This window comes from Thalassobium sp. R2A62 (assembly GCF_000161835.1).
Taxonomy (GTDB): domain Bacteria; phylum Pseudomonadota; class Alphaproteobacteria; order Rhodobacterales; family Rhodobacteraceae; genus Thalassobium.
Genome location: NZ_GG697169.2, coordinates 2,462,736 through 2,519,014, shown reverse-complemented (window position 1 = coordinate 2,519,014; position 56,279 = coordinate 2,462,736). Strand labels below are relative to the sequence as shown.

Annotated in this window: 60 protein-coding genes (2 of these 60 cut by a window edge); 36 read left to right on the top strand and 24 right to left on the bottom strand. The window is 52.6% G+C overall.

Going from position 1 to position 56,279, the window contains the following annotated elements; genetic code table 11:
• The 3 genes in view from TR2A62_RS17685 to fliP are tightly spaced (each overlapping or abutting the next) and all read left to right on the top strand, a layout consistent with a single transcriptional unit that may run on beyond the window.
• Positions 1-431, top strand: partial view of a hypothetical protein gene (locus TR2A62_RS17685; RefSeq protein ID WP_223296113.1) — the 3' portion only. 148 nt of this gene lie to the left of the window's left edge; the window shows 431 of its 579 coding nt (coding positions 149-579); its start codon lies off the left edge, out of view; it ends in the stop codon at positions 429-431.
• Entirely contained in the window at positions 424-708 is a 285-nt protein-coding gene (locus TR2A62_RS12515; protein WP_009159072.1) for a FliM/FliN family flagellar motor switch protein, read from the top strand. Before TR2A62_RS17685 ends, TR2A62_RS12515 begins: the two co-directional genes overlap by 8 nt.
• Positions 705-1,436, top strand: coding sequence for a flagellar type III secretion system pore protein FliP (gene fliP / locus TR2A62_RS12510; protein WP_009160623.1), 732 nt, complete (start codon positions 705-707; stop codon positions 1,434-1,436). The genes TR2A62_RS12515 and fliP overlap by 4 nt, the downstream gene beginning before the upstream one ends.
• Here the strand turns inward: fliP and TR2A62_RS12505 are convergent.
• The 5 genes from TR2A62_RS12505 to TR2A62_RS12485 all read right to left on the bottom strand — a co-directional run bounded on the left by TR2A62_RS12505 (position 1,430) and on the right by TR2A62_RS12485 (position 7,184).
• Positions 1,430-2,506 (bottom strand): flagellar basal body P-ring protein FlgI, encoded by a 1,077-nt coding sequence (locus TR2A62_RS12505; protein ID WP_255346171.1) that lies wholly within the window; start codon positions 2,504-2,506, stop codon positions 1,430-1,432. The two genes, fliP and TR2A62_RS12505, sit on opposite strands and share 7 nt — an antisense overlap.
• A 29-nt stretch (positions 2,507-2,535) precedes the next feature.
• A complete protein-coding gene (locus TR2A62_RS12500; RefSeq protein ID WP_040820714.1) occupies positions 2,536-3,540 on the bottom strand; it encodes a flagellin in 1,005 nt (334 codons plus the stop codon).
• A 2-nt stretch (positions 3,541-3,542) separates the two neighbouring features.
• A complete protein-coding gene (flgK, locus tag TR2A62_RS12495; protein WP_009159785.1) occupies positions 3,543-4,982 on the bottom strand; it encodes a flagellar hook-associated protein FlgK in 1,440 nt (479 codons plus the stop codon).
• Between the two features lie 28 nt (positions 4,983-5,010).
• A complete protein-coding gene (locus tag TR2A62_RS12490) occupies positions 5,011-6,279 on the bottom strand; it encodes a flagellar hook protein FlgE (protein ID WP_009159000.1) in 1,269 nt (422 codons plus the stop codon).
• Between the two features lie 86 nt (positions 6,280-6,365).
• Positions 6,366-7,184, bottom strand: a complete 819-nt coding sequence (locus TR2A62_RS12485) for a flagellar motor protein MotB (protein ID WP_009160573.1) — start codon at positions 7,182-7,184, stop codon at positions 6,366-6,368.
• Between the two features lie 126 nt (positions 7,185-7,310).
• On the opposite strand from TR2A62_RS12485, the gene TR2A62_RS12480 reads away from it, so the two are divergent.
• From TR2A62_RS12480 to TR2A62_RS12460, 5 genes are read left to right on the top strand one after another with little or no spacing between them, the layout of a single operon-like run.
• On the top strand, positions 7,311-7,925 hold the full coding sequence (locus TR2A62_RS12480; RefSeq protein WP_040820712.1) for a paraquat-inducible protein A: 615 nt from the start codon (positions 7,311-7,313) through the stop codon (positions 7,923-7,925).
• The gene (locus TR2A62_RS12475) at positions 7,889-8,539 is read left to right on the top strand and encodes a paraquat-inducible protein A (protein WP_009158830.1); all 651 of its coding nucleotides are present in this window, start codon (positions 7,889-7,891) and stop codon (positions 8,537-8,539) included. The genes TR2A62_RS12480 and TR2A62_RS12475 overlap by 37 nt, the downstream gene beginning before the upstream one ends.
• Positions 8,532-10,919 (top strand): MlaD family protein, encoded by a 2,388-nt coding sequence (locus TR2A62_RS12470; protein ID WP_009158255.1) that lies wholly within the window; start codon positions 8,532-8,534, stop codon positions 10,917-10,919. Before TR2A62_RS12475 ends, TR2A62_RS12470 begins: the two co-directional genes overlap by 8 nt.
• The gene (locus TR2A62_RS12465) at positions 10,920-11,486 is read left to right on the top strand and encodes a membrane integrity-associated transporter subunit PqiC (RefSeq protein ID WP_009160910.1); all 567 of its coding nucleotides are present in this window, start codon (positions 10,920-10,922) and stop codon (positions 11,484-11,486) included. It abuts the gene before it with no gap.
• A 3-nt stretch (positions 11,487-11,489) separates the two neighbouring features.
• Positions 11,490-12,503, top strand: coding sequence for an SDR family NAD(P)-dependent oxidoreductase (locus TR2A62_RS12460; protein ID WP_009158278.1), 1,014 nt, complete (start codon positions 11,490-11,492; stop codon positions 12,501-12,503).
• Here TR2A62_RS12460 and TR2A62_RS12455 read toward each other — a convergent pair.
• The 3 genes from TR2A62_RS12455 to TR2A62_RS12445 are packed head-to-tail and all read right to left on the bottom strand — an operon-like array spanning position 12,500 to position 14,702.
• Positions 12,500-13,300, bottom strand: coding sequence for a substrate-binding domain-containing protein (locus TR2A62_RS12455; RefSeq protein ID WP_009157500.1), 801 nt, complete (start codon positions 13,298-13,300; stop codon positions 12,500-12,502). The genes TR2A62_RS12460 and TR2A62_RS12455 overlap by 4 nt on opposite strands.
• On the bottom strand, positions 13,297-13,998 hold the full coding sequence (locus TR2A62_RS12450; RefSeq protein ID WP_009158429.1) for an ATP-binding cassette domain-containing protein: 702 nt from the start codon (positions 13,996-13,998) through the stop codon (positions 13,297-13,299). The genes TR2A62_RS12455 and TR2A62_RS12450 overlap by 4 nt, the downstream gene beginning before the upstream one ends.
• Entirely contained in the window at positions 13,998-14,702 is a 705-nt protein-coding gene (locus tag TR2A62_RS12445; protein ID WP_040821517.1) for an ABC transporter permease, read from the bottom strand. The genes TR2A62_RS12450 and TR2A62_RS12445 overlap by 1 nt, the downstream gene beginning before the upstream one ends.
• A gap of 118 nt (positions 14,703-14,820) precedes the next feature.
• Between TR2A62_RS12445 and TR2A62_RS12440 the strand changes: the two genes are divergently transcribed.
• Positions 14,821-15,327, top strand: a complete 507-nt coding sequence (locus TR2A62_RS12440) for an ester cyclase (protein ID WP_009158982.1) — start codon at positions 14,821-14,823, stop codon at positions 15,325-15,327.
• On the opposite strand, the gene kynU is transcribed toward TR2A62_RS12440, so the two are convergent.
• A complete protein-coding gene (gene kynU, locus TR2A62_RS12435) occupies positions 15,324-16,511 on the bottom strand; it encodes a kynureninase (RefSeq protein WP_009158130.1) in 1,188 nt (395 codons plus the stop codon). The genes TR2A62_RS12440 and kynU overlap by 4 nt on opposite strands.
• Positions 16,512-16,644: 133 nt before the next feature.
• On the opposite strand from kynU, the gene TR2A62_RS12430 reads away from it, so the two are divergent.
• The 4 genes from TR2A62_RS12430 to TR2A62_RS12415 all read left to right on the top strand — a co-directional run bounded on the left by TR2A62_RS12430 (position 16,645) and on the right by TR2A62_RS12415 (position 20,861).
• Positions 16,645-17,253, top strand: coding sequence for a CDP-alcohol phosphatidyltransferase family protein (locus TR2A62_RS12430; protein WP_009160651.1), 609 nt, complete (start codon positions 16,645-16,647; stop codon positions 17,251-17,253).
• A 16-nt stretch (positions 17,254-17,269) separates the two neighbouring features.
• Positions 17,270-18,472, top strand: coding sequence for an ABC transporter substrate-binding protein (locus TR2A62_RS12425; protein ID WP_009157777.1), 1,203 nt, complete (start codon positions 17,270-17,272; stop codon positions 18,470-18,472).
• A 117-nt stretch (positions 18,473-18,589) separates the two neighbouring features.
• Positions 18,590-20,233 (top strand): ABC transporter permease, encoded by a 1,644-nt coding sequence (locus TR2A62_RS12420; RefSeq protein ID WP_223296112.1) that lies wholly within the window; start codon positions 18,590-18,592, stop codon positions 20,231-20,233.
• Positions 20,226-20,861: an ATP-binding cassette domain-containing protein gene (locus TR2A62_RS12415; protein WP_009160771.1), complete on the top strand. Its 636-nt coding sequence runs from the start codon at positions 20,226-20,228 to the stop codon at positions 20,859-20,861. The genes TR2A62_RS12420 and TR2A62_RS12415 overlap by 8 nt, the downstream gene beginning before the upstream one ends.
• Positions 20,862-20,913: 52 nt before the next feature.
• Here the strand turns inward: TR2A62_RS12415 and TR2A62_RS12410 are convergent, their stop codons facing one another.
• A complete protein-coding gene (locus TR2A62_RS12410; protein WP_009159983.1) occupies positions 20,914-21,408 on the bottom strand; it encodes a cytochrome c family protein in 495 nt (164 codons plus the stop codon).
• A 424-nt stretch (positions 21,409-21,832) separates the two neighbouring features.
• On the opposite strand from TR2A62_RS12410, the gene idi reads away from it, so the two are divergent.
• Positions 21,833-22,369, top strand: coding sequence for an isopentenyl-diphosphate Delta-isomerase (gene idi, locus TR2A62_RS12405; RefSeq protein WP_009158531.1), 537 nt, complete (start codon positions 21,833-21,835; stop codon positions 22,367-22,369).
• 133 nt (positions 22,370-22,502) lie between these two features.
• Entirely contained in the window at positions 22,503-22,901 is a 399-nt protein-coding gene (locus TR2A62_RS12400) for a rhodanese-like domain-containing protein (protein ID WP_009160249.1), read from the top strand.
• On the opposite strand, the gene TR2A62_RS12395 is transcribed toward TR2A62_RS12400, so the two are convergent.
• The 6 genes from TR2A62_RS12395 to TR2A62_RS12370 all read right to left on the bottom strand — a co-directional run bounded on the left by TR2A62_RS12395 (position 22,898) and on the right by TR2A62_RS12370 (position 30,918).
• Positions 22,898-25,123 (bottom strand): heavy metal translocating P-type ATPase, encoded by a 2,226-nt coding sequence (locus tag TR2A62_RS12395; RefSeq protein ID WP_009157502.1) that lies wholly within the window; start codon positions 25,121-25,123, stop codon positions 22,898-22,900. The genes TR2A62_RS12400 and TR2A62_RS12395 overlap by 4 nt on opposite strands.
• A 6-nt stretch (positions 25,124-25,129) precedes the next feature.
• Positions 25,130-25,324 (bottom strand): 2-hydroxymuconate tautomerase, encoded by a 195-nt coding sequence (locus tag TR2A62_RS12390; protein ID WP_009159153.1) that lies wholly within the window; start codon positions 25,322-25,324, stop codon positions 25,130-25,132.
• Between the two features lie 10 nt (positions 25,325-25,334).
• On the bottom strand, positions 25,335-27,341 hold the full coding sequence (locus tag TR2A62_RS12385) for a hydantoinase/oxoprolinase N-terminal domain-containing protein (RefSeq protein WP_009158090.1): 2,007 nt from the start codon (positions 27,339-27,341) through the stop codon (positions 25,335-25,337).
• 137 nt (positions 27,342-27,478) lie between these two features.
• Positions 27,479-28,933, bottom strand: coding sequence for a heme biosynthesis protein HemY (locus TR2A62_RS12380; RefSeq protein WP_009160730.1), 1,455 nt, complete (start codon positions 28,931-28,933; stop codon positions 27,479-27,481).
• 10 nt (positions 28,934-28,943) lie between these two features.
• Entirely contained in the window at positions 28,944-30,146 is a 1,203-nt protein-coding gene (locus TR2A62_RS12375) for a COG4223 family protein (RefSeq protein WP_009159686.1), read from the bottom strand.
• Between the two features lie 55 nt (positions 30,147-30,201).
• Positions 30,202-30,918, bottom strand: coding sequence for a uroporphyrinogen-III synthase (locus TR2A62_RS12370; RefSeq protein WP_050761089.1), 717 nt, complete (start codon positions 30,916-30,918; stop codon positions 30,202-30,204).
• 81 nt (positions 30,919-30,999) lie between these two features.
• Here TR2A62_RS12370 and tsaD point away from each other — a divergent pair, with 81 nt between their 5' ends.
• From tsaD to TR2A62_RS18535, 6 genes are all read left to right on the top strand, one after another.
• A complete protein-coding gene (tsaD, locus tag TR2A62_RS12365) occupies positions 31,000-32,091 on the top strand; it encodes a tRNA (adenosine(37)-N6)-threonylcarbamoyltransferase complex transferase subunit TsaD (protein ID WP_040821510.1) in 1,092 nt (363 codons plus the stop codon).
• Positions 32,088-33,053, top strand: a complete 966-nt coding sequence (locus tag TR2A62_RS12360; protein ID WP_009159015.1) for an NAD(P)H-dependent glycerol-3-phosphate dehydrogenase — start codon at positions 32,088-32,090, stop codon at positions 33,051-33,053. The genes tsaD and TR2A62_RS12360 overlap by 4 nt, the downstream gene beginning before the upstream one ends.
• A 2-nt stretch (positions 33,054-33,055) precedes the next feature.
• On the top strand, positions 33,056-33,328 hold the full coding sequence (locus tag TR2A62_RS12355) for a YciI family protein (protein WP_009157985.1): 273 nt from the start codon (positions 33,056-33,058) through the stop codon (positions 33,326-33,328).
• Entirely contained in the window at positions 33,328-33,747 is a 420-nt protein-coding gene (locus tag TR2A62_RS12350; protein ID WP_009157513.1) for an EVE domain-containing protein, read from the top strand. The genes TR2A62_RS12355 and TR2A62_RS12350 overlap by 1 nt, the downstream gene beginning before the upstream one ends.
• A 73-nt stretch (positions 33,748-33,820) precedes the next feature.
• Positions 33,821-34,096: a DUF1761 domain-containing protein gene (locus TR2A62_RS12345; protein ID WP_009160189.1), complete on the top strand. Its 276-nt coding sequence runs from the start codon at positions 33,821-33,823 to the stop codon at positions 34,094-34,096.
• Positions 34,072-34,203, top strand: coding sequence for a DUF1761 family protein (locus TR2A62_RS18535; RefSeq protein ID WP_009159638.1), 132 nt, complete (start codon positions 34,072-34,074; stop codon positions 34,201-34,203). The genes TR2A62_RS12345 and TR2A62_RS18535 overlap by 25 nt, the downstream gene beginning before the upstream one ends.
• Positions 34,204-34,440: 237 nt before the next feature.
• Here the strand turns inward: TR2A62_RS18535 and TR2A62_RS12340 are convergent, their stop codons facing one another.
• The 3 genes from TR2A62_RS12340 to ahcY all read right to left on the bottom strand — a co-directional run bounded on the left by TR2A62_RS12340 (position 34,441) and on the right by ahcY (position 37,048).
• Positions 34,441-34,782, bottom strand: coding sequence for a DUF2853 family protein (locus TR2A62_RS12340; protein ID WP_009160693.1), 342 nt, complete (start codon positions 34,780-34,782; stop codon positions 34,441-34,443).
• 121 nt (positions 34,783-34,903) lie between these two features.
• Positions 34,904-35,650 carry an extensin family protein gene (locus TR2A62_RS12335; RefSeq protein WP_009160713.1) on the bottom strand — a complete coding sequence of 249 codons (747 nt, stop codon included), beginning with the start codon at positions 35,648-35,650 and terminating at the stop codon, positions 34,904-34,906.
• Between the two features lie 9 nt (positions 35,651-35,659).
• Positions 35,660-37,048: an adenosylhomocysteinase gene (ahcY, locus tag TR2A62_RS12330; protein WP_009159645.1), complete on the bottom strand. Its 1,389-nt coding sequence runs from the start codon at positions 37,046-37,048 to the stop codon at positions 35,660-35,662.
• Positions 37,049-37,170: 122 nt separating this feature from the next.
• Here ahcY and TR2A62_RS12325 point away from each other — a divergent pair, with 122 nt between their 5' ends.
• Positions 37,171-37,764, top strand: coding sequence for an HD family hydrolase (locus tag TR2A62_RS12325; protein ID WP_009158047.1), 594 nt, complete (start codon positions 37,171-37,173; stop codon positions 37,762-37,764).
• A gap of 35 nt (positions 37,765-37,799) precedes the next feature.
• On the top strand, positions 37,800-38,243 hold the full coding sequence (locus TR2A62_RS12320; RefSeq protein ID WP_223296111.1) for a GNAT family N-acetyltransferase: 444 nt from the start codon (positions 37,800-37,802) through the stop codon (positions 38,241-38,243).
• Here the strand turns inward: TR2A62_RS12320 and TR2A62_RS12315 are convergent, their stop codons facing one another.
• Both TR2A62_RS12315 and TR2A62_RS12310 read right to left on the bottom strand, forming a co-directional pair.
• The gene (locus tag TR2A62_RS12315) at positions 38,244-38,792 is read right to left on the bottom strand and encodes an ActR/PrrA/RegA family redox response regulator transcription factor (RefSeq protein ID WP_009160238.1); all 549 of its coding nucleotides are present in this window, start codon (positions 38,790-38,792) and stop codon (positions 38,244-38,246) included.
• Between the two features lie 61 nt (positions 38,793-38,853).
• Positions 38,854-39,477: an SCO family protein gene (locus tag TR2A62_RS12310; protein WP_009157326.1), complete on the bottom strand. Its 624-nt coding sequence runs from the start codon at positions 39,475-39,477 to the stop codon at positions 38,854-38,856.
• A gap of 90 nt (positions 39,478-39,567) precedes the next feature.
• On the opposite strand from TR2A62_RS12310, the gene regB reads away from it, so the two are divergent.
• The 10 genes from regB to trxA all read left to right on the top strand — a co-directional run bounded on the left by regB (position 39,568) and on the right by trxA (position 51,473).
• The gene (gene regB / locus TR2A62_RS12305; protein WP_009158842.1) at positions 39,568-40,935 is read left to right on the top strand and encodes a sensor histidine kinase RegB; all 1,368 of its coding nucleotides are present in this window, start codon (positions 39,568-39,570) and stop codon (positions 40,933-40,935) included.
• Positions 40,936-41,286: 351 nt separating this feature from the next.
• Positions 41,287-41,781: a hypothetical protein gene (locus tag TR2A62_RS18530; protein ID WP_150103491.1), complete on the top strand. Its 495-nt coding sequence runs from the start codon at positions 41,287-41,289 to the stop codon at positions 41,779-41,781.
• Positions 41,760-42,194 carry a PAS-domain containing protein gene (locus TR2A62_RS17675; RefSeq protein WP_050761087.1) on the top strand — a complete coding sequence of 145 codons (435 nt, stop codon included), beginning with the start codon at positions 41,760-41,762 and terminating at the stop codon, positions 42,192-42,194. Before TR2A62_RS18530 ends, TR2A62_RS17675 begins: the two co-directional genes overlap by 22 nt.
• A gap of 21 nt (positions 42,195-42,215) precedes the next feature.
• Entirely contained in the window at positions 42,216-42,599 is a 384-nt protein-coding gene (locus TR2A62_RS17670) for a hypothetical protein (RefSeq protein ID WP_009157746.1), read from the top strand.
• A gap of 37 nt (positions 42,600-42,636) precedes the next feature.
• Positions 42,637-43,107 (top strand): tRNA (adenosine(37)-N6)-threonylcarbamoyltransferase complex ATPase subunit type 1 TsaE, encoded by a 471-nt coding sequence (tsaE, locus tag TR2A62_RS12295; protein ID WP_009159242.1) that lies wholly within the window; start codon positions 42,637-42,639, stop codon positions 43,105-43,107.
• Positions 43,100-44,095: an aminoglycoside phosphotransferase family protein gene (locus TR2A62_RS12290; RefSeq protein ID WP_009160221.1), complete on the top strand. Its 996-nt coding sequence runs from the start codon at positions 43,100-43,102 to the stop codon at positions 44,093-44,095. Before tsaE ends, TR2A62_RS12290 begins: the two co-directional genes overlap by 8 nt.
• Complete coding sequence (locus TR2A62_RS12285; RefSeq protein WP_009157959.1) at positions 44,092-44,778, top strand: nucleotidyltransferase family protein; 687 nt, start codon at positions 44,092-44,094, stop codon at positions 44,776-44,778. The genes TR2A62_RS12290 and TR2A62_RS12285 overlap by 4 nt, the downstream gene beginning before the upstream one ends.
• Positions 44,768-47,704 (top strand): double-strand break repair protein AddB, encoded by a 2,937-nt coding sequence (addB, locus tag TR2A62_RS12280; RefSeq protein WP_009158212.1) that lies wholly within the window; start codon positions 44,768-44,770, stop codon positions 47,702-47,704. The genes TR2A62_RS12285 and addB overlap by 11 nt, the downstream gene beginning before the upstream one ends.
• On the top strand, positions 47,701-51,060 hold the full coding sequence (gene addA / locus TR2A62_RS12275) for a double-strand break repair helicase AddA (protein WP_009158350.1): 3,360 nt from the start codon (positions 47,701-47,703) through the stop codon (positions 51,058-51,060). The genes addB and addA overlap by 4 nt, the downstream gene beginning before the upstream one ends.
• Positions 51,061-51,152: 92 nt before the next feature.
• On the top strand, positions 51,153-51,473 hold the full coding sequence (gene trxA / locus TR2A62_RS12270) for a thioredoxin (RefSeq protein WP_009157327.1): 321 nt from the start codon (positions 51,153-51,155) through the stop codon (positions 51,471-51,473).
• Positions 51,474-51,519: 46 nt separating this feature from the next.
• On the opposite strand, the gene TR2A62_RS12265 is transcribed toward trxA, so the two are convergent.
• Positions 51,520-52,437 carry a hypothetical protein gene (locus tag TR2A62_RS12265; protein ID WP_009160924.1) on the bottom strand — a complete coding sequence of 306 codons (918 nt, stop codon included), beginning with the start codon at positions 52,435-52,437 and terminating at the stop codon, positions 51,520-51,522.
• 100 nt (positions 52,438-52,537) lie between these two features.
• Here TR2A62_RS12265 and hslV point away from each other — a divergent pair, with 100 nt between their 5' ends.
• Genes hslV through TR2A62_RS12250 form a run of 3 tightly spaced genes read left to right on the top strand, consistent with a single transcriptional unit; the run spans position 52,538 to position 55,668 of the window.
• Positions 52,538-53,095 (top strand): ATP-dependent protease subunit HslV, encoded by a 558-nt coding sequence (gene hslV, locus TR2A62_RS12260; protein WP_009159899.1) that lies wholly within the window; start codon positions 52,538-52,540, stop codon positions 53,093-53,095.
• A complete protein-coding gene (hslU, locus tag TR2A62_RS12255; protein ID WP_009158041.1) occupies positions 53,092-54,399 on the top strand; it encodes an ATP-dependent protease ATPase subunit HslU in 1,308 nt (435 codons plus the stop codon). The genes hslV and hslU overlap by 4 nt, the downstream gene beginning before the upstream one ends.
• A gap of 45 nt (positions 54,400-54,444) precedes the next feature.
• Complete coding sequence (locus TR2A62_RS12250; protein WP_009160446.1) at positions 54,445-55,668, top strand: MFS transporter; 1,224 nt, start codon at positions 54,445-54,447, stop codon at positions 55,666-55,668.
• Here the strand turns inward: TR2A62_RS12250 and TR2A62_RS12245 are convergent.
• Positions 55,639-56,238, bottom strand: a complete 600-nt coding sequence (locus tag TR2A62_RS12245) for a Smr/MutS family protein (protein ID WP_009160735.1) — start codon at positions 56,236-56,238, stop codon at positions 55,639-55,641. The two genes, TR2A62_RS12250 and TR2A62_RS12245, sit on opposite strands and share 30 nt — an antisense overlap.
• Positions 56,235-56,279 carry the final stretch of a murein transglycosylase A gene (locus TR2A62_RS12240; protein ID WP_223296110.1) on the bottom strand. Its footprint extends 933 nt past the window's final position, so 45 of the gene's 978 nt are visible here — the last part of the coding sequence; the start codon falls outside the window, past its right edge; it ends in the stop codon at positions 56,235-56,237. Before TR2A62_RS12240 ends, TR2A62_RS12245 begins: the two co-directional genes overlap by 4 nt.

Sequence of the window (56,279 nt, the reverse complement as noted above, 5' to 3'; positions counted from 1 at the left end):
AAGCAGCTCAAAGCGCAAATGAAAGGCTCTGTGAGTTATCCTTTAACTTTGAAGAAGCTAGCTCTGCAATTCTGTACGGCCTGAAACCGCTCTTTAAACAGATTACGGACCGTATCGTCCCGAAAACGCTTCAGACGACGTTTGGCCATCACCTAGAAACGATGCTCTTAAAGTGCGCGCAAGACGCTTTGGACAAGGGCGTTGTCATTCGATCTCATCCAGATTCTGCTCCCTTTCTAGAGACTGCACTCCAGCGTACTCCGACGCTATCAGCCATTTTGGAGCCGGACCAATCCATTCCACCCGGTCAAATATTCATCGCCGGACCAGAAGCAGAGATCCTGGTCGATCAATCCCGATTGACACAAGAACTCCAAAACGCGCTTGCTCCCCTAACATCGCAATTCATTAAAGGAGACGACAATGACTGACATGCCTTCTCAAAACGACGGTCCTAATTTTTCTGACGTTCCAATAGAGGTTACCATTTCGATCGGTCGCACTCATCCGACGGTTCGTGAGCTGTTAGACCTGAATGAAAACGCCATTCTAGTACTCGATAAGAACATCCAAGATCCTGTCGATATTTTCGTCGGCGACAAACTTATTGCACGCGGTGAGCTTCAAGAACTGGAAGACACAAACATCAGTCAACTCGCGGTCAGGCTGACAGAGATTATTGATCCCCCTTCGGGATCGCGCAAGTGAAGAGCCTAATACGCTTTAGCTTCCTAGCTCTCGCCTTATTTTCGGCAACAAGCGTCACTGCACAGGAAATTTCTTTATCCTTCGGGGACGATGCCTCACTTGCTGGCCGGTCGATCCAACTTTTAGCTCTTGTGACGATATTAAGTATCGTTCCAGGGCTCGCAATCATGATTACTTGCTTCCCATTCATTGTGACGGTCTTGGCGATTTTGAGACAGGCAATTGGCCTTCAGCAATCACCCCCCAACATGTTAATTGTAAGCCTGGCACTCTTCCTGACATATTTTGTTATGGAACCAGTATTCATCGAATCTTGGACGCTTGGAATTGGCCCCCTTTCCACAGGAGAGCTCGAAATTGAACCTGCACTTGCCAACGCCATTTCGCCATTTCGCGATTTTATGGCCTTGCGGATTGATCCAAATACTTTTCAAACGCTCACAGATATAAGGCCACAGTCCAGTACAAGTGAGGACATCGCCAGCGCGCCGCTCTCATTAATGATCCCATCATTTTTACTCAGCGAAATTGAGCGCGCTTTTCAAGTTGGGTTCTTAATTTTTCTACCGTTCCTAATAATCGACCTAGTTGTCGCAGCGATTTTAATGTCGATGGGGATGATGATGGTGCCCCCTGCAATTGTTTCGCTACCTTTCAAACTGGCATTTTTTGTTATTGCGGACGGTTGGAGCCTGGTAAGTGCCAGCCTCGTCAGCTCCTATTATTGAACAATAAATTCAGCGTGCAGTGCACCTGCCGACTTAATGCTCTTTAAGATATCAATCATGTCATTTGGCGCGACACCAAGCGCATTGAGACCTTGTATGACTTCAGAAAGTGACGTGCCTTCATTTACTTGTGCAAGACCAGCACCTTGATTTTCTTCGATCGCAACATTGGTCTTTGGAACAACAACGGTTTCCCCTGGTGCAAACGGGTTCGGTTGAACGGCTTGCGGCAACTCTTGAACACGGAGGGTTAGCCCTCCCTGACTAACCGCGACGCTTGAAATTCGAACATCATCACCAAGGACAATAGTTCCCGACCGTTGATCAATGACAACGCGAGCCCGACGTTCAGGTTCTACCAAAATATTCTCAACCCTGCTAAGCGCATGCGCAGTCGAACGCATACGGGTGGATGCAATGTTCAACTCAACGGTTCCGGAATCAGTCATCTGGGCTACAGACCTGCCAAAACTCTGATTGATCGCTGTTTCAATCCGGCCAGCGGTCGTGAAATCCGGAGTGCGAAGGGCCAACCTAACAATCTCAAGCTCGTCCAATTCAAAAAGGATTTCACGCTCAACTCGCGCGCCAGATGGTATCACACCAGCCGTTGGGACACCCTGAGTTACACGAGCTGCCTCACCTTCAACGACCGCACCTCCGGCAATCATTGGGCCTTGAGCAACTGCATAAATTTCTCCGTCTGCTGCATTCAGCGGTGTCATAACGAGTGTGCCACCGCGCAGGCTCTTGGCATCACCAATTGCAGACACCGTAACATCGATTGTCCCTCCAGCGCGAGCAAAGGGAGGCAACGTCGCGGTGACCAAAACGGCCGCAACATTTTTAGGCCGAAACTGTTCGCCAGCTACATTGACGCCCAGACGCTCAAGGATGCTGGATAGTATTTCTTCTGTGAATGGTGAATTGCGCAGGCCGTCGCCTGAACCATTCAACCCAACAACCAATCCATACCCGACAAGATCATTTCCCCGCACGCCGTCAAACTCAACAAGGTCTTTGAGCCGAATAGGACTGGCTGAAACAGAACTGACACAAAAGCCAATCATCACTGAAATCAAGATATGAAAAGTAGCTCTCATCTTAAATACCCCACAAGAGAGAGTCTCGAGAGACGTGCAGTTACAGTATAATGTGTTTCAAGCTGTAACTGAACTTGTTGCAAGTTACTCGCTGTTTCGAATTGATCTGCAGAAACCATTTTGTTCCGGTAGATTCCCATACTGGTATTTTCCGCATTCAGCCGACTAGTTTCCTGTGCGATCCGTTCTTGTGAACTTCCGGCAACAGCAGACATATCGATAAGGCCAATTGTTGCTTTTCCGAGCGGCTCCACGGCAGCGCCGATAAGGTCGAGTTTTTCAGATCGCCCTAGCTTGCTGCTGGGTTGATTTGTCAGGGCGATCATGATCACGCCTTTAAGAGTATGTCTGATAGCATCATCATCCACTTTCGGGAGAGGGTCTACTTTTTCGATGGAACTAATACTGATCGGCGCCGAATTTTTAGAGCCAGTATAAATTTCGCTATAAAATCGGCCAGTAGGGCCAGTATCAAACCACTCGTCAACGACCTGCTGTACGTCCGTGGCAGTCGCCCCTAGAGGTAGTTCGCTGCGCAGCCCGTCCAGAATCACTGCTGCGGTCTGAGTCGCTGGTTTATCTGTTGCGTTGCCAGAAAAGACGCTTTGTCCTAATCTTGTTTCATTAAGTTTTCCAACAATCGCATCAAAGGCGTTCTCGGCGTTTTTTCCAATGCGTGCAATCGCGCTGTCCTGCTGATCGAGGTCAACACTGCGTGCAGATATTTCGAGTTCCAACACACGATCTTGGATGCTACCGAGACTGAGTTGAACGTGGTCGAACAATATATCTTTCTGAGTCATATTTTGCAGATAGCTGTTGTTGCGAGCAATAGCCTGGTCAACACTTCCTAACCGAGAAAAATCGCCGGCCAGGTGGCTGGAAGGGTCGGAGACTTGACCAGTGCTTAATTCCTGCGTGAACTGGTTAAGCCGGGAACGCAGATCAAAATTGTGCTGCCTATTAAAAAAAGCCTGCGATCGATCTCCGATTGATGTCATAGTCACGATCCCAGCCTTAATAGTGTTTGCATCATTTCATCAACAGTCTGAATTACCTTTGCATTAGCCGAGTAGGCTTGTTCGATAAGTAATAAATTCTGCATCTCTTGATCGGTGTCGACGCCATCAGATAGTTCAGCCTGTTTGAGCGTCTCGTAGCGAGCGTTCTCAAAACTGAAATTGCGTTCAGATATCAGCCGCCGCGAGCCAATTTTAGAAAAAACATCTGTCGCTTCAGCCAAGGCAGAATCGGATAAGGGAGTGGAGAGGGCGCCGAGCCAATTTTGAATCTGAGTTGGATCTCCCAGCTCGGAACCACCCTCGTCGTACAGGCCGTCTCGGAACAACTGCGACTTTCCGTCCTGTGAAACATCAACAAGTTCATTAATAGAAATTCGGCCAGCAACACCTGCCTCGTTCCCTGAACTGAATGCCTGACCACCGTCCGTAAAGATACCTAAAGCTGGAATACCCAAAACATCCGTCTGTGTTGGATCGACATCGTCACCCTGAAAGCGGTCTATGAGGCTCGCCGCGATTTCATCGAGTTCCGTTTGGGCCTGAACAGCAAACTCATCGCGCACATCAAAATGCCCCTCAAGAATGCCTCCATCGAAAGGGTTATTCTCCAAAAAATTTACAGAAGTGCCATTAAACTTTAGATGACCCAAACCATTGATAACCGATAATTCACCAGTAATTGTTGAGGTCTTCTCAAATGAAAAAATAGCTGGTTGACTGTCATAGAGCGTGCCACCACCTGCAGAGACAAGCGCGATTTGGTTGTTATCGCGAGAAACCTCTTGGACTGGGATAATTTTGGAGACAGCATCGATTGCAAGTTGTCTTTGATCCAAGAGCGCTGAAATGTCTGCACCGGATATCCGAATAGTTGTGATGTCGTCACTCAACTTATCAATAAGTGCTAGCGAGGCGTTCAATTCATCAACATTCGCCGCAATACTAGCATCAGCGCGCTCTCGATCTGTTTGAATGGAGTCTGTGAGTCTATTCAATTCAGCAGTGATTCCCAAAAATGACTGACCGACAGCATCCAATCTCTGTTCTGAACTGGGCTGAATAGAAGCAGCAATCAGGCTTGTCTCAAGTTGCGTTAGACGATCAGTCAGCGTTCCTGGATCACCTGGAACCCCCATTACGCGTTCTAAGTTGCGAAAGAAGGCCACCGAGGTATCAGCGAATCCTAGATTGGCATCCGAAATCCGACGATCGGCCAAAACACCGCGGTCAACCAGACGGGCAACACCGTCAATCTGGACACCTCCTCCGACACCGCCAGTTAACTGCGATGACAGATCAAGACGCCTACGCGCGTACCCATCTGTCAGCGAGTTTGCGAGGTTCGAAGAAACAATTTCAGCTGCGCGAGATGCAGCAGTTAATCCAGAAAGAGCATTTGACAGGGAACTTGAAATGCTCATCGAGAAGTCTCAATCACAGTCATTAAAGCTACCTTTTAATATTGGTGGTTTCCTGAAGCATTTCATCCACGGTCTGGATGACCTTCGCGTTGGTTGAATACGCTCTTTGAGTTTGAATCAGCTGGGTCAGCTCAGCTGCCACGTCGGTAGTCGACTCCTCTCTTGCGTAACTGACCACATCACCCACAGGCCCTGCACCCGCATCCCAGAGATAGAACGAACCACTGTTCTGTGAGATTGAAAACGTCTGCTGATTGCCCGCTTTCAGACCATTGGGGTTGGGCACGTCAACGATGGGAACCTGATAGAGCGCTCGCGTGGTCCCAGTATCAAAGATCCCCTGAACAATGCCTTTTTCGTTTACTTCGATCGAGATCATATTGCCAACCGGGGATCCATTTTTTGAGATTGAAGTTGGTGCAAAGGTGCCCCCCAACTGGCTGAGACCACCCCCCGAACCAAGCTCGCCAATGTTAACCGAGATCGGGCCTGCGTCCATCGTGAGTTCAATTTCACCCGTAAAACTTGTTGCTATTGAGGCGCCACTTGAGTCCATAATGTCCGCTAGCGCGCCACCATTTGAGCGGCTATCGTCAAATAAGAGGGTGTATGTTGTCAGACTTGGATCACTGAAGGCCATTTCCCATTCATTCGATCCAGTTGGCGTGAACGTAACAATGAGGTTCTCAGAATTTCCAAGGTTATCATAATATTCAACTGCTAATTCTTGCGCGCTCCCAAGCGCACCCGCGACAGCATCCGTTGCAGGTAGGTTTACCCCTAGCTGGATAGACGTTGTCGGCTCACCGACGAATTTTGTACGATCAATCTTGATTGGTTGCAGCGCAGCCTGAGTGTCACGAGAAAACGTTGGGACGACACCATCGCCATCAGCGGGCACTCCCATCAAAACCAAACCCCCTGAGGTTGTCAGGTAGCCATTCGAATCAGTTCGAAAAGAACCTGTAGAGGTAAGCATCATCGCGCTGTCACCACTCTCAACCCCCGATCGATTTGTAACAGGCAGCATTCCGCGACCACTAATAGAAAGATCGGTCGCATTAGATGTTGAAACGAGTGATCCACGCGCATCTACCATGCGTTGTGTCGTTACACTCACACCCCCAGCGGAGTAGGTTCCATTCCCACTACCAGTAACGAGAGAATGAAAATCCGCCCCCGCACGTTTATAACCAAAGGTACTGGAGTTTGCGATATTGTCTGAAATCGTTGCGAGCTTGCTTGCGTTCGCGGCCAAGCCTGCAATCCCGGCATTCAGGGACGAAGAAATTGTCATGTTTTCCAGCCTTTCTGCTGCTCACCCTGTTGGGTTCCCTAAAGAATTTAAGCCGATTGCATTAACAACCAGCTAACAGATAAAATTCAAAACGACTTACCCTCGCCAGATCGTAGGACGATAATTTCGATCCGGTTGTTTCGAACAGAGAGTGGGTTTTTATATTGAGGTTCACGATCTCCATGTGCCGTCACGCGATTCATTTGTTGGGGATAAGCTCCATTTTGCTGCAACAGAAGACGGATGGCCTGGGCGCGACTGTGAGAAATCTCCCAATTTTGGTTTTTCAACAAGACAATTGGTTGGGAACGTACATGCCCTTCAACGGCTAGATCATTGGATACGAAACCAACAATCTGAGCGATCATCGCAGTTAGATCTTGCATCACTCCCGTTGGCACATCAGAGGCGTCAATGAATAGTGGCTGATCTTCCAGATCAAAGAGCTCAATGATGAGCCCCTCATCCGTAACTCTCGTGATCACGTGGCGCAGCATTCTATCAATAACTGCACTTTCGCCAGAAAGTGCAGTTAGGGCTTCCATCACTTGGTTAAAGGATATTTCGTCTTGTTCTGCGCCTAATAATTGTGCCTGAGCTTGCGACGGTTGAGGTAAGTTTCCTACTTCGGGCAAAAGATCTTTGGATAAAACACTCTCGCCACCAAACGCACCATCCCCACCACCCGAAATTCGACTGATCGGTATGGTTGGAGAAAAATAATCCGCGATCCCTTTGCGTTGATTTTCAGTGGTGGCATTGAGCAGCCACATCAACATAAAGAACGCCATCATCGCGGTTACAAAGTCTGCGTAGGCAACCTTCCACGCACCACCATGGTGACCGTCACCACTGACAACTTTTTTACGCTTAATAATTATTGGCACGTTCGAATTTGCAACCATCTTACCACCTCATTTTCCCACCCTCTGTTTACTCAAAGACTGTAAAAGTGCCGTTAACCTTTCAAATTTTCACGAAAGGAAGCCCGCCTCTGTTGTCTTGGATTTGACTCATGTACACTTGGAATTATGAGCGAATTTGAGCATCTCATCGCCTGCCCACGATGCGACGCGTTGTACCGTGCTGCACGCCCCAAGACGGGTGAGCGTGCGGTCTGCCATCGTTGTCATTCTGTGCTGATCGCTCCTAGAGTTGGGGCGTCAGTGCGAATGGTCGCCTTGTCGATCTCAGTCTCCATTCTGCTGATCGGCGCACTCTTTTTACCATTTTTGCACATCGAACGGTCGGGCTTGGGAAACTCAAGTTCAGTGTTTGATGTGGCTCTTATCTTTGCTCACGGCATTGGGTTGCCTTTGGTCTTGGCTGTAGCTTCCCTGATCATTGTGATACCTTTACTGCGCGCGCTCTTGGTCATCTATGCCGTTGGACCAGTCGTCTTGAATCGAAATGTTCGGCCTCACGCGGCCCGCGCGTTTCGATGGTCAGAGACGCTGCGCCCTTGGGCAATGGCGGAAATTTTTGTTCTGGGGTGCGCGATCGCATTAGTCAAAATTGTCGACCTAGCGACAGTAGATTTCGGTCCAGCATTATGGATGTTTTCAGCACTCGTTTTGATAAACGTTTTTCAAGATAGTTTTCTTTGTAAATGGACGGTTTGGTCATCTCTGGAACAGACAACATAACATTGACCGCACGCGAGGCGGGTCTTGTCGGGTGCACGCATTGTGCTCGCGTCTGGAGTATCGATACTGCAGTGTGCGGTCGTTGCGGCGCGACGCTGACCTCTCGTGATCCCAAAAGCCTCAGCCGTGTTTGGGCTTGGTGGATTGCGGGTGTTTTGGCCTACATTCCGGCCAATCTATATCCAATTTTGCGCACAAAAACGCTGTTCTCAGAAGAAGAATCTACGATCATCGGGGGTGCCATTGATCTCTTCACCAATGGTGACAGGGGCGTGGCGGCGATCATTCTATTTGCCAGTGTTCTTATCCCAGTTGGGAAATTTATCGCAGTTGCTTTTCTTGCGCTGGGCGCAAAACGAGCATCAAATCTACCCGGGCACCACCGGCACGTCCTGTTCGAAATCGTCGAATACATTGGCCGATGGTCAATGATTGACGTGTTTGTGGTGGCTATCACCTCTGCTTTGGTGCAGCTAGGAAGCGTTGCGTCTATTCAACCCGGACCAGCCGCATTGGCATTTGCGTTGTCCGTCATTTTTACCATGCTCGCTGCGCAGAGTTTTGACAGTCGGATGATCTGGGACCGGATCGAAGAGGAAAAAGTAAGTGAGTGACCAAGCGCCAGAGATTCAAATCAAGCCTGCCCGTGCAAGCATTTGGGAGCGGGCCTCGATCGTGTGGATTATTCCGTTCGCAGCTCTTCTGATTTCACTGGTTCTGGCTTGGCAAAATTATAGCTCTCGCGGCCCGTTGATCGAGATCACCTTTAATGATGCATCAGGCGTCCAAGAGGGTGAGACCGAGGTAAAATATCGAGATGTCACCATAGGAAGGGTCGCCAAAGTCGGTTTCACTGATGACTTGAGCAAAGTGATAGTGACGGTCCGGCTAAAGAACGATGTCGCGCGGTTCGCAGACGGCGATGCACAGTTTTGGATCGTTAGTCCCGAGGTCACCACGCGGGGTGTTACAGGGCTCGAAACCGTATTGTCCGGTGTTTTCATCGAGGCAACTTGGGACAACCAACCCGATGGTATTCGCTATTTTTTTGAAGGTGACGACAAGGCGCCTCTCATTCGACCGGGCCAAGAAGGTGTCCAGATTGCTTTGCGGACGACTGCTGGTGAAGGTCTCTCAGACGGTACGCCGATCCTATACAAAGGGATCGAGGTTGGCAGGATTTCGAATTCGCGCATCGCACCTGACGGTATTTCATCAATTGCTGATGCGTTTATCGAAGCCCCTTACAACGACCTGATCAATACGTCGACAAGGTTTTGGGATACTTCAGGCTTTACCTTTTCGATTGGCGCTGATGGCGCTGACGTTGACTTTCAATCTCTCGCATCGCTGCTGTCTGGCGGTATCACTTTTGACACTATCATTTCCGGCGGCGAGATGGTCGAGGACGAGACAATCTTCCGTCTTTACCAAGACGAAAACCTCGCGCGTGCCAGCGTCTTTGCCGATCCTGATTCAGATGCGTTGCTTCAGCTTTCGGTGGTGTTTGACGACAACGCCAGCGGTCTAATCGTTGGCGCCCCTGTCGAATTGAACGGCGTCAGCATTGGCGAGGTAACCGGCATCACTGGTTTAGTCGATCCCGATACCTTTGGCGATACCCGCGTCAGGCTGCTAGCAACAATGGCCTTGCGGTCCAGCAAGATGGGCTTGGGCGATCAAATCTCAGTCTCTGAAACGTTAGATTTTCTCGAAGATCGCGTCTCTGCTGGGCTGAGGGCACGGCTCGCTTCTGCAAACATCTTTACGGGCGGCCTAAAGGTTGAGTTTGCTTTGCTCAATGCCCCCGCACCAGCATCGATCGACCGGGGCGGTATCCCCTTCCCTGTTTTCCCAACAACCGGATCTGACATTGCTGATGTAGCTGCGACAGCCGAGGGCGTTTTTGAGAGGATCAACAACCTGCCAATTGAAGAGGTCTTGCAATCCGCAATCAGTGCGCTTGATGCAGGCACGACCTTGCTTGCTGGTGATGACCTGAACGCTGTCCCTGGCGAAATCCTTAGGCTTGTTGGTGATGCACGCGGGGTAATTGGATCCGATGAAGTGCAGGCATTGCCTGCGCAAATCGGGGAGACGGCCACTGCGCTGACGTCGGCTGTCACCGATGTACAAAGCATACTCAGCCAGCTTGAAGAGCAAGACGCTGTTAATCGTATCGTTTTCGCAGTGGAGGCCGTTGGACAGGCGGCAACATCGGCAGATGAATCGCTGCAGCGCCTACCTGATTTGATTTCTCAAATCGACGCACTCGTAGCCACAGCTAATGATTTACCGCTCGAAGAGTTGATAACGGAAGGATCGCGACTGATCCAAACAACCAACAACTATTTCGCTTTGGAAGGCGTGCAGGCACTGCCCAACGAGCTGAAATTGGCATTGGCTGAGATCAATACACTTGTCTCAGGGATCAACGCAGAAGACGGTTCCGCCAAGTTAGTGACTGCAATCGAGCAAGCGGGCCAAGCTGCGTCCCAAGTTCAAGATGCGGCGTCCGACTTGCCAGCACTCATTAGTAATCTGACCCAGTTGTCCGAGCGCGTCCGCGATATGCCTGTCGACCAAGTCATCGATGAAGTTAATACCTTCCTCAGCGCGGCGACCCGATTGATCGATACGCCAGACGCCCGCGAGCTTCCTGCTGAACTAAACGATGCTTTGGCAGAGCTTACCACGATTATGGGCGAGCTGCGCGATGGCGGCGTTATCGAAAATGCAAACACAACACTGGCCGCAGCAAGTGATGCAGCCAAATCGGTTCAAACCGCAGCCGATGAATTGCCCGCCTTGGTTAGCCGATTGAACCGCGTGCTGGCACAAGCCGAAACGACGTTGTCCGGCCTCGACGAAGACTCTACGTTGAACTACGAGGCACGCACGGCATTGCGTGATATCCAAGCAGCGGCTGATGCCGTGACTTCACTTGCCCGCGCAATCGAGCGTCGGCCCAATTCGCTTTTGACTGGACGTTAGATGACTACTCGCATCCTACATTTTGTAATGATTGCTCTTGTAACCGCTTGTAGCTCGAGTGAACCAACCCTGCGCTACGCTGTCCCCACTGTTGATGCGGGTGCTCGTATTGGGGTCTCTGTTTCCACTGTCGAAGTTCGCGCAATCACGTTGCCCAGCTATGCCAGCGACGAAGAGATCTTTACCGAAACAGCCGAGGGCGCGCTGGTCTCAAACCCAGACTTGCTCTGGGCTGACGAGCCATCGCGCGCGATGTCATTGAACCTGTCACGCACTCTGTCTGAAATCACGCGTGCACGTGTCGCTGGCGAACCTTGGCCGTTTGAAGAACGCCCCAACGCGCAAATTGACGTTCGCGTCGAAGAAATGGTCGCCGGAAATACGGGCGAGTTCCGATTATCCGGTCAGTATTTCGTCACTAGCCCAAGCGGCGAAGGGCGCGAGAATTCGCACCGATTTGAGATCACCACTCCCTATTCGACAGAAGGCGGGGCTCAATCGATTGCATTAGCGCGCGCCACAGCCGTTCGTGACCTAGCTCGTGAAATTGCAAACGAAGGGCTGTAGGTTATGAAGACCGTACTTATTACCGGAACCGCAGGGTTCATCGGATTTCACTTGGCCAAAGTTCTGTTGGACATGGGGCACCGCGTCGTCGGCTTTGACGGGATGTCAGATTACTACGACGTTGATCTGAAAAAACGCCGGCACCAGATTCTATTGCAAAATGCGAACTTCTCTTGCGTCGAAGGCCAGCTCGAAGATTTTGATGCTCTACATGATCTAATGATGGACGCCAAGCCGGACGTGATCGTGCACCTCGCGGCCCAAGCTGGTGTTCGCTATAGCCTCGAAAATCCGCGTGCTTATGTGAACACCAATCTGATCGGTACATTCAACGTTATGGAGTGCGCCCGCGAGCTGGGTGTCGATCACTTACTGATGGCATCGACCTCGAGCGTTTATGGCGCAAACACACAGATGCCTTATGCCGAGACGCACAAAGCAGACCTGCCAATGACGATCTATGCAGCGACGAAAAAGGCGAACGAGGCGATGGGGCATTCTTATGCCCACCTACACAACCTACCCGTTACGATGTTTCGTTTCTTTACGGTTTATGGCCCGTGGGGTCGCCCCGATATGGCGCCCCATAAGTTTACCAAAGGTATCCTAGAGGGCCATGAAATCGACATCTACAATCACGGCGACATGTATCGGGACTTCACGTACGTCGAGGATCTCGTACGCGGCATCGGACTGTTGGTCGACGTACCGCCTGTTCGACCGGAGACCGCAGAAGACATCGAAGAAGGCGATAGCCTCAGCCCAGTTGCACCATTCCGCGTCGTGAACATCGGCAATTCTGAAAAGGTACGCCTGCTGGACTTTATCGAAGCGATCGAAGACGCCGCAGGTGTTAAGGCTAAGCGGAACTATATGGACATGCAGCCCGGCGACGTGCCGGCAACGTGGGCAGATGCGTCACTGCTCAAGCGTTTGACTGGCTACAGCCCAAACACGAACATCCGCGACGGGGCGGCAAAATTCGTAGCTTGGTATCGCGATTATTACCTAATTTAGAATTTGGCATTGTGCGTAAAGAGACGAGCGCCATTCAGCTCGTAAGAGTCGACCAATTCACGAGCGCTCTCACCAACCAGCCAGTCCTCCAGGTTATTAGCAAGTTTGAATTTTACATGGTCATGACGCGTCGGATCTACGGCGATAAAACTGTACTGATTGAACAGGGCCGCGTCACCTTGGAACACAATTTCTAGATCGTCTTGATTTCCAAAATTGAGCCAGCTCGCGCGATCAGAAAGAACATAAGCCCCCATCGCAGACGCCGTGTTGAGAGCAGCCCCCATTCCCGATCCAGTTTCAAGATACCATGGCCCAAACTCTTCTATCTCCAAATCAGAATTTTCCCATAAAGCGCGCTCAGCTTTGTGGGTGCCGCTGTCGTCGCCACGACTGACAAATGGGGCACTGCCCTTTGCCAGTGCTACAAAGGCTTGGCTCGCAGAGTGTGATTGTGAAATTTGCCCAGGATCATTCTTTGGGCCCAGAACGATAAAATCGTTGTACATGATTTCGCGACGCGACGCACCGTGGCCCGACGCGACAAAGGCGGCCTCGGCGCTCGGTGCATGAACCAAGAGCGCATCCACGTCACCTGCTTGGCCCAAGCGCAAAGCTTGTCCTGTTCCAACGACCAAGAGCTCAACATTCAAATCAAGCTCTCGTTTGATCGCTGGCAGCAACACATCTGCCAACCCCGAATTTTCAAAAGAAGTGGTAACCGCAAGGCGCAAACTATCGGCGGACACGGCGCTGGAGCATACAAGCCATACGAGCGCTGCTGTGAGTGTTTTCATTCGACAATGTCCCCGGCGATAAATGCGCCCGCTCTGGCGGATTTCGGATGGTCCAAGAAGTCAGGCATTGGACCGTGTTCTAGAATTTCGCCTTGGACGATGAATACGGCCGTTTGTCCCAGTCGCCTCGCTTGGCCCATATCGTGAGTGGCCATGACAACCGTTGTCCCGTTGGCATGCACTTGGGTCAGGATCGCCTCGATCTCTCTGGTCGACTGGCCGTCCAAACTCGCCGAAGGCTCGTCCAGAAACAAGAGTTGCGGGTCTGTGATCATGGCCCGTGCAAGGGCGAGCTTTTGTTTTTCACCGCCGGACAGGCTGCGCGCGGGTTGATCAGCTGCCGCCGTCAAACCGATGCGCTCTAGCCAAATGTCGACTTGGTTCGTGTCGGGTTGCTTGCGTAATTTCAACGGCAGCGCCACGTTCTCGCGAACCGTCCGACGCAACAATGTCGGGCTCTGGAAAACAAAACTCTGTTTCGATTGAGCTAGACTATCGTCGACTGCGAACTTTGCTGCCCCACCGCGCACCCGTTCTAGGCCGTGCATCAAGCGCAACAGGCTGGTCTTACCAGATCCGTTAGGTCCCATGACCATGACGAAATCGCCCTTGGTGATCGTCAAATCAATCGGCCCAACCAAGGTTTTCGATTTCCGTCGTGCGGTCGTGCCGCTCAATGTAAGGGGCAGAATGTCCACTACCAGCGCCCCTCTTGTTCCGTACGTGACAGCCCGTGGATAATTAGATTGACCGTGATCGACAGCCCAATCAGCACAAAACCAAGACCCAGCGCCAACGCAAAATCACCGCGGCCAGTTTCCAGCGCGATTGCCGTCGTCAAGACGCGGGTCACGTTGTCGATATTCCCTCCGACAATCATGATCGCACCAACCTCACCAATGGCACGGCCAAAGCCAGCCAGGGCGGCCGTGATCAATGCACGCCGCCCATCCCAAAGCAAAATCTGCATGCGCTGCCATTTCGTGGTGTTAAGCGAAATCAACAAGTCGTGGTATTCTGCCCAAAGCTCGCGAAGCGCCTGATGCGCGATTGATGCGATCAGCGGTGTGATGATCACAACCTGCGCAATGATCATTGCTGTGGGAGTGAACAACAAATCTAATACGCCGAAGGGCCCCGAACGGCTGAGCAAGAGATAGACAATCAATCCGACCACAACTGGCGGCAAACCCATCAATGCATTCAACAAGGCTATCGCCCAGCGCCGGAACCGAAAACGACGCACTGCCAACCATGCTCCGAACGGCAATGCGATCAAAGAAGCAATCAAGACAGCCGTCACCGTCACGCGCAGGGACCGGCCAGTGATCGACACCAGATCAGGGTCGAACGACACAACCAGAAAAAAGGCCTGTGTTATTCCATCCCAAATCTCGGTCATCATCGCTCCTTCTGTTGGTGCGCGGCTATCTGGAAACCGGTCACCTGTCATTAAAGAATTGACGCAGCACCTGTTCCACGGCACGAAAATCCTACGCATTTAGAATAAGGATGATCCAATGGCAGGCGCCAGACCAGAACAAGCCGTTTTGACCCGCGATACCGACATGTCCAAGACCGAAGAGACACGTGCCGTGATTGAAAGCATGGTTGATGGGCTAAATGACCACCGGATTTCCGACATCGGAGAATTCTTTTCCGAGAGCTTTCGCTGGATGGGGAACCAAGGATGCGGCACAAAAACGGGCCTGCGCGAGTTTCAAGACAACTGGCAAAAGCCTTTCCAAGCCGCGTTCTCTGACAAAGTCTGTATCGACGAAGCGCGCCTCTATATGGGTGAATGGGCCGCTGCATTTGGTCGCCAAGAAGCAACTCATGCGGGCGAGTTTATGGGCATCGCGCCTACAGGGAAACGCGTCGAAATCCGCTATATGGATTTTTGGAAAGTCGTCGACGGTAAGATCGTCGACAACTATGTCATGGTCGATTTTCCGCACGTCATGCAGCAGCTGGGTGTCGATGCCTTTGACGGGGACGGTTGGGAAAACCTAGATCCCAAGACCTAGGTCACACGTGATTTGGTTTTGTATTCTGGAAGATCCCATAGGGCGTTGTTGATGACGTCCTCGATTATTTTTGCAGCTTCGATGACATCACTTTCGTCGATGTAGAGCGGCGTAAACCCAAACCGCATAATATCAGGCGCGCGGAAGTCGCCGATCACGCCGCGCGCAATGATCGCCTGCATCGCAGGGTATCCGTTTTCAAAGTGAAACGAGACCTGAGATCCACGATCCGCGGGGTCCCTTGGGCTAGCAAGCGTCAATGTCGGACAGCGCTGCTCAACCTCGGAAATGAACGTTTCGCACAATTGGATTGATTCCGCGCGAATTTCATCCATTCCCAATCCGTCCCAAGCATCAAGCGCAGTATCTAGGGCCGTGATTTGCATAACGGGCGGTGTTCCAACGCGCATCCGTTCGATCCCTTTGCCTGGGCGATAATCTAAATCAAAGGCAAATGGCGCCTCGTGTCCCAGCCATCCTGCCAATGCAGGGCGGACAGTTTCAATCAAATCGGGTCGCACATAGATGAACGCTGGTGCTCCGGGTCCACCGTTTAGATATTTGTACGTACATCCGATGGCAAACTCGGTGTTGATACCTTCTAGATCGACAGGCACCGCGCCTGCGGAATGCGCGAGATCCCAAATCATAACGGCACCGACCGAGTGTACTTTTTCAGTGATCGCAGCCATGTCATGCAGTCGCCCGGTACGGTAATCAACCTGAGTGAGCATCACTGCCGCAACAGTTTCATCAATCGCGTCCATCACATCCTGTGGCTCTGCCAATTTTAGGACATGGCCCGCCTTTAGCGTTTTGAGCAGACCATCCGCCATATAGAGGTCGGTCGGGAAATTGCCGGTATCAGACAGCACTACCTTGCGATCCGGACGCATCTCGATTGCGGCTGCGACGGCCTGATACACTTTGACGGACAAAGTATCGCCCAAAACGACTGATCCAGTGGGTGCGCCAATCAGACCGCCAACGCGATCACCTACACGAGACGGCTGGGCCATCCAGTCCGCCTTGTTCCACCCAGTGATCAACAGCTCACCCCATTCGTCCTGCAGCATACTCGCCAGACGCTCAGGCACCGCACGAGGCAATGGCCCCAACGAATTTCCGTCGAGATAGATCATCCCGTCTGGTAAGTGAAACAGCTCTTTTCTGGGCAAATTCATCGCGCATATTCCTATTTTTCTCGTGCACTTTGTTCCGGCCAGCCGCTAGGCGCAAGTGGTCACGAATATGTCACCACGATTGCAATGGGACGCGTCTGTCGTCACAACGGTGCGACACCTTAACGAGAGCCTTATGTTTGACGCCAAAATGCGCACGCTGATCGACCCCCCGTTGAACATGATGGGGCGTGCGATTGCCCAGACCGGAGTGACCGCAAATGGCGTGACGCTGGGCGGTTTGGCAATCGGCTTGATTGGCGCTGCTCTAATTGTGTTTGGCTCGACCGGTTGGGCACTTGCGTTCATTTTGGTTAGCCGAATTGCCGACGGACTAGACGGCGCGGTCGCCCGTGCGACGCAAAAGACTGATTTCGGTGGTTATCTCGATATTGCCGCTGATTTTCTATTCTACGGCGCGGTACCAATGGCCTTTGTCTGGATGAACCCGGATCAGAACGCGATTGCAGGTGCGTTTCTGCTCACCTCGTTCTACTTCAATGGCACCAGCTTTCTAGGATTTGCGATCCTTGCAGAAAAACGAGGCGTCGAAACTTCGGCCCAAGGCAGCAAATCGCTCTACTACTCAAACGGACTGCTCGAAGGCACAGAAACTATCGTGTTCTTTGTCGTTCTTTGCCTATTTCCTGCATGGTTCGCTCCGTTGGCTTGGCTCTTTGGCCTCGCGTGTTTTGCCACGGCAATCTTGCGTCTCTTTGCGGCGCGCTCACTCTTTTCCAACTAAACATCAAGGGATCACTATGAAACGTTCACTTCTTGCTTGTGCATTTGCGCTGGCTGCTCTGCCAGCATTTGCAACGCCGAACCCATCCGATTGGGATGCTGTTGTCGCCGAGGCCAACGGTCAAACTGTATATTGGAACGCTTGGGGTGGTTCAACCACAACCAACGACTTTATCGCATGGGCCGGTTCACGCGTTCTCGAAGACTATGGCGTGACGCTTGAGCACGTCAAACTCACCGATACTGCAGATGCGGTAAGCCGCGTTGTGGCCGAAAAATCGGCTGGTGCGGACACAGATGGTGCGATCGACATGATCTGGATCAACGGTGCAAACTTTAATGCTATGAAAGAGGCCGATTTGTTGTTTGGCCCCTTCGCCGAACAGTTGCCTAACTGGCAGTTTGTCGATGCAGAAGGCAAAACAGTCCAAACCGACTTTACTGTTCCGGTCGAAGGGTTCGAGGCACCTTGGGCGATGGCTCAGGTCGTGTTTGTCCACGACACCGCCCGTTTGTCCGAGCCGCTCGGCGATATGAATGCCCTGTTGGAATGGGCCAAAGCGAACCCTGGTCGTTTCACATTCCCTCAGCCACCTGACTTTCTCGGCACTACCTTCCTGAAACAGGCGTTGATTGATTTGTCAGATGACACGTCGGTTCTGCAATCACCTGCAACAGAAGAAAACTATGCCGCAGCGACAGCGCCGCTCTGGGCGTTTCTCGAAGAGTTGACGCCAAACCTATGGCGTGAAGGTCGTGCGTATCCTCAAACCGGTCCGCGCCAGCTGCAGCTGATTTCGGATGGCGAGGTCGATCTGGCGATTTCGTTTTCACCCGGTGAAGCGTCCGCGGCGATCGCAAATTTCCAGCTACCCGAAACAGCGCGAACGTTCGTTCTGGACAACGGCACACTGGGCAATGCCAGCTTTGTTGCAATCCCGTACAATTCAGGTTCGGCTGCTGGTGCGATGGTTCTAGCAAACTTCCTAATGTCGCCCGAGGCGCAAGCCCGCCAGCAAGATCCCAACATTCTGGGGTATGGCACTGTATTGAACATGGATGCATTGGACGCTGATCAACGCGCTGCATTTGATGCCCTAGAGCTTGGTGTCGCAACGCTATCGCCAGCCGACCTCGGCAGTGTTCAGGCAGAACCTCACCCGAGCTGGTCCGAGCGTATCGCCGCTGAATGGATCGACCGCTACGGCGTGGCCGAGTGATCGATCTGATCCTCATCAAAACCCTCTCCCGTCGCTGCCAACAGCGGCGGGTTTTTCATGTCTGACCGAACTATGTCGAAACGTCTGGCTTGGCTCCCACTTTTAACACTTTTGGCTATGTTAGGGCCTGTTTTGGCCGGTGTACTCGGTACACTTGCACCTGCGTTTGGATATCTGCCAGCTGTTGGCCAAACTGACTGGACGCTAGATCCGTTTCGCAAACTTAGCGACTGGCCTGGAGTGTTTTCTGCTTCTCGATTGTCTCTTACTACCGGCCTTGCTGCGACTGCTGTATCGCTAGGGATCGTGGTTCTCATTACCGCAGGTTGGACCGGCACACGTGCATTTGCGCGGATCGAACGGCTATTGTCACCGCTTCTCTCTGTTCCACATGCCGCCGCTGCCTTTGGTATCGCGTTTCTCATTGCGCCATCTGGGTGGATTGCGCGCGCATTTTCACCATGGTTTACGGGTTGGGATCGTCCGCCTGACCTTTTGATCGTTCAAGACACATGGGGCCTAACCCTCACCGCCGGTCTAATCGCGAAGGAAGTGCCATTCCTTATGCTCATGACCTTGGCTACGTTGGGACAAGCTCAGAATTCTCAGAGCCGCATGGTCGCGCAATCATTGGGCTACGGTCGGGTCTCTGGTTGGATTAAGACTGTATTTCCCCGCGTCTACGCCCAAATCCGACTGCCCGTTTACGTCGTACTCGCCTATTCGATGTCGGTGGTTGATGTCGCGGTCATCCTTGGACCAAACACTCCGCCAACACTATCCGTGCAGATCGTTCGTTGGATGAGCGACCCAGACTTGATGATGCGCCTTCAAGCTGCAGCCGCTGCCCTGCTCCAACTTGCACTCGTCGTTGCGGCTTTGGTTCTTTGGCGTACACTAGAAATCTTGGTTTCTGGTATCGGTCTATTCCTCATTCGACGTGGGAATCGTGGTGTATTAGAGACTATTTTACGCATCTCTGGGATGGTCGCAGCACTGGTCACATCGCTTTCGATCATCTTAGGTTTGGCGAGCTTGCTGATTTGGTCTTTTGCCGGTCTTTGGAGTTTTCCTGATGCAATTCCTGACAGCCTCACCATGCGAAGCTGGATGCGCCACGGCGACAGCATCATAGGAAGCTTTGGGCAGACCATGGCTATTGCGAGTATCGCGACGCTGATCGCGTTGGTCCTTACTATCGGCAGTCTCGAAGCCGAACATCGGTACGGAATATCTTTGAATGCTCGCTCGACGTTTCTGCTCTATTTACCGTTGATGATCCCGCAAACCGCGTTTCTACCCGGACTTCAAACCCTGATGTTGGGTGTCGGGGCCAAGGTCGGCATCGTACCCGTCATAGCTGCCCATGTCGTATTCGTTCTACCATATGTTTTCTTGTCGCTTGGGGCGCCATTCCGCGCATGGGACACACGCTATGCATCGATCGCTGGCGCGCTGGGTTCGTCGGCTGACCGTGTTTTATGGCGTGTAAGACTGCCCATGCTGTTGCGGCCCGTTTTAATAGCAACGGCGATCGGCTTTGCCGTGTCGGTTGGGCAATATCTACCAACGCTACTAATCGGCGGAGGGCGGGTTCAAACCCTCACAACCGAGGCCGTCGCGCTTGCTTCAGGGGGTGATCGACGTGCCATTGGCGTCTACGGTCTGGGTCAAACACTGGCTGCTTTGCTACCTTTTGCGATAGCCACCCTTTTGCCGGCTATGATTTGGCAAAACCGACGAGGACTACGTCATGAATGAACTAGAAGGGCTGTGTCTAAAGTCGGTCTGTATCGCTAAGGACAACACAACGTTGATCGACATAGACGTCCACATCAAACCGGGCGAGATCACGTCCATCATGGGACCATCCGGATCGGGAAAATCAACGCTGCTCTCCTTCATTATCGGGACGCTGGCGCCTGACTTCGATAGCCGCGGTTCTATTGTTTTGGACGGCGTGGATGTAACAAACCTAGCGGCAGAGCGGCGCAGGATCGGGATTTTGTTCCAAGACGATTTGCTGTTTCCGCATCTATCTGTTGGCGACAATCTTGCATTCGGATTGTCCGCAGCGGTGCGGGGTCCAGAACGCACTGCGCGTGTCCAAGACGCACTGTCGGAGATTGGTCTCACTGACTTTGCCACGCGCGACCCAGATACTCTGTCCGGTGGTCAAAAGGCTCGGGTTGCTCTCATGCGAATGTTGTTGTCTGAACCTAAGGCGTTGTTGCTGGACGAGCCTTTTTCGCGACTAGATACCGACCTGCGCGCCCAAATTCGGAGCCTTGTCTTTGAGCATGCTAAAGCGCGCGGGCTGCCGGTCTTGATGGTCACGCACGACGACCAAGACGCCAATGCAGCCGGTGGTCAGGTTATCCGATTATGAACGAAAAAGGCCGCCGGATTTCCGACGGCCTTCTTTAAGATTTCTAGAGGTGCTACTCAGCCATCGCAGCTTCGACCGTTTCGGCATCAATCGTTGGGCCGACAGTGGCGAGGTAGGCGAACAAATCTAGTGCATCCTGCTCTTCACGCACCTTGTAGGCCATCTTGCCGCGTGCACGGCGATCATCGAGAGCTTCCCGAAGCCAACCTGTCGGATCTTGGACATAGTCGGAAAAGTTGGCCTCGGTCCAAACCAAACCGTTTTCCTCACCAGCTTGAACAATAGACTTGCCATAGCGGTACTCTTCGACCGAACCGAGCTGACGGTAAGCTGTGCCGTACAGGTTTGGGCCGGTCCGCGCGTTGCGACCCGCGAGAGTTTCCCCATCTGCGTCCATCACAACGTGGCAGGCGACACACTGGCGGTTGAATTGCTCTTCGCCCGCTGCCGCGTCGCCGGCTAGCACGAGGTTGTCAGGCAAATGCCCGTCGGCGAACGCCGGAACGGCAAGCAATGTCAAAGTAGCTGCAAAAGTAAACGTTTTCATGGTCTCTCCCTTTGTACTAGACCTGCGCGGCAATACACTATTCCAAGCGTTTAGTTAGACTGCAACGGACGGGCGTCCAGAAAAAACCAAGTTTTTGTGAACATGAACAAGAGTCCGCTGTTTGAGCAACGAAACACGCGAAATTTAACCGCAAAGAACCCATGGCAGAGTGATACGCCGTGCAACGGATACGGCTGGTTTTGAAACCAGTATTTCGGGTTTTGGGCGCAACACAAAGCGCGTATTGTCTTAACGACGAGCACCGCATGCGGTTAGTGTTGCTATGTCATGAAACGGACGTTCAGCACCTAAAATGTATAGCGGACCTGAAAAAGAAACTGATCAAAGCATGGCCCATGGCAAATTTGAGAAATGACATCAAGAACCTAGATCTGTTGGCGTGCCTGACTAGGGTGACGCACGCATGACGATCATGATCCCTGCATGGGTTGAGGGCAAATTGCAGCCTGTCGAAAAGCTTGAGGCGCATCTAAAGGGTTTGCGCCACAAAGCTGTATCCGTGTTTGTGATGAACCGTGGCCGCGTTTTGATCCAACAGCGCGCCTTGGGCAAATACCATACGCCAGGGCTATGGGCGAACACCTGCTGCACGCATCCTACGTGGGACGAAGACGACACCGTTTGTGCAGTTCGGCGGCTTAACGAGGAATTGGGAATCACTGGTTTAAACCCCGAGTTCCGCGACCAAATTGAATATCGGGCGGACGTAGGTGGTGGCTTGATCGAGCATGAAGTTGTGCAGGTGTATCTCGCAGAGGCGCCCGATAATTTGGCGCTGGAGCTGAATCCTGATGAGGTCAGGGCAACTAAATGGTTGGATTTTTACGAATTGGCCAACGATGTCGCCCGCAACCCTGACATCTACACACCATGGTTGCGAATTTATCTGAATGACCACACTGATGCGATATTTGGCACAAAAAATCAAAGCCGCGAGTAGGCGCTTAGTTTCCCACGCGAGAAGGCTGCTCACCGCGACAGTGGTATCCATGTAGTACATGGGGCACCCTAGCCGAGATGACAAATGTTGGCGGATCATATGCATGCCGCTTTGTGCAAGAATGGAGACGAGCGTGACCAAGTTAAAAATCACAGCAGCACAGATGGTGGCCAACGCGCGTGCGCGGATCAAAGAAATCGAAACCAATGATCTGATCAAGATGATCGAGGATCCAGAGGTTGTGATTGTTGACATCCGTGACATTCGAGAACGGCAGCGTGGGCATATCCCTGGTAGTGCTCATGCACCACGCGGGATGATCGAATTCTGGGTTGATCCCGACAGCCCATACCACAAAGAGATCTTTTCACAGGACAAGACGTTTGTGTTTCATTGTGCGTCTGGTTGGCGGTCGGCCATCACAGTTGCCACCTTGCAAGACATGGGCTTTGAAGCAGCGCATTTGCGCGAGGGGTTCTCGACGTGGACGGATCACAGCGGGCCGGTCGAGGTTCCGAAACCACGCGACTAGGCTGGCGACACCCAGCGTAGACGAAGCGCATTGGTCAACACAAAGACCGACGACAAAGCCATCGCACCAGCCGCAAGAACTGGTGACAGCAAAAGGCCAAATGCGGGGTACAAGATACCAGCCGCAATCGGGATCAGAGCCGTGTTGTATGCAAAGGCCCAAAACAGGTTTTGGCGTATGTTCCGCATCGTTGCCCGCGAGATTTTGATCGCGCTTAAGACCCCCTGAAGATCACCAGACATAAGCACAACATCAGCACTGTTGATCGCAACATCAGTTCCGGTTCCAATCGCAATGCCGACATCGGCAGTCGCAAGAGCAGGCGCATCATTAATTCCGTCACCCACAAACACAGTAGTGCCTTCTAGCCCCAGAACTGCGTCTCTTTTGCCGTCAGGTAGAACGTCCGCAATCACATGTTTGATGTTGAGCTGTTTGGCGATGACATTTGCTGTGGCTTTTGCGTCGCCCGTGATGACAACCGTTTCAAAGCCAAGCGCATCAAGTTTGGCTATGGTATCGGCGGTCGACGCCTTGATCGGATCAGAAACCGCGATCACGGCCGTGAGCAAACCATCGATTGCCATAAAGAGAACTGTGTTTCCAAGAGCAGCCAGCTTGGTGATTTCTGCAGTTTGCGCATCTAGGTTCACACCTTGGGCGGCAGCAAACTTGGCGTTCCCAATCGAAATGTATCGGCCGTCAACTTTGCCGCTGATCCCCTGCCCTGTGACGGTTTGGGCATCCGTTGCGATCGGTACTTCAAGGTCTGCCGCGGCCCGCAAAATCGCATGCGCGATCGGGTGCTCAGACCGCAACTCGATTGCGGCAGCCAAGCGCAGTACTTCGTGACGTTGAACAGATGCCGTGAGAACCAGCGCTGTCAGTTCGGGGCGGCCCTCGGTCAAGGTGCCTGTTTTGTCGAAAGCAATGGTCCGCGCGTTCGCGAGAGTTTGCAGCGCGTCCCCCTTGCGGAACAAGACACCCATCTCTGCCGCACGTCCTGTGCCCACCATAATCGACGTTGGCGTGGCCAAGCCCATGGCGCACGGACAGGCGATAATCAGAACCGACACTCCAGCAACCAATGCAGACGACAGTGCGGGATTTGGCCCAAAGGCCAGCCACATCAGAACCGTGAGAACGGCAAGTCCAAGAACCGCTGGAACAAACCACAGAGTAATACGATCAACGTAGGCTTGGATCGGCAGCTTGGCGCCCTGCGCGTCTTCGACCATGCGGATAATTTGAGACAGGGTCGTGTTTGCACCAACATGGGTGGCCCGAATATCAAGCGGACCTGATCCATTCACCGTACCGCCCATCACCAGTGCGCCAACTGTCTTGCGTGTCGGAACAGGTTCGCCCGAAAGCATCGCTTCATTGACGCGACTCTCACCACTGAGGACCTCTCCATCGACAGGAATGCGCGCACCAGGTTGAACCAAGATATGATCACCAACCAACAGATCATCAATGTCCACAGACATTAGCTTACCGTTACGGCGAACCTGAGCCGTCTTGGGTTGCAGTTGAAGCAAACTCTGGATCGCGGCGCCTGTCCGACCTTTTGCGCGCGTCTCTAGAAAGCGTCCCAACAAGATTAGCGCCACGATCACTGCAGCGGGTTCAAAATAGATGCGTCTGACACCATCTGGCAAAAGCTCTGGGGCAAAGAGAACGACGAGCGAATAGAGATATGCCGCTCCGGTCCCCAGAAAGACGAGACTGTTCATATCTGGCGCTCTTCGCAACAACGCAGGAACTCCGCGCGCAAAGAAAATGCGGCCCGGTCCGGCCAGAATCAACGTCGTCAGAGCGAATTGAATCCAAGCGCTGTTGTCGTGCCCCAAAGTACTGCCGATAAAATAATGAAATGCCGGAATCATGTGTCCGCCCATTTCTAACGTCACCACAGGTGCAGCCAAACACGCCGCGATCAACGTCTGCCGCGCCCAATAATTTGCCTCGGCCATCTTGCGAAGACTGTGGTCTATAGCATGGTCGGTCGTCGCAATTTGCGTAGGATAGCCTGTATTAGTGACTGTCTTCGCAATTTCACTACTGTCAGTTTCTTCACTATTGTAGCGAACATGCGCCGTGTCATTCGCCAAGTTCACGGATGCACCAGATACGCCAGGCACACTGGTCAAAGCGGCCTCAACTCGTCCCACACAAGATGCGCAGGACATATTTTGGATGCTCAGTGTTACTGAAGCCATGGGTTCCTAATGTCCAGTTTTGTCCGAATACAGTGTCCCGCCAGCTGCCCAATCCGACGGCTCAACCTCGGAGATCACAACGTGTATGGCATCAGGGTTTCCGCCTGCTGTTTTGACGAATGCCTCTGTTAGCTCTCGAACCAACGCCTTTTTCTGGTCAGCGCTGCGTCCTGATAGCATTTCAACACGAATGATCGGCATAAGCAGTCCTTTAATCAGCAGTAATGCGGGGGCGGCCGGATGCTTCGACCACAATCGTTGCCTCGAGGAACACGTCCGAGGCCTCGGCTGTAGCTGATTGTATGTCACGGGTTGCAGTGATGTCGATATCCGTTACGCCCGATGCTATGGCTTCCGCCTTGGCAACAGCGGTCAGCGCGTCTTGAAGGCAGGCAAAAGCTGGATCTGGTGCCGCAAAATCCACAGGTCCATCATCCAAATGGACCCGAAATTTTCCCTCACTGGGGGACGTTATCGTCCCCCGTTTTCGTATTGTGACGCGACCAACGACGGCGCCGATCGCATTCGCCACGCCTGCATGTTCCGGTAAGATCATTCCGGTGTTCAACAGCTCTCCGACTGCTGGATAGTAAGTTTTCGCAGATGCGCCCAACCCAACCACATCAACCGCAAGACCCGTTTTAAGCTGGATAAGTCCTTGATTATTGCTCAAACCACGCTGCATGAGCGTGTGCCGCGCCAAATCGGACGGCGCTGGCCCAAAAGGTATCGCCTCTTCAGCAAAGGCGCATTCGAGCAAGGCGATGCCAGTCTGGTGCGTTAACTGGTCGATGATAATTTGCGCCAGAACAGCCGGATCCTTTGCCAGCATTTCACCAGCACCTGTACGCCTACGGCCAAATAACATCAGAGCCATGCGAGCCGCATCTGCATCCCACGCATCGGCAAGACCTAGTGCATGCGCCGCATCAGACGGCGTTAGGCTGGCCAACTGAAGAATCCCCCGATCCACTAATTTGCGCAGCGCAGGCATTTCAAGACGTGACTGGATTAACGCACCCAGGGGTTTGACCGCATCATCAAGGCGATCCAGCAAGCTGAGTTCCCTGTCTGAGACACCGTCGCACGCTACATTCGGCACGAGTCGGGCAAAGACACCATCGTGTTCGCCAGGAATTGCAGACGCCAATTGGCGATCAAGTGCAGCAAGAACGACTACAGGCGCTTGGGTCGCGATGAGGCTGATCGGAATACGCCGCCGTGGACCAAGGGTTACACCGCCAGAAAGCCCCTCAGATACAAAGTGGACCTGACTATCACCCCCAAGCCCTGTGGTGTGCATAGCAACAGCTTCGACCATCGTCCGGTGTGGACCAACCCGAGCACCTGCGGGGTCAATCGTTGGCTGACCATTGCGAAGTACCGCGACATCGGTCGTGGTGCCGCCAATGTCAGACACCAGCGCATGATCTGCTCCAGTCAACCAGCGCGCACCAACGATGGACGCCGCAGGGCCACTAAGAATGGTTTCAATTGGGCGTTCCCGCGCCATATTTGAGCCTATTAAGGCCCCATCGCCACGTACGACCATAAGTGGTGCGCTGATTCCCAACCGGACTAGTTCATCACCGGCCTGCGCAATTAACCGATCAATCATCCCTATCAGGCGCGCATTCAAAACAGCGGTCAACGCGCGTTTAGGACCGTTCAGTTTAGCCGAAAGCTGATGTGATTGACTGACAGAGCGTCCAGTGACTTCTGCAATGATGCGCGCAGCGGCAAGCTCATGTTCAGGGTTACGCGTCGCAAATTGACTGGCCACAGCATAGGCTGAAACAGTGCCCCCCTCGCCCGCCAACCACGTCCGAAGTCCTTCTTCGTCAAACGGGTCTTTGACACCGCCTGCATGGTTGTGACCGCCAGACAAAACAATCGATGGATCGCCCTTAAGAACATCTGCTAGGCCATGGGCATCAATGTCGAGCGCACGAAAGCCGATATAGACAAGTCCAATGCGTTCGCCCTGCCCTTCGACAAGAGCGTTGGTGGCAAGCGTTGTCGAGAGCGAAGCCAATGTGATGTCAGACGGGTTTGCGGCACTTTCAGCGAGAACAGCCTGAATGGCCCCACCAATTCCAATAGCTAGATCATGTCGTGTTGTAAGCGACTTGGCGCTGGCGATCACAGTTTCTTCGTCGCAGATCAAAACCGCGTCCGTGTATGTACCGCCGGTGTCCACACCCAATAGCAATGGCATATCGCATCTCTCGTTTTCGTCTTGAATAGGTGTAACGAGATCAATCTGAGGGACCAGTGCAAATGCGACGGCGTAGAGTCGCAAATGATCAGATCATAGCAATGATTGGCACCGCACGAGGCGCTGCCATATCTGAATTATGTGTCCGACTTGTCTTCGACGGCGATGACTTCGGCGTGAGTCACTTCGACAGCATCTTCGACGACTTCTGATTGAGGCGTCCCAACCAACAACGGCAACATTTCAGTCGCAGCTGGCATAGTAACCTCGCCGGCAGGTGGAGTCTTCCATGTCAGCGTATCAAAGGATCCACAGTTGTCACAAGTCGGTGACCAAGCCGCATGGATATTCGAGCAATTGTCACAAATCCATTGCGGCCCACGGGGCGCACTAAGCGCTCGGGTCAACCAACCGCGAACCACCGCGTCGTCTGCACCGGCACCACGTTCGATGGCTGCCATGATGGCAAGCGAGCGCGCAGTCGGTTCTGTAGTCGCCAGTTCACCCAATGCACGGCGCGCTTCGGGAAAATCTTCGTTGGCGATGTGAAGTTCGGCCATCAACATCTGTGTTTCTGCATGATTAGGATGCGCCCTGGCGAGAGCACGGAAACGCTTTATCCGTGCAACCGGCGTTTCATCCGGTGCAATCTCTGCAAACGCTGCGCCTAGATCAGGGTGAGGTTGCGCCTCCCAAGTTTTCTTGAGAACGCGGGCAGCATAACGCGGTTGACCTTGCTCAATGTAACTACGGGCGGCCATGACAGCGGCTGGGATCAAATCTGGCGATAGGCGGTTTGCCTCGATTGCTGCTTCGCGGGCTTCAATACTTTCGCCAGAACCCAGAATGTCGCGGGCTTCGGACAACGCGAGAACGGCATCGCGACGGCGATGTACATCACGTGGCAGTGACCCAGACTTGAGTTTAGCCGACAGCGTTCTGCGCGCGCCAGCCCAATCAGAGCTATCAGCCTGAAGCTTGAGCAGGGTGTCTTGAATTTCGACATGCTTGGGCTTCAAGGCGAATGCTTTTTCAGCGAGCTTTAGCGCTGTGTCAGTATCACCGGCCTGGAGTTTTTGTTTCATAATGCCGCGTACACCAACGAACCGAGTGCGGTCATCTTCGAGCAGTCGCTTGTAGGTCTGCTCTGCTTTGACCCGATCACCGGCCATTTCGGCAGCTTGGGCCGTCAGCAGGTTCGTAAGCTCTGGGCGTTCAAGATATTTCTCGGCACGTGATGCTTTGGCCAACGCAACACGGCCTTCGCCAGAGGCGAGCGCCATCATACCATCAGACAACGCGTCAAAACCCTTGCGTTCACGGTTGCGGTTAAAATAGCGAGAGATCGCAGTCTCGTCACCGTTCAGAAATTTGAATGTCGCCACAAGCAGACCGAAAATTTTGAAGCCAAGCCACACGAGGAAAATGATCGCGATAGCACCCAGAACAAGATGCAAAACCGAAAGTTCGAACTCTTGCCCAGCGATCTCGACAACGGCGCCACCTTCGATTTGCATCAATCGCTCGACCCCCAAGGCCAGCGCCGCAACAATCGCGACAAAAAACAGAATTTTAAACAAAGAAAAAATCATCAAGCGGTCCTTAGTTCGAGCCTAGCGAGCCGGCGAGTTCGCCTACTGCATTTAGAGCATCAGTGCGCGCGGTAACGCTCGCAATCCATTCGGTGAGTTCAGCGCGGCCAACCTCTGGCAGCGTTTCAATTTCGGCTAGTGCGTCGGTCAAACGCCCCTCATCAACTGCACCCTGAACTCGAGACAAAACTGCGTCGGGATCATCGCCTTCACGAGGCTTCGTTGACCGTGCGCCAAACTGGGATTTGAGAAATCCACTTATCCCTGATTCCGGCGTTTCGGATCGAACACTTGCCAAAGCGGCACGGGCAGCATCAGGGAATCCGTCTTGGATAGATTTCATTGTTGGAACACCATCACCAGCGACTGAGTTCAGCGCATCCGGAATCGGCACTTCGATGACTGACGTCAAGTCAGCCAGCGCAGAATCAAACGGCTCGCCCACGTCGATTGCGGCCTGAACCCGAGCAAGCGCGGCGCGGGCCGTTGCATCATTCGCCGAGGCAATTACATCTTCTTGTACTGATGACGCCTGATCCAGGACAGTCTGTATTTCACCAGTTTGGGTTTCGATCATCGCGCGAAGGTCAGCGATTTCACGATCATACGCAGCAAACGCTGTTTCGGTCAGGCTGCTGTCGGCGGCAGGTTGCTTTTCCACCTCAATCAATCGGGTATCGATAGCTGTCAGCTGACTACTGATCTCTGTGTTTTGATCGGCCAAAGCCGCGAGATCTGCACTTAGATCAGGTGCGGCGTCTGGAATGTTGATCGCAGAAATCTGATCGCGCAAGGCCGCCAGGTCAGCGTTCTGTTGCTCGATCTGCGCAACAAGTGGAGCGTTTCCACTACCAAAGAAGGGGCCAAAATACTCGGACGCAGCCACGCCAAACCCTGCGGCTACAGCACCACCCAGTATGAGCGGTAGGAAACCGCCACGGCGTGGCTCTTGGCTTGCAGCGGACGTGGCCAATCCTGGTTCAAATAGGTCTTCGGCGGCCCCGCCATCGTTGAAATCTTCAACAACGACTTCATCACTTTGAAGTGCCTCTTCGACAGCCTCTGACGAGATTTTGGATTGTACGTCTTCTACAACTTCAACCGCGTCTTCGGCAGACGCATCAATAGCGCTTTGGTTATCAACTGCGTCGACGGCATCAGCGACCGCGGATTTGATATTCGTTTTACTACGGGGTTTCCACGATTTGGCCAAGACACACTATCCTTTATCGAATCCATCACCGCAATAATCGGCAACAGGTGTGAATCTAACCTGACACAGAGCCGCTCTCAAGCCGATGAGGCTGCGACAGAAGGGCTTCAATTTCAGTAAGCATCGCATCCGCTGTTGGGCGTGCTGCAACACGGGGCGGATGTGTCTGCATTGATCCAAGAGCATCGAGAACAGCTTGGCTCATCCCAATCGGGTGAATCGGCGCAGAGAACGGGCCTTGGGCTAAGAGTAGGCTGGCCGTGCGCGGCGAAAATAGGGGAAGGATGATCGGCTTTTCACCGTTCAACGCTAATTTCGCATCAGCCGAGAGCGGTTGTTCGCGCTGATCATAGGCTATCCATTCGCTCGCTTGATGTCCTTGAGCGGATAGTTTGGCGACCAGATCACCAGAGGTATGGACCCCTCGCACATGGACAAGCGGCCCGATTTCATCCCTGCGATTGATAAGCGACAACAAGTCATCAACGTCACCTTTGGCTGATTTAGTGACATATCCCAGCTCGCTCGCAATTTGCGCTGTACGATCTCCCACGCAAAACACAACGATTCCTTCTTGTGTTTCAGGAAGGCGTCGCGCACCGTTTTGCGAAGTCACAACAAAGCTACTGTCGGCAGGGGTTTCCGGCATATCCGCTGTTGGAACAATTTCAATCAGCGACGACACGACAATGTTGGCCGAAAGGCCCTCACAACGCTTTGCCGTCTCGAGCGATTGCTCAAAGGGTCGAGTTAGGAGAAGTGTGGCGCGCATGTGCTGGTGTCTCTGTCCAATATGACCCAATATGGGTGATGTTAAACAATGCCCAACAACGCGCAACACCCCAGACCTGTTATGACTGATCCGATCTATATGCTTGGCCTAGAAAGCAGCTGTGACGACACCGCTGCCGCAGTCGTGCGGGCGGATCCTACTGGGACAAAGATACTGTCGTCTGTTGTGATTGGGCAAACAGAATTACATGCCGCATTTGGCGGTGTCGTCCCCGAGATCGCAGCACGCGCACATGCTGAAAAGATTGATATTGCGGTGAAACAGTCACTGATTGAGGCGAAACTGGGCTTGGGCCAGTTGTCTGCTGTCGCTGTTACATCTGGTCCTGGTTTGATCGGCGGCGTTCTGTCAGGCGTAATGTGTGCCAAAGGCATTTGCGCGGCTTCTGGATTGCCTTTGATCGGCGTGAATCACCTCGCCGGTCACGCATTGACGCCACGTCTAACGGATGACGTTGCCTACCCATATCTCATGCTTCTGGTGTCAGGGGGGCACTGTCAGTTTTTGATCGCCCATGGCGCCGATCGCTTTAGTCGAATCGGTGGAACAATTGATGACGCCCCTGGCGAGGCATTCGATAAGACCGCAAAAATCCTAAGCCTGCCACAACCCGGTGGTCCAAACGTTGAGTCATGCGCAAAACATGGCGACGAAACGCGATTTGCTCTGCCTCGACCGCTTTTGGATCGAGCCGGTTGCGATATGTCTTTCTCTGGCCTCAAGACTGCATTGATCCGTGCTCGCGATAATGTGGTCATCGATGGCACCCTGACCCAAAAGGATCAGGCTGATCTATGCGCATCGTTTCAAGCCGCCGTTTCAGATGTATTGGTTGAAAAAACGCGCCGCGCTCTGTCCATGTATCTGGAACATAATCCCGCGAACCCAACGCTCGCTGTTGCGGGGGGCGTCGCCGCAAACAGACATATTCGTTCGGCGTTAGAGTCGCTTTGCACTGAGTTAGAGACGGATTTTTTAGCTCCACCTCTGGCACTTTGTACGGATAACGCCGCAATGATCGCCTATGTTGGTGTTGAAAAATTCCTCGCAGATGACTTTGATGATCTAACGCTGTCGGCTCGACCGCGTTGGCCGTTGGATCAAAGCAGCCCTTCAATGTTGGGATCCGGAAAAAGGGGCGCAAAGGCATGACAATCTCTGTGATCGGTGCAGGTGCTTTTGGCACGGCGCTCGCTGTCGCACTGTCTAGCAAACATGATCGTATCGGACTTTGGGCTCGTGACGCCAATCACGCCCTAGAAATGCAGGAAACGCGCAGCAATGAGCGAAGGTTGGCTGGGATCAACTTGCCCAAGGGTTTGGCGATTTCCGCTGATCTGGCCGATTTTCACGATGAAAACACCCTGCTGTTGGCGACACCCACGCAAACTTTGCGGCCGTTTCTAGAGACTCACCGTCAATGGTTGGCCGGCAAGACACTGGTGGCGTGCTGCAAGGGGATTGATGTTCAGACGATGACTGGCCCCAGTCAATTGATCCAAGAGATTTGCCCCAATGCCACGCCTGCAATCCTGACTGGTCCAAGTTTCGCGCATGACATCGCGCGCGGACTTCCAACGGCGCTGACCCTCGCGAGCGCGAACGAGACGTCAGCCATGATCCTGCAGGACAGCCTCTCGACCAACACGATGAGGCTGTACCGAAGCACGGATATGATCGGTGCCGAACTAGGCGGTGCGCTGAAGAACGTAATCGCGATCGCCTGTGGTGCTGCAATGGGTGCGCGCCTCGGTGAAAGCGCGCGCGCCGCGCTGATGACGCGTGGTTACGCTGAAATGACACGTATGGCGAAAGCGTTAGGTGCCGAAGCTGACACCTTAGCGGGGCTGTCTGGCTACGGGGATATGGCGCTTACTTGTACTTCTGAAGGATCGCGCAACTACCGTTTTGGTCTCGCGATCGGGTCGCATCACCCATTTGATGCCAAGACAACTGTTGAAGGCGCTGCAACTGCCCAAGCAGTCACTAAACTGGCCCAATCAATGGAAATTGAGATGCCAATCTGCGCTGCCGTGGCGGGGCTGGCGATTGGAACATTAACTGTGGAAACCGCGATGCAGGTGCTTCTGTCACGCGCCCTAAAGGAAGAATAGATATGTTGGTTGCGATCATGTGCCACGACAAACCGGACCACTTGGAGGTACGGAAGGAGAACCGTGCTGCGCATCTTGCGTACATCGAACGGACAGGCGTTGTGAAAATGGCTGGGCCCTTGATGGATTCAAATGGATTGATGTTTGGGTCCTTGATCGTGCTCGACGTGGATTCAATGAACGATGCAGAGCAATGGGCAGCGAACGATCCGTATTCCAAGGCGGGGTTATTCGAGCAGAATCGTATTCACGAATGGAACAAGGTGATTGGGTGATGGCATTTTGGCTGTTTAAATCTGAGCCTTCAGTTTGGTCCTGGGACGATCAAGTGGCCAAGGGTGATGCAGGCGAAGAATGGGACGGAGTCCGCAATTATCAGGCCCGAAATTTCATGCGCTCAATGGCCATTGGTGATCGTGGTTTTTTCTATCACAGTCAAAAGGACAAAGAGATCGTCGGGATCGTCGAGGTTTGTGCAGAGGCTCATCCAGATAGCACGACAGACAATGATCGGTGGGAATGTGTTGATATCAAAGCCGTTGAACCACTGTTGCAACCGATCTCTTTGGATCAAATCAAAGGCGACGAACGGCTGGCCGAAATGGTATTGGTCAAAAACTCTCGTTTGTCCGTTCAGCCTGTGACCGAAAATGAATTTGCCTTGATTTGCACGCTAGGTGGCGTCTCAGTCTGATAAGGCAAAACCGTAGCCTCATCCAACATAGGATTGCATATTCAGAGCAATTCATAGGGAAGAGGGACAAATTATGGAATTTCTAAACGTGATTGTGGCCGCAGCTGGTGGCTGGATCTTTGGCGCCATTTGGTACGGCGTGATGGGCAAACAATGGATGGCCGCCGCTGGTTTGACCGAAGAAACCATGAACAAGGCTAACATCACTGCCTTCGTTGGTAGCTTTGTTGCGGCAATTCTGGTCGCGGGCATGATGCGCCATGTGTTTCAGTTTGCACGGGTAGAGACGGTTTTGGAAGGCGCCAAGAATGGTTTGGGGCTAGGATGTTCATCGCAACACCATGGCTGACGACGAACTATTTGTTCGCACAACGCCCACGTGCATTGATCGTGATTGATGGTGTGTACGCGACGATTGGCAGTACCGTTATTGGCGCGATCTTGATGATGTTCTAAAAGCAAAGAGGGTTCCGGCAAGACGCTGGAACCCTCTCTTCACCCACGTGCTCCCAATGCACCACACGTGTATTTGAATTTGGTTCCGGCCGTCCTGGCCAGAGTGGCTGATACGATCATTTGGCTGTCCAAGGCAAAAGAGTTGTACCAACAAACCGGCTCAAACTTTAGCTAGATACAAAAACGCCCGCTCGGCCAATCAGGCAGAACGGGCGTCTTTTTTGTCTGTCGCGGGGTTTAGCCGTAGACGGATTCTTTGCCAAAGTGCTTGGTCAGCATATAGTAAACCACGGCGCGGTACTTGTTGCGCTCGGATTTGCCGTATGTCTCGATGACCGAGTTGATGGCTTCCATCAGCTGTGGACCGTCTGCCAGACCCAGCTTTTTCATCAGGAAGTTGTTTTTGACTGTCTCAAGCTCGGAAGCTTGGCTGCCAGCAACGGTCGATGCGTCAGCGTTGTAGATTGCAGGGCCGCAACCGATAGTGACCTTAGTCAAAAGGTCCATATCGGGGGTCATCCCGCATTTGTTTCTGAGATCATCTGCGTACTGCACGATCAGATCGTCACGTTTTCCCATGGTTCGTCTCCCAACTATTGATGCCGGGCAAATGCCCAAGTTTTCCACAAAATCTGTGGCTGTGCCTGAATCTAAGGGTGAAAGGGCGCATCGGTAAAGGGGGAAACAATGAAAAGACACGTCACCGACAGAGACCCCAACCCGTATTCTGTAGATGAAAGTGATCCGCGTGAAGTCGATTATAATCTGGCCCAAGCGTCACACGGAACCATTCGCAGGCACTATTGCGGGCAGACTTAAGAAATTGAGCCTTGGGATCATTGCCATCCCAATCAGCGAGTAGGTCAATTTTTGCACCATCGGCCATCACAAAACCGGTCACATCAATAGCGTCTGTAGTCGCGTGCGTGCTCATCCTACCAGTGGCGCCATTGGTCGTCCGGATCTCTCGGCAGTTATAACTACCGATCTGGCGAATTTCAGCAACGCTCGTTCCAAGCAGCTGTTGCGCGGCAGGTTGCAAGGCATGACGTTCCCACATCGCAACACGCAATGCGATGGTACAGCTTGTCTCGAGCTTACGAATATCAGCGGCACCAATTCCGGTTAGGTCAACACGACCGCGGATAAAGCACTTGTCACTATCAACTCGGTCCTCCCGAAACCGGCCACGCACATCAGCATCCTGAGACCCCAAAACAGTGAGGCACGCCTCGGGGGACGCCACAGCGTTAGAGAGTTTCCATTGAGTCAGTGGGGTGACAGGATCAGTGATGCGCAGGGGCTCGACAGGATTCCATGCAGTCGGGATAGGAGATTGCGGCAAGGTCAACGCTTGGTACGCGATGTACCCAATACCGCCCAGTAGAACAAGAAACGCCGCCCAGCGCACGGCAGGGCGGCGTTTTGGATTTAGACCATTTGGCATATCGAAAGCTTAGTAACGGTAGTGCTCTGACTTGTATGGACCGTCGGTCGAAACACCGATGTAGTCAGCCTGCTCTTTGGCGAGCGGTGTCAATTTTACACCGATACGATCGAGGTGCAGACGCGCTACCTTTTCGTCCAAATGCTTGGGCAAGATGTAGACGTCGTTCTTGTACTCGTCGCCTTTAGTCCAGAGTTCGATCTGTGCCAAAACCTGATTGGTAAAGGACGCAGACATCACAAACGATGGGTGACCTGTCGCGTTGCCGAGGTTCAGCAAACGACCTTCAGAAAGCAGAATCAAGCGGCTGCCTGATGGCATCTCGATCATGTCGACTTGCTCTTTAATGTTGGTCCATTTGTGGTTCTTCAGGCTTGCGACCTGAATTTCATTGTCAAAGTGACCAATGTTACCAACGATCGCCATATCCTTCATCTCGCGCATGTGCTCGATGCGGATGACGTCTTTGTTGCCGGTTGTTGTGATGAACACATCAGCGGTGCTGACAACGTCTTCGAGCAGAACAACTTCAAAGCCATCCATAGCCGCCTGAAGCGCACAGATCGGATCAACTTCAGTGACCTTAACACGAGCGCCTGCGCCAGCGAGAGATGCGGCAGAACCTTTGCCAACATCACCGTAGCCCATGACAACGGCAACCTTGCCGGCCATCATTGTATCAGTCGCACGGCGGATGCCGTCGACCAGCGATTCCTTACAACCGTATTTGTTGTCGAACTTCGACTTGGTCACACTATCGTTCACGTTAATCGCAGGGAAAGGCAGCTGGCCCTGTTTCACCAATTCATAGAGACGGTGAACGCCTGTCGTTGTCTCTTCCGAAACGCCTTGGATCTGGCCACGCATTTTGGTGAACCAGCCTGGGCTCGCAGCCATACGTTTTTTGATTTGCGCAAAGACCGCTTCTTCTTCTTCAGATGTCGGAACTTCGATCAGGTCAGTCTCGCCATTCTCAACACGTGCGCCAAGCAGGATGTAGAGTGTTGCGTCGCCACCATCGTCGAGGATCATGTTTGGGCCGTCTTCGAACATGAACGATTTGTCGAGGTAGTCCCAATGCTCTTCGAGCGACTGACCTTTGATCGCGAAGACCGGCGTACCGCCAGCGGCAATCGCCGCGGCTGCGTGGTCTTGGGTCGAGAAGATGTTGCACGATGCCCAGCGCACGTCAGCGCCCAGAGCGACCAGTGTCTCGATCAGAACGGCGGTCTGGATCGTCATGTGCAGCGAGCCCACGATCCGTGCACCAGTCAAAGGTTTGCTTTCGCCATATTCAGCGCGCAGCGACATCAGGCCCGGCATTTCGGTTTCAGCGATGTCTAACTCTTTACGGCCAAAATCAGCCAGTGCGATATCTTTGACGATATAATCAGTCATGTCAGGCTCCTGCCTCATTAATGAAACTGCCGCCTCTTAACAGCGGTTTGACATGTTCACAATGACCTTGAAGCCGCAGGTCGAGTTGCTACGCTAGTGGAAGAATTTTGAGGAGTGTCCCATTGGCACAACCACCCCGCGCATGGCAGCGCATGTTATCCGGACGTCGTTTGGACCTGCTTGATCCGACACCCATGGATATCGAAATTGAGGATATCGCCCACGGGCTAGCTTTTGTGGCCCGTTGGAATGGTCAAACGATGGGTGACTATGCCTATTCAGTCGCTGAACACTCTTTGTTGGTTGAGCGTATCTTTCACCTGCAAAACCCCAGGGCTTCGGTCGCGTCTCGTTTGGCTGCGCTCTTGCACGACGCACCGGAATACGTGATTGGCGACATGATTAGTCCAGTAAAGGCGGCCGTTGGGCCTGGTTATGAGGATCTAGATGACCGATTGACCGCGGCTATCCACATTCGGTTTGGTTTGTCTGCCAAAACGCCAGCAGCGATCAAGAAGGAAATCAAGAAAGCCGACAAGATCAGCGCGTGGCTTGAGGCCGTTCGTATTGCCGGCTTTACACAGGGCGAGGCAGACAAATTCTTTGGCAAGCCTGACGAAGCGTTGACCTCAGGTCTAGATATTCGGCTACGGCCACCGACAGAGGTGCGCATCGACTTTACCAAACGTCACCACGATCTAATGGCGCAACTATGATTGTCAGAACGGCGACTCCTTCCGACGCACAAGATATGGTTTCCCTGTTGCAAGAAGTTGTTGACGCTGGCGGCACGACAGCAATCCAAGGGATCGTTCCAACGGACTACTTTGACGCTATCATTACTGGGGCGGGCGAGACGACATGCTGTTTTGTGGCCATTGCCCCAAAAGATATGATCGCTGGTTTGCAATACGTCAGACACAGTGCAAACCTACCACCAAATGTTGGAAGCATCGCTACTTTCGCGCTGTTAGGGGCGACGCAGCGCGGCATTGGGGCCATGTTGTTCAAAGCAACTCTTCAAGAGGCGGCTAGCATTGGATTCATCGAAATCGACGCGACGATCCGTGCAGATAATACCAGCGGCCTAGCGTACTATTCCAAACTGGGCTTCAGTGACTTCGAGGTAAGTCGTGACGTCCCACTTGCCGATGGCAAGCGGGTTGACCGGATTAGCAAGCGATTGACGCTCTAGTTATCTCGGGCTTCGTTTTGCGAGAATGCGCTGCAATGTCCGGCGATGCATATTTAGACGTCGCGCAGTTTCAGAGACATTTCTGTCGCACAGCTCGTAGACCCGCTGAATATGTTCCCAGCGCACACGGTCTGCGCTCATCGGATTTTCTGGGGGTGGGGGAAGGCCATCGGTGTTCGCAAGCAGGGCATTCATAATGTCCGCCGCATCTGCAGGCTTGGACAGATAATCTGTCGCGCCGATTTTGACCGCGGCCACGGCTGTCGCGATGGCGCCATAGCCCGTTAGGACGACGATACGTGCATCCGGCCTACGATCGCGCAGCACCTCGACCACATCCAGACCATTGCCATCTTCCAGGCGAAGATCCACGACAGCGTATGCTGCGGGACGTGCTGTGGAAATTGCCTTGCCTGCGGCAACAGAGCCCGCCGTTTCAACATCAAACCCTCGCTTTTCCATCGCTTTGGCGAGCCGTTTCAGAAACGGCTCATCATCATCCACCAACAAAAGCGTCTTGTCAGGTCCAAGGTCAAAGAGTTCAGTCATAGTCGCACCGTTCAGTTACGTCCTCACCCTGAAAGATAGCCTCTCACAGAGTTAGGTCAAATTACGCGGCTGCCTCGACAAAGCATGCCATTTGATCGGCCATCTTCTCGGGACCGATGTCATTTCGAAAGAATTCAACAAGGCCGACGTCTGGGAACATCAAATAGCTAAATGTCGAGTGATCCATGAGATAGTAATCAGGATCATCGCCTTCTTGTTTGCGATAGTAGGTGCGATAGGCGGTCGATGCTGATTTCACCTGTTCCGGTGACCCCGTCAGGCCAACCATCCGTTCGTGAAAATTGGCGGCGTAGTCAGAAACCGTTTGCACATCATCCCGCTCCGGATCGATCGAAATAAAGACGGGTTGAACCATCATGCCTCTGTCTTCTTCAAGGATCTCGATCGCAACCGTATTACGCGCGACGTCGAGCGGGCAAACATCTGGGCAAAAGGTGTACCCAAAGTAGATGAGGCTCGGTTGATCGATCACCTCTTCGCTGGTCACTGTGACACCGTCGCCGTTGACCAACGTGAACGGTCCACCAATATCACCACCTGCAACCTGCGATGCGCGGCATTGGGCGAAGACGTCTGCGTCACGATCCACAAGTGTGAATAGATAGGCTCCACCTATCAGTGCAACAACTGTGGTGCCTGCGGCGATAGCTGCGATTTTTGACATGAATGCCCCCTATTCAGTTCGTCGCATTGATCGATTGCGAAACGCCGAATATCAAGAGGGTAGATAGTCCACTCATAGAATTGTGAAATGATGACGGCGCAGACACCCCAATTTCTTCTCGAAACCCAACGCAGCAACTGGGTCCGCTTGCGTACCTTAGTTATTTTGCGCTGGTTTGCCGTTGTTGGTCAAAGCATCGCCATTGTCTTTGCCTACAGCTATTTCGAGCTGCAAATTCCGATTGGACTGTGTGCAACCGCAGTTGGTGTCGCCGTTTTGGGCAACTTGATCGCGATCTTTGTCTATCCTGAAAACAAGCGCCTATCCGACCGAGAGGCATTGTCGATGTTGGCATTCGATGTCCTGCAGTTAGGTTTCTTGTTGTTCCTAACCGGTGGGCTTCATAATCCCTTTGCAGTGTTGATACTCGCACCCGTGACAATTGCCGCGACATTTTTGCATTTGCGGCAAACTGTGTTGCTTGGGTTGTTCGCAATTCTGCTGATCACCTTTGTTGCCGAATTTCATATCCCTATTGAAACCAATGAAGGCTTCATATTGAGATTCCCAAGCATCTTTTTGTTCGGATTCTGGTTAGCTTTGGTAATTGGGGTCGTATTTCTGGGCATCTATGCACACCGTGTCATCACAGAGATGCACAACATGTCTGATGCATTGGCCGCCACGCAGCTTGCGCTGGCCCGTGAACAAAAACTGACCGACTTAGGTGGGGTGGTCGCAGCCGCGGCGCATGAGTTGGGAACACCACTAGCAACCATCACACTGGTCAGTTCCGAGCTGATGAATGAATTGGACAAGGGCAGCGAGAAATATGACGACGCGGTTTTGATCCGCGATCAGGCGGATCGATGTCGCGATATCCTGCGGTCCATGGGACAGTCTGGCAAAGACGATCTGTTGCTCAAACATGCCCCTCTCGAAACCGTGGTCCAAGAGGCTGCGGCCCCTCATGTCAGCCGAGGCAAGCTTGTCAATTTTGTCGTCAAATCTGATGCTGATGACAGACAGCCCACAATTCTGCGCAAACCGGAAATCATCCACGGCGTCCGGAACCTGATCCAAAATGCGGTTGATTTCAGCACTAGCGAAGTTGTCGTTGAAAGCCGCTGGACCGAAGATACTATTTCCATTCGCATCTCAGACGATGGTCGCGGGTTTCCATCCCATGTCATTGGTCGGCTTGGTGATCCATTCTTGAATAGGCGCCGCATCGGGCTGCGTCCGGGGTATGAGGGAATGGGCCTAGGTCTCTTTATTGCCAAAACATTGCTTGAACGGTCTGGTGCGACGCTGACCTTTTCGAACGGAGGTCAATCAAGAAAATCCTCTGCACTGGCGGGCGCGATCGTCGAAGTCATTTGGCCTCGCAATGAGGTCGAGACACCATTTCATGGCGAAACGAAAGCACTGGGCGAGAACCAACAATTCGAGCTCTAATGACCGGACGGTAGGTTTAAGACCTCATTAACCAAAATGAACGACGCTGATCTGGGATGAACAGAATCAGGATTGGCGATGCTCGGCATTTGGCCCCTCAATTTCATTGGCATAATTCTAACGTCTCTCACTTGTGCTGCCTTACTCTTGGCCGGTCTTTCAATTTTGGCACGGCGACCAAAAGCACGTACAACGACATCGTCAGGCCGTCTTAGCTCGGCCGTTTTTTTGTTCGATCGGGATGAATTGGTAGATGCGGCTCCAGATGCTCTCTCTTTGCTTTCGCGTTGCGCTCAGGAGCTGTCGGATTGGGATAAACTACTGTTTCTAGCTACCCCACGGTTCCCAGATTTGAAGGAACGATTGTTGTCGCTGGATGAAGAAGGTGGATTTTCCCTCGACGCAGAAGGCGTCAAAAACAGCAAGATCGAGGCAAAGTCATGGGATGGTTTGACCTGCCTCAAGATCACCGAAACCATTCCAGCGCCTGATTTTCAATATATTGATCCCCTCAGTCTAAACGCGCTCGAGGACGAACTAGAGACACTGCGTGGGTTGGCCGAAGATTCACCCCAACTGATCTGGAATTTGAACGCAAATCATCAGATCACTTGGGCCAATTCTGCCTACCTTACACTTGCAGAAGATATTGCCGGGCGGACCGAAACAGACGTTCCTATCTGGCCACCCCACCAAATTTTTCTGAGGATCTCGAAGTACCTGTCGGTCAGTCTTCGACAAAACGAAGAGTATCCGTGCTTGCCCCCGACAATGTTACCGACCTTCGGTTTGATGTCTCGAGCATACGAAGAAGGTCAGGGGCAATGCATTTTGCCAATAACGTAAATGCGTTGGTCAAAGCCGAAGAGGCGCAGCGCACCTTTGTGCAAACACTCACCAAGACGTTCGCTCATCTACCCTCAGGACTTGCGATCTTTGATCGGGCACGTCGATTGGTTCTGTTCAATCCAGCCTTGCATGAGCTTTCGACGCTGCCAGTCGAAACGCTCGCAACACGCCCGTCTCTACATGATTTTTTAGACGAAATTCGTGAGGCACGGGTTCTGCCCGAACCAAAAAATTACTCTACTTGGCGAGACAAAATTACGAGTATGGTAACCGCTGCTGTTGACGGTACATATTGTGAAACTTGGAGTCTGCCAAACGGTCAAACATATCGTGTTTCAGGCCGGCCGCACCACGACGGTGCTGTTGCATTTCTATTCGAAGACATCAGTGCCGACATCTCTTCGACGTGACGTTTCAGGTCGCAAATTGAATTGGGCCAGAATGTCATCGATGCGCTGCCTTCCGCGATCGCCGTGTTTTCCAACCTCGGGACATTGACCCTTTCGAACGCGCAGTTCGATCAGCTTTGGAAGATTGATCATACGCTCGCCGATCTGACCATCAAAGATGCGACCCGTTTGTGGCAATCACTTGCGATGCCTACACCTGTTTGGGAGAATCTCAAGGTCCACGTGGAAACTGTAGGCGACAAGTTAACTTGGTCCGAGAGCATCCAACTTAAAGACGGCAGAGTATTGTTATGTTCTGTCGAAACCCTCTCTGATGGCAGCACGATGTGTAGCTTTACTCTGAGCCAAATTGAAACAAGGGTCGAAGACCAAGACATCGCCTTGCTGACCGCACGACGCGGATAGCGCTTGCTGGCAGAATCTGCGTGCATAATATGGCGCCATGACATCTACCGCTCACATCGATCTAAGTCTGCCTAGCCCAGGCGATACAGCGCGACTGGCCGAGCAATTCGCAGCAATTGTTGGGCCGGGCGATACGCTATTGCTCGAAGGTGAAATCGGCGCGGGTAAGTCACACTTTGCACGCAGTCTAATCAAATCGAAAATTCCAAACGTAGGCGATGTCCCATCTCCAACTTTTACATTGGTGCAGACCTATCAGGATGGCGACTTGGAGATTTGGCATTGTGATCTTTATCGGCTCACCCATCCGGATGAGGCTGTTGAGTTGGGGCTGCTTGAGGCGTTTGAAACGGCGGTTTGTCTCGTCGAATGGCCTGATCGGATGGGACCGGACGTCCCATCCAAGGCGGTGACGCTGCGATTTGAAGCGATGCCTGATGGTCACCACGTCCAAATCACATCTCGAGATATCAATTGGATCAAGCGTTTCGAGGCGATCCATGTCTGAACGATCCGAGAGCATCACCGGTTTTCTCATCAGTTCCGGATGGGCTGATGCAACAAGAACAACAATCACCGGCGACGCTTCAAATCGGCGCTATGAACGATTGCGCAAACCCGACGGTCAAATTGGGATCCTGATGGACGCACCTGTCGAAACGAATGTGCCGATCAAACAATTTATCGACGTATCGAATTGGTTGAGACAACAGGGGCTATCTGCGCCCACATGTCATGCTGTTGATCACAATGGCGGGTTGGCTGTCTTTGAAGATTTTGGTGCGAACATTGTCGCCGGCTTGGCAGATCAAGATCCCGCAAGAGAGCTGGATTTGTACAGAACAACACTGGATGTTTTGCTACACCTCGGCAACTGCACCCCAATGAGTGAATTACTCGAGTTTACTCCCGAACACGCCGCTGGAATTTGCAATATTGCATTTGAAAAATACGGTCGGTTTCATCCAGCTACTCACGGCCACCAAGATCTAACGCTCGCCGTTCTTCAAGGGCTATTAGAACATCACGCTCCTGAAACTAACACAGTCGCGCTTCGCGATTTCCACGCTGAAAACCTGATCTGGCTTCCAGACCGGAATGGCATTCGTTCGATTGGTCTGCTTGATTTTCAAGACGCCGTTGTTGCGCATCCCGCATATGATCTTGTGTCTCTGCTGACAGACGTTCGTCGTGAGGTCGCACCCGAAACCAAAGCTGCACTGGTTGAGAAGTTTGTCCACGCGACAGGCCGATCAATGGATGCATTCGGTCCGACGTTTGCAGTCATGAGTTTGCAGAGAAATCTCCGGATTCTTGGTGTGTTTGCACGTCTCGCTTTGGAGAACAGCAAAGCTTCATACTTGGATTTGATACCTAGAGTTTGGCGACACATCGATGAGGCCATTCAACACCCGATGCTTGCTGAGATTGAGCCTCTCGTTAGAAATGGATTGCCCGTTCCAACCAAAGATACTCTTGCGGGTTTTCGCGTATGAGCGGTGAAGTTACATCTGTTTTGTTTTTTGCAGCCGGATTTGGCACCCGAATGAGGCATCTTACTGCCAACCGCCCAAAGCCGTTGGTCGAGGTGGTCGGTTTACCGTTGATTGATCATGCGCGTGCATTGGCTGACGCCGCAGGGTTGCCAACGCAAATTGCAAACCTGCACTACAAATCTGAGATGCTAGAGGATCACCTACGCAACACCAATGTGCAGACGATCACCGAAAAACCTGAAATCTTAGAGACGGGTGGGGGGCTAAAGAATGTCAGGCACCTAGTGGACGGCGATGCAGTTTTTACCATGAATACTGATGCGGTTTGGCGCGGCCCAAATCCGTTTGAGGTCTTGAATTCCGCTTGGTGCCCCGAGACGATGGATGGGTTACTTTTGTTAATTCCTCCGGCGCAAACTCATGCACACGAAGGCGTTGGCAGCTTTGCAATGGATGAAACAGGCCGTCTTTCCTGGGATCCTATGCTCACCTACACAGGCGCACAAATCATCAAACATGATGGCCTGTCCGAGATTTCCGAGACTAGTTTTTCCATCAAGTTATTGTGGGAAAAAATGCTACGCACCCGCAAGTTGTTTGGTGTTGTTTATGATGGTAAGTGGTGTGACGTTGGCCACCCTGATGCTATCCCAGTTGCAGAGGCATTGATCCATGACGCCTAGGTCCCACGTCTTTGGCATTCCATGTGGTGTCGACTTTACCCAACACCTTGTTGACGGCTTGATCGAGCGTTTCGATCAAGATGAACTGAGTCATGTTGAGGTGTACGTAAACACACGTCGAATGCAGCGACGTATGAGAGAGATTTTTGATCTGGGTCCCGCGCGACTTTTGCCGCAGATAAAACTTGTCACGGATCTCGCCCGGGATCCTGTCGCGCTAGATGTTCCTGCTGCTGTCTCGCCGTTGCGCCGAAGGCTCGAGATTTCGACGCTCGTTTCTCAATTGGTTGATGCGCAGCCAGATATCGCCGCACGTTCATCGATCTTTGATTTGTCAGATAGTCTAGCCAATCTTATGGAAGAGATGCAGGGCGAAGGCGTCGATCCTGAAACAGTTGCCGCTCTGGATGTGTCAGATCAGTCTGGACACTGGGAACGGGCACTATCGTTTTTTCAGATCGTACAACGGTACTTTGGGGATACGTATGAACCCCCTGATGGCGAAGCACGCCAACGACTGGTCGTTGACCGACTGGTCGACCAATGGGCCGCAAGCCCGCCAAATTCTCCGATCGTCGTCGCGGGTTCAACTGGATCGCGTGGTGCGACGTTTGATTTCATGACGGCTGTCGCACAGCTACCGCACGGAATGCTGGTCTTGCCAGGTTTCGATGCACATCTGCCTGATCCCATTTGGCGCAGATTGAAGGATGCGCTGACGTCTGAGGATCATCCCCAATACCGGTTCGCACGCCTTTTGCAGCGACTAGAAATTGATCCAAGCGCGGTTGACGATTGGTCAGTCCACTCACAACGCCCACATTCAGATCGAAATCGATTGGTGTCTTTGTCATTGCGACCAGCCCCGGTGACAGACCAGTGGCGAATCGAAGGGCGAGAGTTTGAAGACCTGCGAGAGGTCACCGCTCCACTTACTTTGATCGAAGCTTTTACACCTCGAGAAGAGGCGCTCGCCATCGCGCTGAGACTAAAGAAAGCAGCGAATGACAGACAGAAGGCGGCACTGATCACGCCAGATCGCATGTTGGGACGCCAAGTTACGGCAGCTTTGCAGCAGTGGGATATAACCCCAGATGACAGTGCTGGCTTGCCTCTGCAATTGACCGCACCCGGTCGGCTTTTACGTCATGTCGCAAGCGTACTTTCTCGAGATATGACCAGTGAGATATTGCTTACGTTGTTAAAGCACCCGTTGGTTCACACTGGCGATCCAGCTAGGGGCGCACATCTGCTATGGACGCGCGAGCTTGAGTTGTACATTCGGCGCAACGGTCTTCCTTTCCCCGATGCAGAAACGCTGCGCCAATGGGCACATGCGCGTGACACCGATGACGGTCGTGTTGCGTGGTCCGAGTGGATTGCAACAGTCATAAGCTCAATCGAAGACACCCCAAGCCATACGACGCTCGAACAACACTACTTAACCCATTTGTCTCTGACTGAGGCTCTGGCTACTGGTCCAAACGGCCAAGATACAGGCGAGCTCTGGCTCAAAGATGCTGGCATCGAAGCCGCCAAAATCTGCGAAATGTTCAGCGAACACGTTGCATATTCAGACGCCATGACGGCGGGCGACTATGCTGATCTTTTTGGATCCGTTTTGTCGGGTGGAACTGTACGATCTTCGGTCAAATCCAATCCATTGATCAGAATCCTAGGTACCCTCGAAGCCCGTGTAAACGATGCCGACCTCGTAATTCTAGGCGGGCTTAACGATGGTGTCTGGCCCGAACGTCCCACACCGGACCCATGGTTGAATCGCACAATGCGAGACAAGGCCGGCCTGCTATTGCCTGAACGTCGCATTGGTTTGTCAGCGCATGATTATCAACAGGCAATTGGTGCATCAGAAGTCTGGCTGACCAGATCGGTTCGGTCCGATGATTCCGAGACAGTCCCATCACGGTGGGTCAACCGATTGGTGAACCTGCTTGGGGGTCTTCCTGACCAGTACGGTTTAGACGCTTTGAAGGCCATGATCGCGCGCGGAGATACATGGATCAACTACGCGCGAGCGATGGATCAGCCGAATACAGTCACTAAGCCTGCCCAGAGGCCCTCTCCTTGCCCACCCATTTCGGCGCGACCGGTTCAGCTATCTGTGACCAGAATCAAGACTTTGATCCGTGATCCCTATGCAGTTTACGCTGAAAAGGTACTGGGGCTTCGGCCTCTCAATCCGCTCACCCCGTCGCCAGACGCACCGTTGCGCGGAACAACAATGCACAGCATTTTCGAACGGTTCATTAGAGAGCGCGGACCCGAGACGCTCGAGGAGGCGAGAACCCGCCTCATGACGATAGCCCGCACTGTCATGGATGCCGACACGCCGTGGCCTACCATCAGGGAAATGTGGATGGCGCGGTTAGACCGGATTGCTGATCAATTTCTGGCAGATGAAGCGAAACGAGTGAGCATTGCGACGCCTGTCTTATTCGAAAAACAAGGTGGGACACGGATTGATCATCTTGGGTTCACCCTAACAGCACGCGCGGACCGAATGGATCAGGACGACGCGCAAAACATTTACATCTACGACTACAAAACTGGTGCTGCCCCAACGAAGGAACAACAAACCTATTTTGACAAACAGCTCTTGCTAGAAGCTGCGATGGTCGAGCGCGGCGGTTTTGCTGAGTGGGTCGGGACCAGCTCTGTTGTTCAGGCCAGTTACATCGGGTTGGGTAGCGATCCAAAGGTGACCAGAGCACCTCTTGAAGACAATCCAACTAACGCTGTTTGGGCTGAGTTTGTGACACTTATGACGGCTTGGGCGCATGTCGATCGTGGCTACACAGCAAGGCGCGCGATGGAGCAGGATCGATTTGGCAGCGATTATGATCATTTGTCGCGTTTTGGCGAATGGGACCTGACGCAGGACCCCAACCCAGAGGGTGTATCATGACCGAATCCGCGCTGGAAAGACAGGTTCGGGCGGCAAACCCCAAAGCCTCTACTTGGTTGGCTGCGAACGCAGGGTCCGGCAAGACCCGTGTTCTCACTGATCGTGTCGCCCGCTTACTGCTGGACGAAGCAAAGCCAGAACACATCCTATGTTTGACCTATACCAAGGCGGCTGCAAGCGAGATGCAGAACAGGTTGTTCAAGCGGCTGGGCGCATGGACGATGATGGACGACGACAAATTGCGCGGCGAGCTATGTGATTTGGGTATCGAGTCCCGAATTGACACAAACACACTAGCGCGCGCTCGTGTGCTATTTGCCCAGGCGATTGAAACGCCTGGTGGTCTCAAAATTCAAACGATCCACTCTTTTTGCGCCTCACTTCTCCGCCGTTTCCCACTAGAGGCGGGTGTCAGCCCTCAGTTCGTAGAAATGGAAGATCGCGCAGCCAAGATGTTACGGGCTGAAGTGGTCGACGACATGGCGCGCGGCGACCACACTGCGGCGGTGTACGATCTGGCTAGCTATGTCTCGGACAGCGATCTCGATCGCGTCTTGATGCAGATCACAAGCCACAAAGAGAGCTTGGCCAAACCCCAGAAGAGCGAGGCTTTGAAGGCGGTCTTTGGGCTAGATCGCGATGCCAACGCACAAACACCGATCGACAAGATCTTTGGTGTCCTTAGTCAAACTGATACTCGCTCTTTTCTTGATGTCTTGGCCGCTGCATCTCCCACCTACCAAAAGATCGGGGTCGAGCTCGAAAGAACACTCAAGCAAGGCGCATCGACAGAGGGTTATCAGTGGCTAAAAAAGTCGTTCCTATATTCGGACGGTCGGTCAAAGGTCGGTAATTGGCCTCAAGCTAATCACAAGGGAGCAGTGGAGGCGTTTGAGCCGCTTCGCGGTGAGTTAGACACGTTTTTGGATGAAGTCTGGCAAGTATCGCAAATTGAGAAAGCAATAAGATCATTTGAAATGACCCAAGCACTTCATACCTTTGCGACCGCGTTTTTGCCGATGTACGAGGCCCGCAAACAACAACACGGTTGGTTGGATTTTGACGATCTGATCCTCAAGGCCAAATCCCTGCTAACCAACCCACAGGTGGCGCAATGGGTTCTGTTCCGTTTGGACGGCGGAATCGATCATATTCTCGTGGATGAGGCCCAAGACACGAGCCCAGCGCAATGGTCAGTAATCGAAAATCTCGCCCAAGAATTCACTTCGGGCGAGGGTGCACGACACGACGAACCGCGTACTCTATTCGTAGTTGGTGACAAAAAGCAGTCGATCTATTCGTTCCAAGGTGCTGATCCCAACGCTTTTGACACGATGCGGGACATGTTCAAGGAACGGCTAGAACAAATCGAAATTGGCCTGAACACCTTGTCTCTCGATTATTCATTCCGATCGTCTGAACCTATTTTGACACTCGTCGATCAGACGTTTTCTGGGGATCGAAGCGCCGGGCTAGAAAAGGACGTGTTTCATATCGCGTTCAAAAATCAGATGCCCGGTCGCGTTGATCTGTGGCCCGCAATCGAACCCACAAACACCAAGGAAGATCGCGACTGGTTTGATCCGATTGATCAGGTTGGGCAGGATCACCATTACGTTCAACTCGCGCGGGGGATTGCCGACGAAATTCTACGAATGAAGGCCCACGAGACAATACCGGACGAAGTCGATCGCGTTCCAATGAAGCGGCCTATCACCGAAGGTGATATTTTGATCCTCGTCCAAGGGCGCAACTCGGGGCTGTTCTCTGAAATTATCGCTGCTTGCAAACAACGTGGCCTCGCCGTCGCTGGAGCGGATCGTCTCAAGGTTGGGGCAGAGTTAGCGGTACGCGACATTACGGCGGTACTATCATTCTTGGCCTTGCCTGAGGATGATTTGTCTCTGGCAGGTGCGCTAAAATCACCCATCTTTGGGTGGTCTGAACAGGACCTCTATGATTTGGCGCACAAGCGGCCAAAGGGCCAATATTTGTCAGCGACCCTCAGAGAGCGCGCAAGCGAGTTTCCCAAGACCCGCGAGATCTTGGATGACCTTGATCGGCAGGCCGACTTTTTGCGGCCATATGATTTGATCGAGAGATTGCTGACACGCCACGACGCACGGGATCGTTTGCTCGGTCGTTTAGGCACCGAGGCCGAAGACGGCATCAACGCTCTGCTAGCCCAAGCGTTGGCATACGAACGCAGCAGTATTCCTAGTCTGACTGGATTCTTAGAATGGATGGCTGCCGGCGAGCTAGAGATCAAACGCCAGATGGACAACGCGGGCGACCAGATCCGCGTCATGACCGTGCACGGCGCTAAAGGTCTGGAGGCACCAATTGTATTTCTGCCAGATACGGCGAAGAAAAAACCAATGCCATTGCCCAAATTGACGACGTTGTCAGACACTGTTGTTTGGCGAGGCGCATCAACTGACGTTCCTCAAGTCATTTCAGATCGCACAGAACGCGAGCGACTCAAGCAAGAAGACGAGCGTCAACGTTTGCTATATGTTGCCATGACGCGAGCAGAGAAATGGCTGGTGGTCTGTGCCGCTGGTGATGTCGGCGGCGACGGGGACAGCTGGTACCAAGATGTCACGTACGGGATGTCACAGGCGGGTGCGGTTGATGAAACGTTTGTGATTGGGCAGGGCCTGCGATTTGCAAACGATGGATGGTCGGATCTACCGCTGAACCAACTGGTCAAGCCTTCGGCCTCAACGTCGAAGGTTCCAGACTTTGCAACCATCCCGACGCCGCAACACGATGACCCTTTGCCGACACTTTCCCCCTCTGATTTAGGAGGTGCAAAGGCGCTGTTCGGAGAGACCGAAACCGCTGATGATGGTACATCAAAGGAACGTGGTACAGCGATCCATCTGGTTCTCGAACACTTGCCCCATATCAAGCCAGAGGATCACAGTGTTGTCGCTGAAAATTTGCTGGGTACGGACAGCCCATTTCTTGCCGATGCAATCGAGACATCACAGCGATTGTTGGCCAAGCCTGAACTCAGCCATATTTTTGAAACCGGCACTCTCGCAGAGGTTCCAATCACTGCCAACCTAGACGCTCTAGATGGTCGCCGCATTCACGGAACAATCGACCGGTTGGTTGTAGATAGCGAAACCGTCACGGCTATTGATTTCAAATCAAACCGGATGGTCCCTGATGTCGTCGATAAAACGCCCGAAGGTATCTTGCGGCAGATGGGTGCATATCTCGCGGCGCTACGGTTGGTCTATCCGAGCAAGACTGTCTCAACTGCGGTACTGTGGACCGAAACAGGTGTACTAATGCCAATGCCTGATGAGCTCGTGCTTGGGGCTCTCGACCGCACGATCTTGTGATTGAACGTACGTGGTATACGACATTTGCTTGACCTTTTGAGGGGGCGTTCCTAGGTTCCCAACCTAACCTTTTTCGCCGCAGGAGATAACTGATGGCTACCGTAGCAGTAACAGACGCAACCTTTGATGCCGAAGTGCGGAACTCTGATGTTCCCGTTGTTGTAGATTTTTGGGCCGAATGGTGTGGCCCTTGCAAACAGATTGGCCCAGCGCTCGAAGAGCTGTCGGCTGAGATGGAAGGCAAGGTCAAAATCGTCAAAGTGAACGTCGACGAAAACCCCAATTCACCAGCTCAAATGGGTGTTCGCGGGATCCCCGCTTTGTTCGTGTTCAAAGGCGGTGAAGTTGTTTCAAACCGCGCAGGCGCCGCACCAAAGGCAGCACTGCAAAGCTGGATCGAAGACTCGATCTAAGTCGACAAGTTTTTGTAAGAAAGAGCGTCCTGATTGGGCGCCCTTTTTACATAGGCCATCCAGCATTCTGCATGGCCAAGCGTATGCGATCTGACACATCGGCCCGTCCAGCATTGATCGCCATTATTTGCCAAAACCAATACAGATAAGCCTCGTGGTTTGGGCTGTGGTTCGTTATCTGTTCAAACGCTGCGGACACTCCTATTTCCCCAACGTTGAGTCCGGCATGATGAAAGTCGATTTTCGCAAAATGGATCGATGGCTTGCCAAAGAAGTGAGCGAAGAATGCCGCAGACGAATTTTCCGCGACGACATAGTCGCATTCCGCCAGCATTTTCGCCATTGGTGCCGATGTGACTTTAAGCTGCGGGTGCTTGTTGATCAGTGTCTCTAGTTCCGCAATCTCATCTGTTGAATAGTTTTCATTAGGGTGAAGCGTTGCAATGATTGGGCGCTGTTGTTCATGGCCCAATGTTTCGCGCAGCATGTCCAACGGACTCATTGTCTGGAAGCTCCGATTGTCCAACACGCGCCCCTGCAAGGGCACGTAGACAAACCCGCTGCGCATCGGATTTTCGGCTTGGCCTTGGAACAACCACTTGCGCCAATTTTCGACGAAATCTCTGGCAAGGCCTTGGTCTATTTCCGTGGGTTCAAACTGTCTCTTTGCAACTGCCCATTCCCATCGCTTGGCATCTTTTTCGATCTGCCAAAATGGATAGGAATAGACTTTGCGCATTGTCAGGGCGTGGTCGTGGAACGGGTCGTCCATATGAAACATGGCGTATCCGTCATTCATCATGGACGCGATCCGTGCTTGTTTCGAGTTTTGCTCGTAGCGCACTTGGAAACCAGACGTCTCAGCAACGCGGGCAACCTTGGACACGAAACCATTTTGCTTGGCGTCGACCTGTTTCAACAGGCGTTTGCTAAGATAGAATGTGAGTGTCTTTTCGCTGTTCATACACTAGCGATACCCAAACCATTGCGGTCTCACAATCCAAGAGGCTTGTTCAACACGCATCGGACCGCCATATAAATGAGACGCAACACTGAGGTTTAACATGGCAGATAGTGATTTCCCCGGATGGCACGGCACCACAATCATTGGTGTGAAAAAGGGGGGCGAGGTTGTAATCGCCGGTGATGGTCAGGTGAGCCTAGGCCAAACCGTAATCAAAGGGACTGCGCGCAAAGTGCGTCGTCTGTCTCCCGGCGGACACGATGTCGTCGCTGGCTTTGCTGGCTCGACCGCTGATGCCTTTACACTGCTAGAGCGCTTAGAAGCCAAGCTTGAAGCGACACCAGGACAACTGGCGCGCGCCTCTGTCGAGCTCGCCAAGGACTGGCGCACTGACAAATATTTGCAAAAACTCGAGGCGATGCTGATTGTAACTGACGGTACAGACCTGTTGGTAATCACTGGTGCCGGCGATGTCTTGGAACCAGAGCATAATGTTGCGGCGATTGGATCAGGCGGCAATTTTGCTCTTGCTGCGGCACGCGGACTATATGACGGCGACAAACCAGCCGAAGATATCGCCCGCCAAGCTATGGCGATTGCATCTGACATCTGCGTCTACACGAACGGCAACCTGACCGTTGAGGTAATCAAACAATGACCGACCTGACCCCCCGCGAGATCGTCTCGGAACTAGACCGTTTTATTATAGGCCAAAACGACGCCAAGCGTGCCGTTGCGGTGGCGCTTCGCAATCGTTGGCGCCGCAAGCAACTGGGCGATGACTTACGCGACGAAGTTTACCCCAAGAACATTCTGATGATTGGCCCAACCGGCGTCGGCAAGACCGAGATTTCGCGACGGTTAGCCAAGCTTGCGCGCGCACCGTTTATTAAGATCGAGGCCACCAAATTTACCGAGGTTGGATACGTCGGTAGGGATGTGGAACAGATCGTCCGAGATCTGGTCGACGCTGCGATCATTCAGACGCGTGAAAACATGCGAGATGACGTCAAAGCCAAGGCACATAAAGCCGCTGAGGATCGCGTCGTCGCTGCAATTGCTGGTGAAGATGCCCGCGAAAGCACCCAAAATATGTTTCGCAAGAAGCTGAAAACTGGTGAGCTGGACAAAACGATTATTGAGCTCGAGCTCACCGACACATCAAACCCAATGAAAGGGATGGAGATCCCCGGCCAGCCCGGTCAAATGGGTGGAATGATGAATATCGGTGATATCTTTGGCAAAGCATTTGGCGGCCGAACCGTTAAGAAACGGATGACCGTTTCAGAGAGCTATGATGTTCTGATTTCCGAAGAAGCAGACAAACTGTTGGATGATGAAACCGTGACGCGCGCAGCGCTAGAGGCTGTTGAACAGAACGGCATCGTGTTTTTGGATGAAATCGACAAGGTCTGCGCCCGTGCCGATGCGCGTGGTGGTGACGTCAGTCGAGAAGGTGTTCAACGCGACCTGCTGCCATTGATCGAAGGCACGACTGTCTCGACAAAGCACGGAGCAATTAAAACAGATCATATCCTGTTCATCGCCTCTGGTGCATTTCACATCGCCAAGCCATCTGATCTCTTGCCCGAGCTTCAGGGTCGTTTGCCAATTCGCGTCGAACTTCGCGCGCTGACCGAATCCGATTTTATACGCATTCTGACTGAGACTGATAACGCGCTGACCCGCCAATACACCGCGCTCATGGGCACCGAAGATGTGACCGTTACATTCAAAGAAGACGGTATCGCAGCCTTGGCTAGAATTGCAGCCGAAGTAAACGAATCCGTCGAGAATATCGGCGCGCGCCGTCTCTACACAGTGCTCGAGCGGGTCTTTGAAGAGTTGTCGTTTTCGGCCCCAGATCGAAGCGGCGACGAGGTTACAATTGACCACGCGTTTGTCGAAGAGCATTTGGGCGAACTGGCCAAGTCCGCAGATCTCAGCAGATATGTTCTCTAGCGAATAAAGGCTTTCCTTTAGACACTGGCAAGGCGACAAAGCTGGATGAATTCCTTGTCGTTCTTCCGTGAAAACGCGCCTTTTCTCTGTGCTGGGTTTCTGCTGACCTTTGCCTCCAGTTTTGGTCAAACGTTTTTCATCTCGGTGTTTGCGGGCGATATCCAGCGCAGCTTTGATCTAAGCCATACTGCTTGGGGCGGCCTCTATATGATTGGGACGCTAAGTTCGGCAGTTCTGATGATATGGGCCGGAACGTTAACCGACACGTATCGGGTTCGGGTTCTTGGCAAAGCGATTATTGTTCTCTTGGCCTGCGCATGTCTCTCAATGGCGGCGTTACCCGGTGTTTGGTTCATTCCTGTTGCGATTTTCCTGCTCCGGTTTTCCGGCCAAGGAATGCTAAATCATATTTCATCTGTTGCGATGACCCGCTGGTTTCAAGCCTCTCGCGGCAAGGCGCTCTCATTTGCAAGTACCGGCTACGCTGTTGGCGAGGCGACGTTGCCAATTTTGTTCGTTCTACTGTTGGTTCACTTTGATTGGCGGTTTCTTTGGGTTGGAAGCGCGGTTCTGACACTGTGCCTTTTGCCGGTGTTGGCACGATTATTGCGAATGGAACGAACACCACAATCGATCGTACAAGGATCCGATAGTGTAGGAATGCATGGCAAACATTGGACGCGAAGTGACGTGATCCGACATCCTCTGTTTTGGTTCATCGCACCGGCTGTTGTTGGGCCATCTGCATGGATAACCGCGTTCTTTTTCCAACAGGTACATTTAGCCAAGATCAAAGGGTGGGCTCATCTCGAGCTCGTCACATTGTTCCCGATCTATACTGGAGTTGGGGTTGTGGCGATGATCCTGTCAGGCTTTGCGATTGATCGGTTTGGCAGCAAACGATTGATGCCAATCTTTCTGTCTCCTCTGATTGTTGGTTTCTGGCTATTTGCGACAGCGGATACAGTTTTCGAGGGTACGATTGCGATGGGGTGTCTTGCCTTGGCAAGCGGTGCGAATTCGACAGTACCGATCGCGTATTGGGCGGAAACTTTTGGAACCCAGTTTATTGGATCGATCAAGGCTATGGCGACAGCACTAATGGTCTTGGGGTCGGCTATCGGTCCAGGTTTGTCAGGGTTTTTGATTGATCAAGGTGTTGGGTTCGAAACCCAGCTAAAAGGGTTTTCCATCTTCTTTGCGCTTGCCTGTCTATCAGTTGCAATTGGTATCGCAGTTTCAGGTCGAGAGACCCCTCGTTCGACGTAGATAGACATAGTAGGCGCCAGCACCACCGTGTTTGAGATGAGCCTCGCGAACCTCTAGAATCCGATTTGCGAGCGGTGGCATCGCGAGCCATTGAGGAACTTGGTGACGCAAAACACCATGGCGCACGGGTATCGGACCTGTGTCGTTCTTTTGTTTACCCTTACCTGTGATGACCAACACCAACCGTTTTTGTTCGAGGTGCGCGCTGATGATAAAGGCGATCAGCTCAGGGTGTGCCTCGGCCAATGACATTCCGTGCAAATCGATCCGCATTTCAGGCTTAATCTTACCGCGTGACATTTTACGAAACGACCCTTTGTCCATCTGTACAGGCGCAGATGACAAGTGGTCCCGAAGCTGAGGGGCTAAATCATTTTGTCGGTGTGTCGCCGTTTTTTCACCAATCCGAAACATTGGTATCGGTTCAGGCTTTCGCTCGATTGGTGCAAGTTTTTTGGGCTTGGCTTGGACAATCACCGCCGGCTTCTTCGGGTTCAGCGGATCAGTACGTTTGGTGACTTGGTTCCATAGATCACGTTCGTCCGACCGCAGTTCGCGGGGGCGTTTCATTCATCGTCCCCAGTGGCCATTGCATATGCGCGTTGAATGGG

Bases quoted from the DNA above. Each gene is read 5' to 3' on its own strand.
- TR2A62_RS12515 (WP_009159072.1), top strand. From the start codon at position 424: ATGACTGACATGCCTTCTCAAAACGACGGTCCTAATTTTTCTGACGTT.
- TR2A62_RS12505 (WP_255346171.1), bottom strand. From the start codon at position 2,506: ATGATTGGCTTTTGTGTCAGTTCTGTTTCAGCCAGTCCTATTCGGCTC.
- TR2A62_RS12500 (WP_040820714.1), bottom strand. From the start codon at position 3,540: ATGACATCAATCGGAGATCGATCGCAGGCTTTTTTTAATAGGCAGCAC.
- flgK (WP_009159785.1), bottom strand. From the start codon at position 4,982: ATGAGCATTTCAAGTTCCCTGTCAAATGCTCTTTCTGGATTAACTGCT.
- TR2A62_RS12490 (WP_009159000.1), bottom strand. From the start codon at position 6,279: ATGACAATTTCTTCGTCCCTGAATGCCGGGATTGCAGGCTTGGCCGCG.
- TR2A62_RS12485 (WP_009160573.1), bottom strand. From the start codon at position 7,184: ATGGTTGCAAATTCGAACGTGCCAATAATTATTAAGCGTAAAAAAGTT.
- TR2A62_RS12480 (WP_040820712.1), top strand. From the start codon at position 7,311: ATGAGCGAATTTGAGCATCTCATCGCCTGCCCACGATGCGACGCGTTG.
- TR2A62_RS12475 (WP_009158830.1), top strand. From the start codon at position 7,889: ATGGACGGTTTGGTCATCTCTGGAACAGACAACATAACATTGACCGCA.
- TR2A62_RS12465 (WP_009160910.1), top strand. From the start codon at position 10,920: ATGACTACTCGCATCCTACATTTTGTAATGATTGCTCTTGTAACCGCT.
- TR2A62_RS12460 (WP_009158278.1), top strand. From the start codon at position 11,490: ATGAAGACCGTACTTATTACCGGAACCGCAGGGTTCATCGGATTTCAC.
- TR2A62_RS12455 (WP_009157500.1), bottom strand. From the start codon at position 13,300: ATGAAAACACTCACAGCAGCGCTCGTATGGCTTGTATGCTCCAGCGCC.
- TR2A62_RS12445 (WP_040821517.1), bottom strand. From the start codon at position 14,702: ATGACCGAGATTTGGGATGGAATAACACAGGCCTTTTTTCTGGTTGTG.
- TR2A62_RS12440 (WP_009158982.1), top strand. From the start codon at position 14,821: ATGGCAGGCGCCAGACCAGAACAAGCCGTTTTGACCCGCGATACCGAC.
- kynU (WP_009158130.1), bottom strand. From the start codon at position 16,511: ATGAATTTGCCCAGAAAAGAGCTGTTTCACTTACCAGACGGGATGATC.
- TR2A62_RS12430 (WP_009160651.1), top strand. From the start codon at position 16,645: ATGTTTGACGCCAAAATGCGCACGCTGATCGACCCCCCGTTGAACATG.
- TR2A62_RS12425 (WP_009157777.1), top strand. From the start codon at position 17,270: ATGAAACGTTCACTTCTTGCTTGTGCATTTGCGCTGGCTGCTCTGCCA.
- TR2A62_RS12420 (WP_223296112.1), top strand. From the start codon at position 18,590: ATGTTAGGGCCTGTTTTGGCCGGTGTACTCGGTACACTTGCACCTGCG.
- TR2A62_RS12415 (WP_009160771.1), top strand. From the start codon at position 20,226: ATGAATGAACTAGAAGGGCTGTGTCTAAAGTCGGTCTGTATCGCTAAG.
- TR2A62_RS12410 (WP_009159983.1), bottom strand. From the start codon at position 21,408: ATGAAAACGTTTACTTTTGCAGCTACTTTGACATTGCTTGCCGTTCCG.
- idi (WP_009158531.1), top strand. From the start codon at position 21,833: ATGACGATCATGATCCCTGCATGGGTTGAGGGCAAATTGCAGCCTGTC.
- TR2A62_RS12395 (WP_009157502.1), bottom strand. From the start codon at position 25,123: ATGGCTTCAGTAACACTGAGCATCCAAAATATGTCCTGCGCATCTTGT.
- TR2A62_RS12390 (WP_009159153.1), bottom strand. From the start codon at position 25,324: ATGCCGATCATTCGTGTTGAAATGCTATCAGGACGCAGCGCTGACCAG.
- TR2A62_RS12385 (WP_009158090.1), bottom strand. From the start codon at position 27,341: ATGCCATTGCTATTGGGTGTGGACACCGGCGGTACATACACGGACGCG.
- TR2A62_RS12380 (WP_009160730.1), bottom strand. From the start codon at position 28,933: ATGATTTTTTCTTTGTTTAAAATTCTGTTTTTTGTCGCGATTGTTGCG.
- TR2A62_RS12370 (WP_050761089.1), bottom strand. From the start codon at position 30,918: ATGCGCGCCACACTTCTCCTAACTCGACCCTTTGAGCAATCGCTCGAG.
- tsaD (WP_040821510.1), top strand. From the start codon at position 31,000: ATGACTGATCCGATCTATATGCTTGGCCTAGAAAGCAGCTGTGACGAC.
- TR2A62_RS12360 (WP_009159015.1), top strand. From the start codon at position 32,088: ATGACAATCTCTGTGATCGGTGCAGGTGCTTTTGGCACGGCGCTCGCT.
- TR2A62_RS12355 (WP_009157985.1), top strand. From the start codon at position 33,056: ATGTTGGTTGCGATCATGTGCCACGACAAACCGGACCACTTGGAGGTA.
- TR2A62_RS12350 (WP_009157513.1), top strand. From the start codon at position 33,328: ATGGCATTTTGGCTGTTTAAATCTGAGCCTTCAGTTTGGTCCTGGGAC.
- TR2A62_RS12345 (WP_009160189.1), top strand. From the start codon at position 33,821: ATGGAATTTCTAAACGTGATTGTGGCCGCAGCTGGTGGCTGGATCTTT.
- TR2A62_RS18535 (WP_009159638.1), top strand. From the start codon at position 34,072: ATGTTCATCGCAACACCATGGCTGACGACGAACTATTTGTTCGCACAA.
- TR2A62_RS12340 (WP_009160693.1), bottom strand. From the start codon at position 34,782: ATGGGAAAACGTGACGATCTGATCGTGCAGTACGCAGATGATCTCAGA.
- TR2A62_RS12335 (WP_009160713.1), bottom strand. From the start codon at position 35,650: ATGCCAAATGGTCTAAATCCAAAACGCCGCCCTGCCGTGCGCTGGGCG.
- ahcY (WP_009159645.1), bottom strand. From the start codon at position 37,048: ATGACTGATTATATCGTCAAAGATATCGCACTGGCTGATTTTGGCCGT.
- TR2A62_RS12320 (WP_223296111.1), top strand. From the start codon at position 37,800: ATGGTTTCCCTGTTGCAAGAAGTTGTTGACGCTGGCGGCACGACAGCA.
- TR2A62_RS12315 (WP_009160238.1), bottom strand. From the start codon at position 38,792: ATGACTGAACTCTTTGACCTTGGACCTGACAAGACGCTTTTGTTGGTG.
- TR2A62_RS12310 (WP_009157326.1), bottom strand. From the start codon at position 39,477: ATGTCAAAAATCGCAGCTATCGCCGCAGGCACCACAGTTGTTGCACTG.
- regB (WP_009158842.1), top strand. From the start codon at position 39,568: ATGACGGCGCAGACACCCCAATTTCTTCTCGAAACCCAACGCAGCAAC.
- TR2A62_RS17675 (WP_050761087.1), top strand. From the start codon at position 41,760: ATGCATTTTGCCAATAACGTAAATGCGTTGGTCAAAGCCGAAGAGGCG.
- tsaE (WP_009159242.1), top strand. From the start codon at position 42,637: ATGACATCTACCGCTCACATCGATCTAAGTCTGCCTAGCCCAGGCGAT.
- TR2A62_RS12290 (WP_009160221.1), top strand. From the start codon at position 43,100: ATGTCTGAACGATCCGAGAGCATCACCGGTTTTCTCATCAGTTCCGGA.
- TR2A62_RS12285 (WP_009157959.1), top strand. From the start codon at position 44,092: ATGAGCGGTGAAGTTACATCTGTTTTGTTTTTTGCAGCCGGATTTGGC.
- addB (WP_009158212.1), top strand. From the start codon at position 44,768: ATGACGCCTAGGTCCCACGTCTTTGGCATTCCATGTGGTGTCGACTTT.
- addA (WP_009158350.1), top strand. From the start codon at position 47,701: ATGACCGAATCCGCGCTGGAAAGACAGGTTCGGGCGGCAAACCCCAAA.
- trxA (WP_009157327.1), top strand. From the start codon at position 51,153: ATGGCTACCGTAGCAGTAACAGACGCAACCTTTGATGCCGAAGTGCGG.
- TR2A62_RS12265 (WP_009160924.1), bottom strand. From the start codon at position 52,437: ATGAACAGCGAAAAGACACTCACATTCTATCTTAGCAAACGCCTGTTG.
- hslV (WP_009159899.1), top strand. From the start codon at position 52,538: ATGGCAGATAGTGATTTCCCCGGATGGCACGGCACCACAATCATTGGT.
- hslU (WP_009158041.1), top strand. From the start codon at position 53,092: ATGACCGACCTGACCCCCCGCGAGATCGTCTCGGAACTAGACCGTTTT.
- TR2A62_RS12250 (WP_009160446.1), top strand. From the start codon at position 54,445: ATGAATTCCTTGTCGTTCTTCCGTGAAAACGCGCCTTTTCTCTGTGCT.
- TR2A62_RS12245 (WP_009160735.1), bottom strand. From the start codon at position 56,238: ATGAAACGCCCCCGCGAACTGCGGTCGGACGAACGTGATCTATGGAAC.